This is a genomic window from uncultured Fibrobacter sp., from assembly GCF_947166265.1.
Taxonomy (GTDB): Bacteria; Fibrobacterota; Fibrobacteria; order Fibrobacterales; family Fibrobacteraceae; genus Fibrobacter.
Window position 1 is genome coordinate 1 of sequence record NZ_CAMVDO010000010.1, and the last position, 57,671, is coordinate 57,671.

The window sequence follows — 57,671 nt, forward strand, 5'->3', positions numbered from 1 at the left end:
AACAGAAATCATTTGAGTGGACACTCCGCGCTGGGCCTTGACCTGAACAACATAATAGGTGCCGGGTTTCAAGCAAGACTTATCAAGATTTTTTGTTTTCGCGACGAGAGTTCCATCTAGGGAATACACCCGAAACGACTCAGCCGAATTTTTCAAGCGGGTAGCCCCAACACGCGCACCGCCATAAATCGAGGAAGTCTTGCGAAAGCCGGAATTCGCCTTGGACACGCGGGCGGCATCAAAGAAACGAACCATTTTGTACAAATTTTCATCCGAGTACATCACGCTTTCGCCATGGACGCCATCGGGGACTAGAACAAGTTCTGCCACTACGTTGTGAATCCGAAGGGAATCATAAAGTTCCTCGCTTTGTTCCTTATTCACCACCGGGTCTGCCGTTCCATGGAATAAAATGACGGGTGGATCGTCTTCGCTGGCATAGTACGGAGAACTCGCCACAAGATATTTGTCCTTGTTGCCTTCGCGTTCGGCTCCGATGAAAGCTCCTTCGAAGGTACCGTTCACACCGCCAATGGGATTCATGGTATAGATGTCGGTCGGGGGAGACCAAAGCGACGCCGCATCGATGCAACTGCTGAACGAGGTAAACTTGCCGAGGTTCCCCACCAAATCGACCGTCACCGTACCGGCCCTTCCCTCGGTCAGGCCGCAAGTTGTCGCCACCAAACTTGAAAGGTGCCCACCCGACGAAAATCCAGACATGGCCACAAACGAAGTGTCTATCTTGAATCTCGCCGCGTTAGCGCGAATAAAGCGCACTGCGGCCTTGAGGTCGTGCAACTGCGCCGGATAAATGGCATCGCTTGAAGCTCGATGATTCAGCGTCACTACGGCATAGCCCGCATTAAGAAGCGTGGCACATATCGTATGCAAATCGGTAAATTCCTTCATGTTGTTGAGGCCCCAGGCGCTACCGTAAGTGTGCAACACGACAGGGTACGAGTCTTTAATTTGTTTTGGAAGATAGACGTCCAGCATGTGGTAGACCATCCCGTCTCCCACGTAGTCCACATCGGAAAACTTTGCGGAGTATTCCAATTTGCCGGTAACGGTCTGATTACCGCTAAAGTTTTGGGCAAATGCAGAAACGGCAAGCAACAGACATAACACCGCAAAGAACCATTTCATGAATTCACCTTCCTGCACCTGAATTACCTACAAAATATAAACAAAAAACCGCCCCGTTAAAGGAGCGGCAAGTAATTCTGTTGCACAAAATTACAAATTACTTAATCAGGTCGAGCGTCAGGCGGCGAGCCTCGGCGTCGGCTTCAAGCACCTGGTCGAGCGTCAGGTGACCGGTCACGTTCGGGGCACCGGCCATAATGGTTTCCACATGGCGCGGGATGTCGGTGAACTTGAGGTTACCCTTGAGGAACGCATCCACGAGCACTTCGTTCGCAGCATTCATCATCGAAGGAACGATACCGCCACGGCGGCCCGCCTCGAACGCAAGGGCGAGGCAGCGGAACTTGTTGAAGTCCGGTTCGAAGAAGGTCAGTTTCGCGAGCGTCGGCAGGTCGATACGCTTGGTATCGAGCTGCAGGCGATCGGGCCACGTGAGCGCCACCTGAATCGGGATGCGCATGTCAGGAGCACCAAGCTGCGCCATCAGGGAGCCGTCGCGGAACTGCACCAGCGAATGTACCATGGACTGCGGGTGAACCACCACCTTGATCTGGTCGTACGGAATGTGGAACAGGAAATGAGCTTCGAGAACTTCGAGGCCCTTGTTCATCATAGAGGCGGAGTCGATGGTAATCTTCTTGCCCATGCTCCACACCGGGTGATTTAGGGCGTCGGCCACGGTGATGTTTTCAAACTTTTCAATCGGCCATTCACGGAAGGGGCCGCCCGATGCCGTAATTTCGAGGAATTCGACTTCGTGTTCGCGCTTGCCGCCTTCGAGGCACTGGAAAATAGCGCTGTGTTCGGAATCAATCGGCGTAATGAAGGACTTCGGATTTTCAGCAAGCTTGTCCCAAATCACAGGGCCTGCCATGACCATGGTTTCTTTGTTGGCGAGAGCCACATGCTTGCCGTGTTCGATAGCGGTAATGGTCGGGAGGCAACCCACGGCGCCCATCAACGAGTTGATGATGATGTCAGCCTTCGGGTCGGCAGCAAGTTCGCACAGGCCTTCCATGCCGGCGAGCACCTTCATGCCGAGTTCCTTTTCGAGTTCCTTGGCGGCAGCCTCGTTGAACATGCACACGCGTTCCACCTTGTACTTGCGCACGATTTCGGCAACCTTCGCCACGCTGCTGTTTGCCGCAACGGCATAAAGATTGAAGATGTCGGAATGCTGGTGAATGACATCGACGCTAGAAGTACCGATAGAACCGGTCGCACCGAGAAGAACTACGTTTTTCATAAAAAGCCTCTTTTTTTATACAACACGAAAGATAAAAAAATGACATTCCGAAGATTCCCGCCTTCGCGGGAATGACAGTCTACAATAGATCCTTTGACTTCGCCCTTCGGCAGGCTCAGGGACCTTATTAAATTGCCGCCTCGGCTCATTTAGGAGCGCGCGAGCACACTCCACCACTCTGTGCTAATTCGTTCTTCTTTGACTTTGAAGCCGGCTTCTTCGAACCACTTGAGGATATAATCCTTTTCGGTGAGAAGCTGTCCCGAGATAATCAGTTCACCGCCGGCGGCAAGCAGGTCTTCGATGTCGTCGCGAAGCGGCCAGAGTTCGCTGCGGATCATGTTGCAGAGAATGACATCGAACTTCGCGCCATCCTTAAACGCATCCAGGAATCCGAGGATGCAGTCGCTTTCCTTAAAGCCGTTGCGTTCAAAGTTTTCGGCAATGCAGGGGATGGTGAGCGGGTCAATTTCAGTACCGACAGCGAGCTTTGCACCCAAGCGGCGGGCGTACATCGCGAGAATTCCCGTTCCCGTTCCAATGTCGAGCACCGTCTTGCCGTTGAAATCGACCGATTCCATAAGGGTGGCGCAGCTGCTAGTGGTATCGTGTTCGCCAGTACCGAAAGCAGTTTTCGCCTCGAGTTCAAGCACCACGGCCTTCGGGTCGTCGGGAGTAAATTCCACCCAGGGCGGGCGCACCCACAGATGCGGAGAAACAGACACGGGCTGGGCACGGTCACGCCACCACTTGTCCCAATCCTTAGCGGGTTCGTCACTCAGCGTAAAATGGTACTGCGGAAATTCATTTACGATACGGTCTCGTTCGGCCTTGTCACCGGTATAGAAACAGAAGTCCGTGCGGCCCTCTTCTTTCGGATCCAATTCTTCGAGCGTAGCCACACCTGCCTCGAAAAGCAGGTAGCTCGCGATTTCAAATTCTTCGGCGGGGCAGTAGCCCTCGGCCTTGTACCATGTATCGATTTTTTGCATAGGCGAAATTTAAAAAGAAAGAGACTCGGCGCTCCCCCGCCGAGCCTCTTACCAAGCGAAAACACCTCTAACGCTTGGTTTAAGCTCCTTCTTGTAAATAAAGATATACAAGAAATTTCAAAAAAGTGAGAAAAATCACAAAAAAATTGCTCTAAGTTGGAACATTCCTATTTGGGTGATTACATTTTCCGCTTTTCTACGTATATTTTGCGTTAAATGATACCCTCCAAGCCGCTTTTTATTCACCAATACCCCGACTGGACCCAATTTCGCTACAATGCACAAAGCGTAATGGAAGCCCTGGGCCAAACGCGCCTGCAAGAAGGGCGGCTAATCGGTATCGCAGACCTTGCAGATGACCGCCAGACGGAAACGCAGATGCTCGCCCAGGACATCGTCGCAAGCTACGCCCTGGACGGCTACATGCTCAACCTGGAAACGGTCATCGACGAAATCGAAAAAAGGAACAGCGCCGAAGGCGAAATCCGCAACTGGATAGGCGCGCTTCAAAACGCCCGACTCCCCCTTACCGAAGAAAGGCTGTTCGCATGGCATGCCGCCATCGGTCAGAACAAGGTAAAAAGTTTCAGGACAAAGGAAAATTCAGTGGAAACCTTTACCGGGGTCGGCGCCGAAAGAATTCCGCTTGAAATGGGACGGTTCCTGAAATGGTTCGAATGTTCCAGCCAGGATGGGGCAATCAAGGCCGCCATAGCGCACTTCTGGTTCTTGACTATCCGCCCCTTTGAAGACGGCAACGGCCGCATTGCAAGGGCCCTTTCGACAATGCTCCTTGCACGAAGCGAAAACACGAGCCGCTCGCTATTCACGCTTAACCTAGAAATTTTCGAACACCGCGAAGAATATCTTGCAATTCTCGCCCGGACCCAATCGGGAAACGGCGACCTTACCGAATGGATTCTGTGGTTCCTAAGAACCTTGCGGAACGCCATCGAAAAACGCGAAAGGGATCTTGAAGACACCTTCAAGAAAATGAGGTTCATACAAAAGAATCAGCAGAAGGACCTCAAAGGTCGCGAACGGAAAATCGTAGAGGCCGTCTGGAATAAAGACCTTCCCGACATATTCTCGGTAAAGGAAATCGCAAGCCTTACCGGTACTAGCCACGATTCCGCGCTCCGAGACATCCAGAACCTGATCAAAAAAGGCATCGTCCGCGCCGAAAGCAAGGGCGGTAGAAGCCAGAAATATTCGCTGGTCTAAATTTTATCTATACTTACGACATGCACCCGTTAGACGCCAAGGCCCTGATCAAAAAGCTATCCCCCTTTATGGAGGAGGACTCGGAAGTATTCCGCGAACTGGTCTCGTTTCTAGGGCAAGGGGCAAAAGTGGATGTGCACCACGGAGATCTTTCCAAGTTCCTCGGACACCGTCGCCTTTACCGAGTCATACGCCTCAAAGGCGAAAGCTACAAGGACTGCGTCTATCAGCTAGTGGACAACTACCCCGAATCGATGGATGCGCTCGGAATGTTGCGTTACTACAAGGCGCCCGCAGGCCCCGTCCGCTGGGAAGAAGTGGAGGCCGCCGAAATCGCGATGGGTAACGAGCTTACCATGGCATCGTACGGATGGATGCCCGACGCCTGGACTCTGTTCGAAAGAGGCGGCGACAATACGCAGGACAACGAAAGTGACGAGCACGAACTCGTCGCCATCCTTGCGTTCGATTTAGGGGAATAGATCCTTCGACTTCGCTCAGGATGACACACTAGATTCGCTAAAACGGAGCGAATTACGGTTTCAGGAATTCGAACAAGGTAATTCCCGGAAGTTTTGCCTTGCTACGACTTTTCAGGTAATCGACAAGAGGAAGTTCCAGCACCTGTTTCTTGTATGCGGCATGGCGAAGTAGCGGTTTTTCCCCGTTACGGAACACGACAAAGCCCGTGTGGGTCGCGTCGAGGTTGTCCATATTCGCGACAAAGGCGACACCCGTTACCATGAGGGGCCCCTCGTAAGGCCTAGACGCCATCTCCACGGCACGGTCATAGGGCAGGTAGCGCAACTCCATCGGAGCATCGGGAGATTCGTACTTAATCTTTTTCGCCTTGAAGAACGACTGTTTCGGCATCGTGCGGAAAACAACCGTATCCCCCTGGATTTTCATGGGGCGGGCAAACGTTCCTTCGCCCACCCAGTCGGCGAGCAGATAATGCTTGCGGTTCACGTAGCCAATGTTTCCACCCCTGTAGCGGATTTTCTGCAACGTGTTGAAAATTTCGTTTTCGTTCGGGGAAATCGCCATGGCAAGGGCGTGTTCCAGGTACGTCACGCAATCGACCGAGTCCATATAGACAAGCGGCTTATTTTCAATCGAGTCGAGGTAGCTTTCGCCCATGGGGCCAAGCTTGTAGGGCGTTCCCTTCATGATTCTCGAAAAATATTCAAGCCTTGCGGTAAGCCCCGCCACGTTCTGCGCCGAAAGCCACATCCGCTTCATTTTCATGAGCGATGCGTAATGGTCGTTCGTCTTATAAACTAGACGCGTCCACAAGGTGTCCAGGACATCCTTGAGTGTTGCATCCGGGTTTCTCCCCGTTTCGTTCAGATACATGGCAACGGCAAGCGTATCGCCATCGAGCGTATAGATGTAGCCCACCAGCCCGTGAACTTCACCGATAAAGCCCGTCTTGAAACGCGTAAGCCAGGGGTACGGCAAATCGAGCATGCGCTTGCCACCCGTACCGAGGCCAGGACCGGCAAAGCTGTTGATATAATACTTTCCCTTGGGGTGACGCGCCATCTTTGCAAGCAGCGCCGTTTCGGTCGAGGGTTTCACCTTGTTCTTGGGAGAAAGGCCGCAACCGTCCCAGATTTCGAAATCCGCCGTATCGATTCCGATTTCGCGCAGGAATTTCATCTCTGCTGCACGGCCCCCTTCGACACTTCCCTCGCCCATCTTTTGCGCGCCCAGGTTACGGAAAAGTGTTTCGGCATGCATATTCTGACTGCGCTGATTGATTTCGTCAAGGAAGCTCAGGAAAGGCGCCGCCGAATACGTGAACGACTTTATCTGTATTCCCTGCGGAACATTTTCCTGTTCGATAAAGGCAATGCCGCGTTCCTTGAGCGCATAGACGAAGGCCGCCTTGAAATAGGCAATCGGATTTCGCACGGGGAGCACCAACTGGCTAGAATCCACATTGATTCCAATCGCCCCGCCTATCGTAATTTCGGGTTTTGCCGAATCGAGAGCCCACGTCCACTTGCGTTTTTTTCCGGGGACCGTCAACATTTCATTTTTCAAGACGACATAGCCCACATCGGGAAGAATCTCTGCACGAGCGGTATCGCCCACTTTCTCGCCCGGCTTAAAACGGATCATGGTGCAATTGTCGTTGAATCCGAGAGGCGCAATTTCGGCACCGTACCATGCGTCATAAAAATTCTTGCGCCAATGTTCGGCACGCCACGGGCCCTTGTAGTAGCTCGAATCCAGGCGGATCATTCCCGATACGGAGTCGATTCCCAAAGCATGAATGGAATCCGCCATCGCATACAACATGTAAAACGGATCGGCGTAGTAACGGCCCGAAAAATTCGGATCACCGCCGCCACGAACATGGATAGTTCCGACAAACCTGGTATGACGCAAGCTTCCGCTTAAGGACACCTCCGTCTTGGGCGCATAATCAAGCGGCAGGTAATGAATTGCGGTCGCCGTCGTCAAGGTTTTCAAAGTACTTGCAGGCGTGAACTTTTCCTTGCCGCGGATATTCCCCCACTCGGCGCCCGTTTTCACCGAACGAATCGACAGGCCGTAGCGCGAACCCGGAACAACCGAATCAACGTAAACCTGAAAAGAATCCAGTTGAAAGCCGGCAAAGCAAAATGCCGAGAATAGACAAATTAAGCAAATCAGTTTACGCATATCAAAATCAGCAAAGATTGCTTCGCGCCCTGCAACAACATCGGAATCATCTAATGCTTGCGGAAACGTATCAGAAAAACGATCAACAGAACAATCGCAATGACACCGAGCGAAAGCACCACAATCAGGCGAAGGCTGAACCGGGGGGAATCCTCGACGACGCTGACGCCCTTGTCGTATTTTTGTTCTTCGACAGGTTGCATCAAGGACATGCGAATGCGTTCATTCACCACGGAGGTCTTTTCGCTACTTTCATACCCCAGGATGCGATTGATTTTCTGATGCGCATTAAGCACCAAGCGCGCCGTCACCTCGTTCACGTCAGATGCATTTTTCAACAAATTCGCCGCAATCGAGCTCACCATACCGTTCACCGTCATTTCGATTTCACTCCACTCGGGAATGTTCTGACAGCTACGGCCATGATGTTCAAGCCCCTCGACCAGGTGACCGTAGCGGGCGTCCTGCATCCAGATACGGATAAGCCCCTTATCCGGCGGCAAAAAGCCGGTCTTTCTGGAATAGAAGTCGATATTGTCGGCACGGAGCATAAACAGGAACAGGTCCTGTGCGCGTTGCAACTTCGCCGGATTAGCATTTTTCGGAAGCGTGAGGTGGCTACCGCCCACGAACGTAAAGCTCCCTGCAGGACCGCTAGGCGTACTTACCGTCGTGAGCCCGTCTTTTGCAATCGGGCTATCCATAAGACCACCGAGGTCATTATCGAACTCCACCTTACGGATCAGTTCCGTCGTTCCAAAAATCAGCAGCTGTTCTGAGCGCACGAACCGGTCCGCACTCTGGCTGGAATTTTCCTTGAGGTTGTAAGGAGAAACGTCCTGATCGCGCAAAAGTTTCAGGTAATGGCGAAGCCCGACCAGGGTCGAAGAATCGGCCAAGGCGCTCCGGTAGCCAGTTTCCGTTTCAGCCACAAAGTCGCCACCAAAATTCCAGAGGAACGGGGACATCTGCTGATAGCCGGTCCAGTCGTCCTTGACGCCAAATTCAAAGGGAACGACAGGAACTCCATGACGATTCACGACGTTCGCTTCGGCAACGGCCCGCAGAACCCCATAAAATTTAGGATAGGTATCAATTTCGCTGTCATGCAGTCCGAGTTCCAGCCATAGGCGCTCGTTTGCAAAGAACCCACGGACATCCAGGAACCAGGGAATCGCATAGAAAACAGAGTCGTGGCCTATATGGGCGGCCTTCATCGCTTCCGGATAGAAGCGGCTCGTATCCACGACGTCCAACAAGTCAGACACAGGGGCAATCAGCCCCGCTTTCGCAAAGTACGGAACCCAGCTCGAACCCAGCTGAAGGACATCGGGAAAATCAGTGCCCGAGCCGGCCTCGGTCGCAAGCACCTTGTTCAGTTCGCTGAACGCGCTTCCCCAGTCGAGGAAACGGATCTTGACCGGGATGCCACTCTGGTGCGAGTACTTGCGCATCAGTTTCTGCAGCGTGGCCCCCGTGTTCATGTCCTGGTCCATTACCCACAGCACAAGCGTATCGGCACCAGACGGCATGGCACGCAGTTCGGGAACGGCGTGTACCGGCACGGCCCCGCCCAAAGCGAGAACCGCCACAAAAACCGCAATGCCATAAATACGCTTGAACATAGTATTCTCTAAAATACAAATTAGCAACAGACTGCTAACGCGCTATTTTCAAAAAGTCCTCAAAATACTTCGGGTACGTCTTGTTGATGCAGGCCGGATCCATAATCTTGACCGGAACACCGCCCAGGGCAATCAAGCTAAAGCACATCGCCATGCGGTGATCGTTGTAGGTTTCGATAGTCGCCGGTTGCAGTTTTTCCGGAGGCGTCACCGTGATGGAATCCGTCGTCTCGCGGACATCGGCGCCCACCTTGCGGAGTTCTGCCGCCATGGCCGCAATGCGGTCCGTTTCCTTGACACGCCAGCTCGCAATGCCGCTGATTGTCATCGGGGCATCGGCAAACAATGCAAGGACCGCAACCGTCATCGCCGCATCGGGGATTTCGACGGCATTGAATTCGCCAAGGCTCTTGAGCTTGCCGCCCGTTCCCGAGCACTCCGTCCAGTCGGGCCCCATAGTGATGTTTGCCCCCATTCTCTTGAGGACATCGACAAAGGCAATATCGCCCTGACGGCATTCCGTACCGACACCCAACACACGCACCTTGCCGCCCGCAATGGCAGCGGCCGCCAGCGGATAGCTCGCGGAGCTTGCGTCGCCTTCGACCATGTAGTCGCCCGGGGACTTGTAGACTCCCTTGGGTACATAAAAGTCGACCAAATCCGCATGCTTCACCTCGATGCCAAAATGCTTCATGACATCAAGCGTCAAAAGGATATAGGGCGCAGAAATCAGTTCGCCCTCGACATGGATATGCAGCGGAGTTTCGGCGTAAGGAGCGCAAATCAGGAGCGCCGTAAGGTACTGGCTTGAAATGTTTCCGCGAACCGAAACGGAACCACCCTTGAGTCCGTGAGCGTTAATGCACACCGGCGGGAAGCCTTCCGTTTCCATGTAGTCGATATCGGCACCGAGCGCCCGGAGCGCATCGACCAGGTCGCGAATGGGGCGTTCCTTCATGCGTTCTTCGCCGCTCAGGTGGAATACTCCACGACCAAGAGCAAGGGCCGCACACAGGGAGCGCATGGCCGTACCCGCATTACCCAGGTAAAGGCCCGCCACATATTGGTCATCTTCAATCAACATCGACGGAGCGTCAATCGGCCCCGCATTACCTTCGATGACGGCCTCGGTAAAGTCCTCGGACATATCCGCCTTGATGCCAAGCGCCTTGAGCGCTTCGCCCATATAGCGGGTATCGTCGCTCTTCAACAAGTTATGCAGACGGGTGGTACCTTCGGCAAGTGCAGAAACCAGAAGCACACGATTCGTGATGCTCTTGGAACCAGGGACGCGAAGTTCACCGTTATAAGACGTCAAAGCAGGAATCTGAATATGACTGGGGCGAAAAAAAGGTGTATCCATATTTGTAAATTTATAAATTAAAAAAGGAAATAGATAAACGGAGCACTAAATGATGAGCGAAATCACAGACCTCAAATTCACCGTCCGCTTTTCGGACTGCGACGAACACGGCAGACTCAAGTTGTCGCGCCTTTTCCAGTTCATGGAAGAAGCGGCGATCGCCGATGCCGAAAGAAACGGATTTGGGCTCTGGCAAATGATGAAGGCCGGCTACACCTCCGCCATTACGCGAATGAAAGTCCGCATCAACCACACGCCGCTCATGGGAGAATCGCTAAGCGTCTCGACCTGGATCAAGGAAATCTACAAGGACAAGGTGGTCCTCAAGGACTACGCCGTCATCGATAGCCAGGGAAACGCCCTCGCCGAAGGGACATCTTCATGGATTCTGGTGAACCTGAAAACCGGCTACGCCGAGAACCCTTCCCGAAGCCCCTACCCCTTCCCGGTGCAGCTCGAAAAAAGCGCTCTTCCCGAAATGCTCCAGGTACTGCCCATGGGCGAAGATCCGCGATTAGTTTATACAGAACAAGCGCGCAACAGCGACCTCGACGTGAACCACCACGTGAATCACTGCCGCTACGTGGACTGGATCATGGACTGCCTGGACAAGCGGGAAATCAAGGAACGCGGCATCCGCTCGCTGCAGCTGAATTTCGTAAACCAGGTGCCGCTCGGCGCGAACGTGAACATCATCCGTTTCAAGGACACGAACCACCACGCGGTATTCTTCGGCATGAACGCCGATATGGAAAAGAGCCCCACCACGAACCGCTGCCATTTCCAGGCCCGCGTGGGATTCAGGGAATAATAAGGGCATTATCCCGCGGCCCTTAGGGAAGGACCACCCCGATTCCAGGCCGCATTTCAAACGAGAAACTCCCGTGCAGGTCGGTGCGGAATACCGCGGCGGAATCGCCTATCACATAGTAGAGCTTCTGCAAGACATCTGCTTTCGGGTGACCGTAGCGGTTGTTTTTTCCGACGCCGATTGCCGCATACTGCGGCGACACCTGCGAAAGGAAGCGGAGCGTATTGCTCCCCGCCGAACCGTGGTGCGCCACCTGCAGCAGATTCGCCGACAGACTCGGCGAAAGTTCCAGCAGCCGATTTTCTCCCACGGAATCCAAATCGCCAGTCAGCAGGAGCGAAGGCCGTTCCGAAATACCGTTCCCTTCAACCGCATCACCCACCGAAAAAGGGGTGCGCCCCTCACCAGTAACAGCAACCTTCAGCACCACGCTCGCCCGATTCTCGCCAAAGCGACCATAGCCGACAGGCCAGAGGCTTTCTAGCACTACCCCGTCCGCAAGCCACACCGTATCGCCTCGGACAAGCGTATCAACCGGAATTTTAAACTGCCGGGCTATACGCAGAATACTGTCGGGTACCACCCCCGCCGCCGTGTCCGGCCCCACAAACAGGCGCCCCACCCATAGGCGATGCGCCGCAAGCGCTGAACCCATTTCCATGAAACCACCCGCATGGTCCCTATGCCCATGACTCACCAGCACCCAGGAAAGCGAATCCACGCCACGGGCCGCAAGCGTGTCCACCAACCCCGCAGAATCCGGCCCGGTGTCGTACAGGGCGTAGCGACCATCGCATTCCAGCAACACGGCAAGCCCCTGCCCCACATCCAAAAAAGTCACCCGCAAAGGCGCCGGCTCCTCCCCACCGGAATCAGCAGAACAACAGGCCAGAGCGCACACCAGAGCAATCCAAAACGCGGCGCAAGCCAAGGTCCACACGAAAACCCATAAGTTTTTCTTTTTACAAGACTCCATAACGCTAAAACTCCATTTTTCAAGGGATTCTCTTTAATACACGTATTTTTCAGAAAAATTATCCCTTTTGACGCCTTCGGCATCCGTGGCTGCGGTTAGATTATTACTATATTTACACCTAACCCGAGGTTTTTTATGCAATTACCCAAGTACAAGAAGAAAAAGCGTATCAAGCTGAAAGTCTGCCAAGAACCCGGCTGCGGCCGCGAATTCTGGGGTCACCCGATCGCCAAGTACTGCGAATTGCACCGCGATATCAAGCAGCGCCAGAAGCAGAAGAAGGACGTGGACAACATCGAGTCCAAGAACATCATCTTCCGCCACAACTACACCGAATCCATGGACCTCACCTTCAAGTGCTGTCTCGAAGGCTGCAACGAAACCTTCAGCATCCGCGTGTTCCCGAAACAGTACATCTACCCCCGTTTCTGCGAAGAACACCGCAACGATTTCAAGCGCGCAAACTACCTTCGAATCATCTCGAAGATGAAAAACGACTAAAAAAGGCGCATTTTTCAAAAAAAATGTGGAGCCACCCTTGAAATTTAGGGTGGCTTTTTTATATTTGGGCTCACACTCATGGTGGGTGTAGCTCAATTGGTTAGAGTCCCAGATTGTGATTCTGGATGTTGTCGGTTCGAGTCCGGTCACCCACCCTTAAAAAGACCTCGCGAAAGCGGGGTCTTTTTTCTCCTCCTAACAAATTTTTGCTAGTGGGGGAAGAATCCCCCTGTCTTCGGCCTCGCCTCATTGCTAGTCCTTCACGCAACGCACCGATTCCATACCTTTCTTGGCTGTCGTACCGACTGCAGGTTCCGACGGGTAAAGGCTCATATTGCGGGCATTGTAGACATTGAATTCGGTAGAACTGAAAAAGCCTGTTCCGCGGCCCAATCCCCAAAAGCCCGATTCCGTCGTCTTGCCTCCAGAAGCAATTGCTGAAAAGCCGGTGGAGTTATCCGCATGGAACTGCGCCGTCATAAAGTGATCGTACCACCCCACAGGAGACATCAACTTTCTACTAGCAGAATCGAGTCCACCAACCGCATCAATCAACTTATTGAATTCCTCTGCCGAAGGCAGATGCCAACCCTCAGGACAGATTCCACGAACAGGGTATGTCGGCGTACAGGTTTTGTTGTAGCCACAACCCTTGCCATGGTCACTCCACGTTCCCGCGCTATCCATGGCGGTACTCCAATAGTACAAACGACCAAACAGTTCGCAATATGAAGCGGTATCGTTAAAGCAAGCGCTCCCCTCCGACGCGTAGTTTAAATTTTCGGCCATCCAAACCAGGTCACCGATTTGCACCGTCTTGTAAGTTTGCGCGTCACGGGAATCAACAAGAGTGCCATATTGAATGTCCGGATTCAAGTAAGCTTCCTTGGGAACGCTCAAGTCAAAGACAAAAGTGCTACCGGAGTCAGCTTCTGTCCAAGGAACCCAACTCGAAGATGACGAAGACACCGCAGAGCTACTGCTGGATTCCGGAACACTTCCGTCATCATCCATGACGCAGCGGACAGAATTCTCGTAGAACTTGTAGTAGCTGTAGAAATGAGCTTCGTCTCTGTAATCCAATAAGACGCTATACGAGCTGTTTTCACTGTATTCCGTAGATGTCAAGAAGTATGCACCTTTGCCAAAGCCTTCGTAATGTACATCATAGCGATGAGAGCCGGCAGGGAGTGCCGAGAATCCAAAATCATCCGTACCATCGGCATCATAATCCCAACTGGAAGAATCCTTGAGCACATTACCAGCAACCGATGAACCCCCGACTTCGGTGAACAGGGTTTCCCACTCCGCTTTAGTCGGCAAGTGCCAACCACTGGGACAGACTCCACGTACAGGGTATGTCGGTGAGCACGTAGAACCCATGCCGCAGCCCTTGCCGTTCGTACTCCATTTTCCCATGCTGTCCATCGCGACACCCCACGGATACAAGCGACCATACTTTGCACAATATTCAGCAGAGTCGTTATAGCAGCGGCTACCGTCTGCTTCATAGTTCAGGTTTTCCGCCATCCACACTTGATTACCGATTTTTAAGGTCTTGTAAACCTTGCCATCGCGGGAATCCGTCATTTCACCATAATCAATATTCGGATTCAGATAAGGGTCAACGCGACTACTACTGGATCCCCTCCCTTCGGTCGAGGATGACGAAGAGGGGAGGTTTCCGCTCGAGGCAGGAACGACATCGTTTCCGAAGACTTCCACATACTTTTCGAATGCAGGTACCACGTCGGCGTAGCCCCAGCTTTCGATATTCTTGCGAATCGAATCGAGCGTTCCGTCGGTCGTAGCGGCAACCTGCCATTTTTCAATCGTAGCCTTCGTTTTATCATCATTCCACTCGCCGGTTTCCGCGAACGAATCTGCGAACTTTTCGATGCGCTTTGCAAGGCCCGCATCATCCGTTTCTGCCAACATCAACACGCTCACGGCAAGGAGCGCCGCGTTACCGTCTCCATTTTCAAAGATAGTCAGGTCTTCGGAATTGTCGAAGTCGCCCGCAATACTGAACGCCGCAAGAACTTCCTTCTCGGCCAGCGCCTTCGCATCCGCAAACGTCTTGCCTTCTTCGTTTACGAGGTGCATTACGCGTTCGTATTCCAGCTCAGTAAGCACGTTAATGTTCACGCTTTCGCGATCCCTCAGGTCGGTCAATGCATGGAGCGTAATCTCGCTCGCCGACTCCTTGCCGGTAATTTCGCTGCGATATTTACCCGTCACAGCAAACACCGCACACGATGCAGAGAGCGTCACATCGTCAACAGCAAAGTCGCCCTTGTCGCTCTTGACGGCACCATCAAAAACTTCGCCCGTATAATTCAGAGTCTTGCAGTCGATTCCCTGCACCGTCACCGCAGAGCCCTTCACGAACGGTCCCTTCTGCGCGGTGCCCGCCACGTTCAAGTCCTTGATCGCGGTGATGCCCTCTGACTCCTCACTCGTACCGGCGGTATCCTTGCCATCGGAACAGGCCACCATAAAAAACGACCCGAGCGCAAACGCTGGCAGAATCCATTTCTTCATACTTAGAACCTTTTTATTAAACATGTTCATTCTCCTTTACCCGATGTGTACTTGCTACGATTTAAATTTTCTGACAGCGGAAACAGCTGCATGTTCAAACGGCAGACTTTTTCCACGTTCTTGTCGGCCGAGACAATCGACACGATGCGCTTGCGGCATTCTATAAGTTCTTCAATGACCTTCTCGTAGCTTTCGGCAGTCATACCCATGGTAACGCCGCTAAAGTGACGTTCCGAAATAGGCACGTCGTCTAAAGACTCTAGCGCAAATTCGCCCATCTGGCGTAGCAGGGAATGAACCGCCACCGAAACCACCTTCAGGCGACCAGTGGAAAGAGAATGGTTCGTCTGATGATACAAGCCCTTGATATCCTTTATCAAGAAACCCGCACTGGTCAGAAAGCGAAGACTGTTGCTCACATCGGCTGCAGAAATAGGGAAACGGCAGGCTTTCGCGATTTCGTGCGGTTTTGCCCCGGGCATTGCCACGGCCAATTCACGGACCACGGAATGTTTCCACGTTTCATAGAAGGTGTACATTTCGCTGCCCAAAATTTTCACATGATGTGCCGAACTCAATGCATCCATTTCTTCGAAGCATTTTTTCTTTTCGCGGTCTGTTTTTGCGTTTTCGTATCGAACCATCAAAACGAAGTAGTCGAACTCAAACCCCAGCAACCCCATTGCCAAGGCAGTCTTCTTGGCACCTTCCTCCACCAAGCGGGTCTTGCCATCGCAAACCAACTTCAAATAAGATCCCGAGGCAAAACCAGCTAGCCTCGCAAACTCGCGCCATGTAAATGCAGAACAACGTTTCCTTTCGGTGTAGTAGTCCTGAATATATTGGCGATAATCTTTATATTCAACAATCGATTTCATATCACTCATAAAATAGATAATCCTATCTATTCATGCAACAATTTTTAAAAAACAAAAATGTCGTTTTTAAGTAAATTTAAGCACTTTTTGTTTTACGCTAAAGAAATTTCAATTTTATAAAACAAAATACGGAATATATAAAACAAAAAGGGCTAGGTTTTTCCTAGCCCTTCCTGCCCTTAAAACAAGTTAAACGCCTTTCAGCACGACCTTCCTGTAGACAGAGGAAAGCCCGTCCTGAACACGGACAACATAGATCCCGCTCTTCAATCCGTTCAACGGGACATTTGAACTTGCGAGTCCCCTCTTGACGACTTCACCTTTTAAGTTCACTATCTGGAATTTTGCCTGAGCGCTTGTTCCATAAAAGTGGAGATTCTTCCCTGAAACAACCATTCTCACATCGAGAGGCTTGTCCAAGACCGGCGCCGCAGTCCGTTCCTCTTCTTCATACTGTTCACAAGACATCCAATTATTATTGTAGCATTGATCAAATTCAGGCTCCTTTACCGTTTTCGCGTCACCCTTGCAAGTCCCCCTGGGACCGAATTCAAACAGCCGAAGGGTTCCTTCAACCGCAACGGAATCGACAATATCAAGATAAATATCCTTATCATAATTACAGGGCTTGACTTCATCTGTATCACTTGGATTATAATATTTAAAATTTCCAAGCGACGTTTCAACCGTAGAAACTTTGCTTGTCTTAGGCAAAACGGCGCTACAGAACCCAACACGAATCACGATATCATGGTCAGACATATAGGTTGTGCAGAACCCTTTCGCCTTGGACACGACCGAATCCCGACCTATTGCTTCGTCTCCCTTATCCAGATGAATAGTGATTTTCATATCTTTTTTTGCCAAGTCTTTTTTAATTCGATACTTGTAACCTAAATAGCCTAGGCTATCCATCGTTTCCCTGAAAGAAGGGTAGGGCGTCCGCACAACAGCCGCACTGCCAAGAGAAACACGGGGTTCCTCCGACGTTTCGCAAAACGATCCCGTTATAGACTGGCATGCTTTATACTTATACGGAGTATAATTTATCCCATCAAACCATAAGTCCTTGTTCGCTATTCGGGTTTGAATGACGGTGCCACTATTAAAGCCCGCAATCTTATTCACTTCAGTCACTTCATCGCCATTATAGACGTTTTCAAAGAAACACTCACTAATAGTCCCATCGTTACTACCGGCCAAAGCCGCATCATGACGAAATTTAGCGTCCGAATTGAAATAAGAATCCTTTATAATGAGATTCTTGACGACCCCAGTCGATTCAATCGATTCAAACAACCCAACAGACTTATAGCTCGCAATATGAACCCGATCTTTTGTCGTATACAACCCGGAAATAGAATGGAACTGTCCATCCAGGGTTCCAGCGAAAGCTACGGGAGAATCCCAGGAAAAAAATTTGCACTCGGTCCCATTCTTTAGGCATTCATCAGAAGTAACATTCCTGTTGAACACCAGGTCCTTGAGAAGAACCGCTTTCAAGGTCTTATCTCCAGGAGAAACCCTTGCGAACCATACAAGCTGTTCCTCATTTTCGATCTGGTACACGCCATTCTTGATTTTAGGAGCATAATCCCTTAATACGGGATGCTTTTCCCCCTGCTCCCAGATATCTACAAAATAACCATCATTGTTGAGCAAATCGACAATGGTTCCATCCGTAAAGGCAGACTCATCAACAATGGTTCCATAATTCGGATATTCAACGTACCCGTCAGGTTTTTCATTGACCGCAATACTGTAGGAATTCCTTATTTGCAGATCAGCCGTATCTATGATATTAGTAAACCCGCTTTGATACCATCCTTGAACCTGCCCCACGTTGAAACTGTTTTCTATAACAATGTTGAAAAAAGACGTTCCGACTAGTCCGCCCACCGAACTGCCTTTCACAGATCCTGTATTGTAACATTGATATATAGCTCCATAAGTAGAGCGGATTCCACCCCCAGTTTTTTCGCTATAGACAGTTCCCGTATTGTAACATTGTTCCGCCATCACAAGACCAATTCCAGCAACTTCATCTTCTCCCCAAACATAGCCATCGTTATGGCAACGAAACGCGTCATCAGCGCTTCCCGCGATTCCACCAACCACTTCCGATCCAACAACCACACCAGAAAATGAACTGTTGTATATGTTGCCCCCTCTTCCAGATATACCACCGACGTGACTGCCTCCCTTGATGTATGAATCGGCAATATTCAGGTTTTTGATGATTCCACCCCCATATGAAACATATCCAAAAAAGCCCGCCGGATAGGAAAAAGCGTCTACGTAAAGTCCACTTACCGTATGCCCCTGCCCATCAAAGATGCCATGAAACCGCGTACTTTCGGAGCCAATAGGATTCCATTTTTGAAGAGAGCATGTTCCGCCATCTTTTGCACACTTGAGAGTTGGGGGGACGTCATCCTCTTCTCCAAATTCAACTTCGTCCATCACGTTCTTGTTGATTGTAATATCGTTTTCAAGTTTTGCACAGGTAATCTGGTCCAATTTTTTTTCCTCACCAGAATTCACCTGTTTTGCAAAGCCATAAAGTTCTTCAACCGTTGAAATCGAGTAGCATCCGTCCGCGTCCTTTTGGGGAACGGTTGGCGAAATTGCCGACACAGCGTAAGTAGCAAACAGCAGCCCCAATAAAACTGAACCCTTCATAAAACCTCCACAAATCCATTTAGATTTATTTATCCAAAATATTCTATGCAAATATAACAAAATGCTAATTCTATAGATTTCTGTACCGGAGAACAGAAAAGCTCCGACTTTGTCGGAGCGATTCCAAATGACTCACAAAAATTATTTTATGGAAACCCGCTGCACCTGGGAACCGATGCGCACCAGGTAATTGCCAGCGGAATTCACCGGGATTGCAAAGTTCTTGCTATAGATATTCCCCTTACGGAGCACATGTCCCTGCATATCGAACAACGTATAGGAGCGGGCCGATTCAGAGGCGCCCGACACCAGAATTTCACGACCAACAGTCGTCAGCATGAACTGCGGTGCCTGCGCAACGGGCGCCAAGCCGTCCTTTCCGCCCTTCTTGCTAGAGCTGCTAGACTTGCCAGAAGAACTCGACTTCGCGCTGCTCGAAGAACTGGGAGGCACCCAATCAAAGTGAGCGACAATCGTCGTATCACTCACCACCTTGAACTTAAGAACCGGATTCGTATTATTCTCGTCATCTGCCCAGTAAGCGAACTTGTAGCTATCAGCGGGCCGCGCTTCGACAGAAACCTTTTCTCCGTACTCATACACCTTGCCGTCTTTCAAGCCGACAATTTTTCCGCGACCAATCACGTCAACCTTCACAATCACTTCAAAGCGGAGCTTTTCCCACTTGGCATAGAAATCCAAAGAGTCCGTAGCCTCTTTCGTAATAGACTTCACCGGCTCGCCACTTAGAGCGGAATCCGCATACCAGCCCAAGAAATCAAAGCCAGCCCGTTTCACCGTATCGGGAAGCACGGTCTCGATTCCCTGCATGTAACTCGTAAAATAAGTTGACGTATCACCGTCGAAAGTATGGAAGTTCACGGCATGTTCAATACCGCTATAATTCTTGACGATGCCGGAGAAATTCGGATACTCGTCCACACCAACATCTTGCCCCCAAATGGCACCGCCTTTTCCACCGTGCAGCAACCGCGCCACGGTACCATTCCTGAACATTCCCATCGCCAAAGACGTTCCGCAGCATCCCTCTTCTTCCTCATTTTTAGGATAATAGGAATTTTCCACGGTCATATTGTCTTCTGCGTAACAAACCAAATCATATACCAGTTCATCTTCAGTTATATCAAAGACCGGACCGACATTGTAACTATTGACAATGGTCAAAGAATTCTTGTCCTCATAGTGTTTCCAGCCAACAAGACCTCCACCACAATAGCCCCCCATCATTCCACTTTTATACTCGACGTGCCCAGCATTATAGCAGTTTTCGATATAGAGGTTTGTCACCCCGAAGCTACCCCCGACAAGGCCGCCCGCAGCGCCTCGCCAAGAATTGCCGTCATAACCATGCACGGTAGACGTACTGTAGCAATAGGCGATTTCAACATCACCCTGTTCCCAATATTCATAAGGAAGAATCTTGCCCACAAGGGCTCCAACAGAGCCTCTCGCCGCAAAGAAGGATTTCTCGATTCCAAGATTCCTGATAGCCACATTTTCGTAATTCACATTTTTATCTACCGTTCCGAAAAATCCAGAGCCTTCCCGATCTTCATCCAGGGTGTCGTTAAAGTACAGTCCCGAAACGGAATGGAACTTACCATCGAACACGCCATTGAATTCCATCATGGGCGTCCATTCCAGAAACAGGTCCTTCTCAGCTTCGTGCAGCACACCGTTTTCGTCAATCACATTCTGATTTACCACAATGTCCTTTGCGAGGGACGCACAGGCAGAAGTATTCTGTTCAAATCCGTCCGTACCGTTCACAATAGCGGCAAAACCGTATAGCTCCATGGCCGTCTTGATGACATAGCAACCATCGGTATCTTTCGACGGAGTTTCTTTCTGAAGCCACTTGGCGTAAAACACCTTGTCACCGGTTTCTTCGGCAGTAATCTCGGTCACGCGATTACCGCTATAATTGCTTTTGGCATACCACCCGGCAAAAACATAACCGTCGCGCAAGACCTTATGCGTAAGCGTCAAGCCCGTCCCTTCTACATACGATTTCGCAGCACTGGTATCGACAGCACCGCCGACAGTGTTATACGTAATCTTACGAATCTTGGAAAGTTTCGCCCACAATTCCCTGTCCCCTTCGGAATCGGCCAAAATATTCGTCACGGCATCACCCGTCAAATCCTCATTTTCGAACCATCCTTCAAAAAGGTAGCCATCACGATAAGCGTCCGGAAGTCTGAAATCGTATCCGGGAACATACTTGTCCGGATACACCAAGGGATCGCCCCTGTAGGTATGCAGAATCAACCCTGCCATCGCATTAGACGACATTCCCGTAATACCATCCTTGAAAACGGGAGACGGATCTATTCCCACATCCTGTCCCCATACGGTCCCGTCAAAGTCACTCACCCTATAAGTATAATTGCGCAACATATAGGCAACGGTCCCATTTTCAAACAGCTCGGCAGGAGCCGCATTACCGACAGAATCCATTTTTGTCCATTCCGTTTCCACATAAAACACGTTTTCCATCGCAGATGTTAAAGCCTTGTAGGACATCCCTTTGAAACTGCCTATCAAAGAACTTTGATATGGACTAATCCGGGGAACTTCTATCTGGAAAGTACTGTAAGCCCCTGCTATATAGCGACAAGAGCTTACATAACCGAAAAGGCCACCAACGATTCCGATACCAGATACTGCTCCCTTGTTATAGCAATTCATTACAATAGCTCCCCCTAGACTTCCGACAATGCCACCAGCGACGTGATTTCCATTCACAACAGAAGCTTCATTAAAACTGTTTGCAACAGTGATACTTCCAGAAGTCGAGCCCACAATACCGCCTGCGGTATCGCCCACCACTTCACCATAATTTTTTCCATTCAAGATCTTCGCCCAGCCGTTCATCCGGCCGACAATTCCTCCTGCTCTATCAGGCTTTCCACTTATACGCATTTTACTAGAACAGTTTTCAACAATAACCGGTTGGTCCTTCAATGTCGCATACTCTACCGAAATAATTCCGACAATGCCGCCCATATCGTTAGTTTCCCCAACAACAAGGCCAGAGGCGCTACAATTCCTAATAGTCGCATGTCCGGCTACATAACCTACAATTCCACCCACATTCTCGTAGAAGCTTTCCGTTTCGATTCTCACATGACTTGAACAGTTTTCGATAAGGACATTCGCCCCGATGTCTGTATGCCACACATCATGCTTATTATCATTAATCGCTCCGACAATCGCACCGGCATGACTTTTCGCTCGGAAAAAAGAACCCACTATTCCCAGATTCCGAACCACAATCGTACGGTCTTCATCACCATTCCCCAACCCCGTGAAAAAACCTACGACGTTCCATTCATATTCAAGGTTATGGTAGTCACGATAAAGGCCCGAAATCGTATGCCCCTGGCCATCAAAGGTTCCCGCAAACAAGTCTATCGGATTCCACACAACAAAGTTCGCCGTATCCGCGACATTGAGCGAATCGTCTTCCGTCAAGACACCCTCGTTCACGACGATATCGGCAGTGAGCTTTGCGCACCCCGTAAAATACGAGTTCACATCATTCACGAGCGAGGCAAAGCCGTACAGTTCCTCGGCACTGGAAATCTCGTAGCAGCCGCCCACAAGGGCGGGCGTTTTAGGAGTAATCGTCTTTGCCGCATTTGCAAGCGAAGCCAAAAAAACGACAAGGGCAAGCAGGATTTCCTTTTTAATGGACACAGCATTTCTCCTTTTAGGGGCTATTAAGATAAATATAGGTATAAAAAAGGAGATCCCCGCCTTCGCGGGGATGACAAGATGGGCGCGGGGATGACTGAGTGAAAAAAGGAACCCCCGGCATTGCCGAGGGTATCCTTTGATTTGCTTTTGTCGCGACTCTTACCCGTGAGCAACAAAGCCCTCGGGTGTTAACCGAGGGCGGTTGCGAGAGCGAGCGCTCTGGGTACGTACTTAGTAGATTGGGCGCGAGCGGTCTCTTAGCTCAAGCGGCTAATCATGTAACCGGCGCAGACTGCGGTACCGATCACGCCAGCCACGTTCGGGCCCATAGCGTGCATCAGCAAGAAGTTCTGCGGGTCATACTTGGCACCTTCCACCTGAGAAACACGGGCGGCCATCGGCACGGCGGACACGCCAGCAGAACCGATAAGCGGATTCACAGGGTTATTGGGAGTGCACTTGTTCATGATCTTGGCAAGGAAGAGGCCTGCAGCGGTCGAGAAACCGAAGGCCACCACACCCATAGCGATAATCATGAGGGTCTGCGGACGCAAGAAGATGTCGGCAGACATCGTGAGGCCCACGGAAGTACCGAGGAAGATCGTCACGATGTTCATGAGTTCGTTGGAGGAGGTCTTCACCAAGCGTTCGACAACACCGGCTTCCTTGAAGATGTTACCAAGCATGAGCATGATGATAAGAGCAGAAGCATCGGGCACCACGAGGATGCACACGATCATCACCATCACGGCAAACACGATGCGTTCGGCCTTGGACACCTTGCGCAGAGCCTTCATACGGATCTTGCGTTCCTTGTCGTTAGTCATGAGGCGCATGATAGGCGGCTGGATCAGCGGAACGAGGGCCATGTAAGTGTAAGCTGCCACGGCGATAGGTCCGATGAGGTGCTTTGCTAATTTGTTTGCAGTAAAGATGGAGGTCGGACCATCAGCACCGCCGATGATACCGATAGAGGCTGCTTCACCGAGAGTAAAGCCACCGAAAGCCACGGCGCAGAACATGGTCGCAAACACGCCGAACTGAGCGCCACCGCCGAGGAGCAGTGTACGCGGGTTAGCGATAAGCGGTCCGAAGTCCGTCATGGCACCCACGCCCAAGAAGATGATGGGCGGGAAGAGTTCCAGGTGGATACCCTGGCTGATGTAGTAATAGAGGCCAGCCGTCGGGGTAAACATACCTTCGATGCTCCAGCCACCATCGTAGAATCCCGCACTCGGGATGTTCACCGCCAGTGCGCCGAGCGAAATCGGCAAGAGCAGCAGCGGCTCATACTTTTTGACAATCGCCAAGTACATCAGGACGAAACTCACGATCCACATAACCACCATAGACGGGGTGACGTATGCGAATCCGGTGTCGCCTGCGAACTCAACGACCGAATTTAAAAGAGAACTCATTTATCTGTACCTCTTAGGCGATGGTCATGAGAGTCTGGCCGTCGACGACAGTGTCGGTTTCCTTGACGGCAATGGAGTTCACGGTGCCGGCGCACGGAGCGACGACCGGGTTTTCCATCTTGAGAGCTTCGATGATAGCCACTTCCTGGTTGGCAGCAACGGTGTCGCCGACCTTGACCTTCAGTTTGAACACGGAGCCAGCGAGCGGGCTCTTGACTTCGGTACCACCAGCAACAGCAGGAGCGGCGGCAGGTGCCGGAGCGGCAGCGGGAGCTGCAACAGGAGCAGCGGCAACGGCTGCATTGGAATCAAGAACTTCTACTTCGACATCGTAGGTCTTGCCTTCGAAACTGATACGGACGGTTTTCTTCATTTTGATTTTTCCTGGCTTAAAAGCCTGTTGAGTTTTAAAAGTTTACCTTACTTGACGATCGTCCAAGCAGGAGAATTAATGTTTCTGTAAGCAGTCACGCGGCAGGGCTGACCGATAGCCTGGGTCGCCGCTGCGGTCACGAGGGCGAGGAACTGGTCGTTGCTCATGCCCGGGTGTTCTTCGAGGGCTGCCACGGCGGCAATGCCGAGGAAAGCCTGGAGCTGCTTGTTGGTGAAGCCCGGATGCACGCTCTTGGCGTTCGGATCCCAGTCGCAGTGGGCAGGTCCGATAGTTACCGGAGCTGCGGCGGCGGGAGCGGTGGCCGGGGCAGCCTTAACTGCAGGTGCCGGAGCCTTGTCCTTGTTGAGGCCGAGCTTTGCCATGATAAAGTTCATGAGGTAGCAGAGCACCGTGAGGCCCACGATCACCACCATCACCACGATAAGACCGGTAGCCTGGAATTCGATCAGGGAGCCGATACCGAAGGTGTCGGAGTCGCCCTTACAACCCTGTTCGGTCGAGAATTCGCCCTTGCAGTAGGTCGAGCCCAGCTTGGCCTTGGCGATGGGCAACACCTTGTGGCCGCCGGCGTTTTCGATAGAATCGCGAACGTCGCGTGCAAGAACTGCCTGATCGTAGGTCTTATAGAGAACCGAATGGTTACCAGCGTGGTTTTCCACGATCTTGTAAACCATGTCGTCATTCATACCCGGCATAGAAAGCTGCGCCTGAACCTGGGCGGCATCGGAGGGGAGCATGAGTCCGAGCTGTTCGTCGAACTTGCCCTTCACCTTTGCTTCAGGTTGCGGTGCAACAAGAGCCGGCTGCTGCACTTCTTCAGCCGGGGCTGCGGCGGGAGCCACTTCCTGAGCTTCGGGTGCATTGGTCTGTGTTTCGTTCATATTGGATTCAATCCATTCTTTTGGGTTTCTGTTTTGTAAAAATCAGCGGTGTAAATTTAGAAAAAAGCGGCACAAATCAAGTGCCGCACAGTCCTACATCACCCCGGATTCGAGGCCCTTTACGGGGACATAACGCACCGAGCCGTCGGGGGATACAATCATGGCGACTCCGGCCATGTAGTTCACCCATTTCCATTTTTCGTAATACTTCACGTTCGCATGCCCGTTTGTCGTGTAGGCGAGAAGCGGCACCACCAAGAAATCGTGCGTACACATGACATTGACGCGCTTCATGCTCGGAAGATTTAGCAGAATATTGTACTGGATCAGTTCCTCGCTGCGGGCTTCGAGATCGTAGAAGGCATCCGAGTAGGCTCCGGTAAACGCGTACTTGGAATAAACCATCCAGCCACCGCCATCGGATTCCATGTAACTGTCGACCTTCGAGACATCTTTCGCATACCAGTCACCGACCATATACGACAACACGTCGAGACTGTAATTCGATTGACCTTTTCCCTGCGCAATGTTTTCGCAGGTTTCCATGGTGCGGGTATAGCCCGAATAGCCGTAATAGAAATCTTCCTTGCCCACTGCCGCAAGACGCGCACCCAAATCGCGGGCATACTTTTTCCCGTTGTCGGTGAGGTGCCCGGTGGGCCCCGTATCATCGGTGCGTTCGCTATGGCGGATAACGAACACCACCTTTTCGTCGGCTTTCAGGTTCGCATAGACTTCAACCAGGTCGGTAAAGCCGTCGGCTTCTTGCGGGGTCGCCACACGCCATGCACCGGAATCGTAAATGTAGTAGTTGTCATGAATCACGCGGCCTTCGCGGATTTCCCTGTCGTATGCACCTGGGCCAAAACCCGCGGTATCCTTTTCCATGGGCTGCGCCACGCGCCACTCCTTGGAATTCACGTCGCAGATAAAGCGTACCTTCGAATGGTCCGCATGTTCGTAGTCATTGGCATAGTAGGCGCTCTGCCCCTGATTCACATAGGTGACCTTTCCCGCATTCGCATTGGAACAGGTTTCAAAACCATACGCAACAGGAATGAAGGCCCGCATATACCTTTCAAAGTTCGGGACGTTGCCGCCAAAAGCGCTCGTTACGTTATTTCGAATTTCACCATACCGCCAATTGCTATCCAGTCCAACGACCCAGTCGGCAATCTTGATTTTTAAGCTGGGGTCATTCCACGCACCGTCCCCTTTCAGGTCTTCGCCCAGGTTGCGAATAATGTTTAGCGTTTCGTCCTTGCTTGCACGGTTCTGCACCATCGACGACACGGCAAGCAGTACCGCAGCGGAATCCATCGTAAACTGCGCAGAGTCAATTCCAAAGGCCGCAAGCGTCTCTTTTTTCGCCTGTACCAGGGCCACATTTTCGTCCACATGGTTCATCAGGAGCTGTTCCACGCGCGGCTCAGACAAAAGATCCAGTATACCGACCTCGCTAGAATCGAGGGCGGTGCGTTCCGCAAGAATCTCATAGACATAAAGAGGCGCACGAACCGTATCTACAACCGCCGGAGTATCGGGGTCATCTGCAGAATTTCCGTTTACGGCACCGCCACTGCTATCGGAGCTGCACCCCGCCAAAAGGAGTATCAGCACGACAGCCCAAAAATCCATCACCTTTTTCATTTTTTTTCTTCTTGTCTTCAGGGCTACATCGTCATCGTTCCCGATTCGAGGCCCTTCACCGGGACATAGCGCATATTTCCCTTTGTATCCAGAATAATCGCGATTCCCGCGAGGTAATTCGCCCATTGCTTGGTATCGAAATAGCGCAGGTTCACTTTCTTGTTCGTGCAGTACGCCGTCAAGGGCACCACGAACGTATCGTGCGAAATCCACACCCCCACGCGACTTACTTTAGCAAATTCCGGCTTCACGATTTCCTGCAAGAATTCCTCGCTGCGGTCCTCGAAATCATAGAAGGCATCGGCGAATGCCCCCTTATAGGCGTATGCGGAGTTCACGACCCAGCCGCCACCGTTGTTGCTCTTGTACTGCTTGTACTTGTCCTCGTCCTTGACGTACCATTCACCGTCCAGATCTTCGAGGGTATATTCCGTATAGCTTGCGCCGGCCCCCTTGGCAATATTCTCGCACGTTTCCTTGCTGCGCGTATAGGTCGAGTTCGCAAAGAAAATCGATTCGCCCTTAAATACTTCGCCTACGGACTGGGACTGCTTTTTACCGTCATCCGTCAAGTGCCCATTCTTACTCGTATCATCGGTACGCTTGGCATGGCGCAATACAAAAATGACCTTTTCACCCGCAGAGAGTTTCTTAAGCACCTCTTCCAGATCGACAAATTCCTGAATGTCGTCATCCGTCGCAGCGCGCCACTTGCCCTGGTCGTAAACATAGTACTTGTCCGTATTGATTTTGCCCGTTTTGATCTGGCCCTCGTAATCTCCCTTGCCAAAACCGTACGTATCCTTTTCAAGATCAGTCGCGGCACGCCACTCATGCGTTTCGGCATCGCAGATAAAGCGCACCGTTGGTCCCGGCTGGTCATAGCCCGAAACAAAGTAGGCACTCAGGCTATTGTTCACAAAGCGAACGGAATCCGCATTATAGGCGTTACATTCTCCAAAATTATAGACCTTCGTCCAGAAATGCTTCAAGTGCTTTTCGAATTCAGGAACATCGCCCAAATGCCACGAGGCAATATTGTTCCTGATAATCGCATACGAACCGCTCGTATCGAGTTCCATGAGCCAGTCCGCCAAGTCCGCCTTCGCATTGTTGTCGTCCCAGTTGCCGTTTCCCTTGATGCGTTCGGCGATATCACCTGCATACTGGAGCATCTCGCTCCCCGAACCCTTACGCTGCATCATGATCGATACCGCAAGCAAGGCTCCGCTGTATTCGTCTCCATCGAAAAGGCCAATGTCCTCGGCAAAGCGACCGTCCGTCGTCAGCGTCTGTTGCTGCTGTCCAAAATTACCCCAGCCGAAACCGTTTCCACCCCCGTTACCGCCCTCATCTGAAGAGCCCAACTGGATTTCGAAAGACGCTAGGATATCACGCAGGGCCTGCGCCTTGACCGCACGGATCGGCTGATTGTTGCCGCTGTTTTCCACAAGCTTCAGTACGCGAGGAGCCTCCATGTGAGTGAGCATATTCACGTTCACCGAATCCTTCTCCGTCACGTCTACCACGGCCTCCAGCGTGACAACCGACGCCGACAATCCGCTGGTCAGTTCGTTCCTGAAAAATCCGCTCGTCTGAACACGCAGATAAGGCGAAACGAAATCGACACTATCGAAACTGAAATTTCCATTGGCATCCAAAATGCAGGTCTTGTGGGAACGCTTGGAATCGGCCAAATGCTGAGTACTATCCAGTTCAATCAGTTTCACCGAGGTGCCATAACGGAAGGGACCCTTTTCGGCAACACCGACAACGCGCGCCCCTACCATGCGGGGTTCCGCCGTATCGACTGCAGCCGTATTGACCGTACCGCCGCCAAAATTGCCCCACGGGAACTGGGAATTACTGTTCGATGAATTTTCCTCCTCTTCGTCCACCTCGCCTACAACAAGCACCCCGTTGCGACAAGACACCGTAGACGTTTCTACGGCGGATTCAAAATCCACCCATTTTTCGCCAAGGCAGAAATACATCGCATTTTCACTTTCGACCATGAAGGATTCCCCTTCGTTTGCCGAAGTACATTTGGGTAAGTCAGAAACGTCCGAAACGACGGTCGTATCTACAATCAGGGAATCTTCTATTACCGGAACCGAGCCCACCGAGGAGCTCGACTGCGATGTCGAGGAGTGCCCCTTACCGCTACTCGAAACGGGTCGGCCCAGAGAGTCCAGAATCACGACTCCGCTCGAACCATTTTCCGAAAAGGAGTCCGACGACCATTCGGCATTTCCTTCCTGTTCAGGATCATCCGACGACGTGGAACTACCTGAACACGCCGTAAGGGTGCATACGGCCATAAAAAAGACAATACTCAAAAAATGGCGATCCATTCGTCGTTCCAATATTTCTTATGCAATATAATAAAGGAGATTCCCGGTCAAACCGGGAACGGCTAACAAATGGGCCGAATTCGGACAATAATTAGAGCATCTTGCCGGTTTCGAGGAACCGGCGGTGCATTTCGAAGGCGCGTTCCAACGCAATCGGCATGTGAACGCCCTTGGCATGCTTCAGGCTATATTCCAAAAAGTCCGTCAGGGGTTCGCGGAAATCGGGATGGGCGCAGTTCCTGATAATCAGGCGCGCACGTTCCTCGGCAGCAAGCCCACGCAAGTCGGCAAGTCCCTGCTCCGTCACGAAAATCATCGTGTCATGGTCCGTCTGGTCCACATGGCTCACGTAAGGCACAATCGAGCTGATGGCGCCATTCTTTGCGACCGAGGGCGTCAGGAAAAATCCGAGGGCACAGTTCCTTGCAAAGTCCGCCGCACCGCCGATTCCGTTCATCATCGAAGAACCCGAAACCAGGCTGCTGTTCACGTTGCCGAAGATATCGGCTTCGAGCGCCGTGTTCATCGAAATAACGCCCACGCGACGAATCACATCGGGGCTATTGCTCACTTCCTGCTGGCGAAGCACCAGGTGCTTTTTCCATTCGGCGCTATTCTCGACAAATTCCTTCTGCGCATTTTCAGACAAAGTAAGAGCCGTTCCCGAAGCGACACCGAGCTTTCCCTTTTTCAGCAGCGGGAATACGGCTTCCTGAATGACTTCGGTGTAGAGGTCGATGGTTCCAAGGCGGGTATCGTCGGACATGGCGCTCAATACGGCATTCGCGACCTTGCCCACGCCACTCTGGAACGCAAGCCCCTTGGGGAGTCTGCCCTTGCGTTCTTCGAAACAGATAAAGTCTAGAATGCGTTCGCCAATATTCCTGGAAACTTCGTCGGGTTCCACAAACGGGTTCACTTCGTCAAGACGAGAAGTCTCGACGACGGCAACGACCTTATTCACATCAATCTTGACAAATTCTCCGCCGACACGGTCGCCTGCGCTATAGATGGGGAGCGGCTTTGCATGCGGCGGGAGTTCCGGAAGCGCCGTATCGTGGATTCCCATGAAGGAATCCCCCAGACGCGTATTCAGTTCCAGGATAATCTTCGGCGCCATCTCCAGGTAAGTCACCGAGTTTCCGCCCGAAGTCGAAAGGCATACGCGACCGTCGCCCAGTATCGCAGAAACTTCGATAATGGCGACCGTCGGCGCAGGCACCGCACCGGTACGCACCAAGTAACCCATCTTGCCGAGGTGTGCGTCAATGTACTTGATTTCGCCCGCGTTAATCGCCTTGCGAAGACTCGGATTGCTCTGGTAAGGCATCCTGAGGCTCACCGCACCCGCACGCGCAAGAGCGCCGTCGCAGCTGTCGCCCGTAGAGGCTCCCGAAAAAAGCGTAATCTTGAAAGGTTTCCCTTCGGCGTGAAGTTTCTCGGCACGCGCGGCCAAAGCCGTTGGCACTTCCTTAGGGTAGCCCGCCAAGGTAAAGCCGGAAACTCCCAGCACATCGCCATCGTTAATCATCGCCGCGGCATCGGCCGCCGAGCACTTCTTCGAGTCAATCCAATTCATAGCGGCTTAAAAATAAATAAAAGTGGCTAGTGGTTGGTGACTAGTGGTTAGGAATGTAACAAGGACATTCAACATCCCTGTTTACTAACCACTGTTTACTGTCTACTATTTTCTATTTTCCTCTTCGTGAAGCATTTCATCAAATACAACTTGATCGGCGTCATGAACACGCTCATCACCTTGGCCTCGGTCTGGGTGATGCACCAGCTACTCGACTGGAACCTAGAACTTTCCAACTTCCTCGGTTTCATCTTCGGCGCCATCAACAGTTACCTGATGAACCGCCTCTGGAATTTCAAGAGCAAGAACCGCAAGCGCACCGAAGTCATCCGATTCATCATCGTCTTTATTGCCGCCTACCTGCTCAACCTCGCCACCCTCGAAGCATGCGTTTACGCTCTCGACACCACCTGGTGCAAAAGTTTCACCGACTTTATTTCGCAGTACATGAAGCCCAGCTTCTTCGCAAACATCATCGCGAACGGCGTCTACGTCATCGCAAGCTTCACCCTCTACAAGAAATGGGTGTTCAAGTAGAAGAGAGTAGATAGACGAAAGACGAGAGATTACTCACAACAAATGTTTATGCGTAAAAGATTGGTTTGCTAAGCGAGCATTCGTCAGCCGAAGGCTGATGCCGTGCGAGTGTGCAAACCAATCTTTGGAGCCGTCAATAACAGTTAATGATTGAAAGTTCTCATACTTTGTTCCTCGTTCTTCGTTGTTCGCATATACAAAAAGACGCTCGCTTTTTTGCGAGCGTCTTTTTAACTTAAGTCAACCGAAGATTAGAGCTGGAACGGAACCAGTTCCACGCGACGGTTCTGAGCACGACCCTTCTTGGTCTTGTTGTCAGCAATCGGCTTGTCCGGTCCGTAACCAACGGCACGGACGCGGTCTTCTTCGATACCCTTCTGCAGGAAGTAATCCACCACGGCCTGAGCGCGAGACTGAGACAGCTTCTTGTTGGTTTCAGCAGAACCAGTGTTATCGGTATGGCCCTGGACTTCAAGGTGAGCGACCTTGATCTTCTTCATCAAGGCGATGATGTCGTCCAGAGTCTTGTAGCTCGACTTGGTGAGCTTTGCGGAACCGGTCTGGAACTGGATACCCTTCTTCAACTGTTCAAGGTCTTCCTTCTTGTTGACCGGGCAACCCTTCTTGTCGATTTCGATACCCGGCAAGGTGTTCGGGCACTTGTCCTGGAAATCAGGAACGCCGTCACCGTCGGTATCCATCGGGCAACCCACGGTATCCACCGGAGCGCCTGCCGGAGTCTTCGGGCACTTGTCAAGAGCATCAGGTACGCCGTCCTTGTCTTCGTCGGCACTGCAACCCGTAGAGTCTACAGGCACGCCAGCCGGAGTGTTCGGGCACTGGTCAATACCATCAGCAACGCCATCCTTGTCGAAGTCGAGCGGGCAGCCGTTGTTATCTACATTCAAGCCTTCCGGAGTATTCGGGCACTGGTCGGTACCATCAGGTACGCCATCCTTGTCGGCATCGGCCGGGCAACCAGTAGAATCCACCGCTACACCCTGCTTGGTGTTCGGGCACTGGTCGAGAGCGTCGGGAATTCCGTCGCCGTCAAAGTCGCCTTCGCAACCGTCGGCATTCACCTGGGCGCCTTCACGGGTATCCGGGCACTTATCAACACCGTCATACACGCCGTCCTTGTCGCTATCCATCGGGCAACCGACAGAGTCAACCTTCACACCAGCCGGAGTGTTCGGGCACTTGTCAAGAGCATCGGGGATACTATCCTTGTCAAAGTCAGGTTCGCAACCGGTAGAATCGACAGCGGCACCTTCGCGAGTGGCGGGGCACTTGTCAAGTCCATCGTAAATACCATCCTTGTCTTCGTCCATCGGGCAGCCGACCGTATCAATCGTTGCACCTTCCGGAGTATTCGGGCACTGGTCAAGACCATCGATCATGCCATCCTTGTCGGAGTCGATCGGGCAACCCAGGGAGTCAACCGTTGCGACTTCCGGAGTATGGGCGCACTGGTCCTTATCGTTAGGAACGCCATCCTTGTCTTCGTCCTTGTCCTTGTTGGCACCGAGACGCCAGATAAGGGCTGCGGTACCGGCAATCGTCGGAGTCGGAGCATAGCCGTAGCTGAACTTAGCGTCATGATCATTCTCGTAGTAGACGATATGGCATTCGTTGCAATCCATTTCTTCCTTACCATCGTAACCGAGGTTACCCAGGGTACGGATAGCAAGATCCACGCCCATAGCAAAGTCGATATGCCACGGCAGGTGGAAACGGAGACCCGGAGTGAGTCGCATCGGGTCATCCATCGGATCGCGGCGGTACTTGCCGGTTTCAACACGCATTTCGCCGGAGAATTCCACAAAGGCTTCCAACCAGTCGGTAGCGATGTAGTTCACGCCGGTACCATAGACCAGGGTGCTCTGTCCGTCGCCGGCATATACAAATCCAGCATGGGTGTTCCACACGACCGGCACCCCAAGTGCGCCGAAGTTCAATGTGAAGATCAAAGTTCCACCGACGTTCACTTCACCAGAAGTATACGGATCGGTCACTTCACCGTCTTCGCTCAAATACCAGGCATGGCGGGGACGAACACCGCGAGCCTTGGCGCCAGTCGGAACATAGAGGTCAACCATGGCGGCCATTGCAAACAGGCTGCTTTCTTCACCGACCACATTGGCCTTTAACCAGACATCCAGGTCACCCTGTCTAAATGCCCAAAGTCCGCTTTCGCCCTTGCCACGCAGGTTTGCATGGTCATAGTTCAGCGGAAGCGAAATACCGAGGTCCAAGAAATCCAGGAGACCCACGGCCGCATGGACGTTACCGGCCCAGGTACCAGCCCATTCATGGAAATTCTTAGTTTGTCCATTCTCCTGAACTTGACCGCCACGAGACAGAGACCAGGAATCGTAGGAAACATCGCCACCGGTACCGATTTCGACGCCCCACTGGCCAAGCGTGTAGGCATTGTGTTGATGAATACCGGAGGTTCCGCCCATAAGCCCGGACTGGGCAAAGGCGAGGCCTCCCGCGACTAGCGATAAAGCAATGATTTTTTTCATTGTATCCCTCTTTGATAAAACACTTCCGCAACAAAAACATCCAAACCTTGTTACGGAATGCCTTTATTACATTTGTCTTGCAATGTAGCATTTTTGAAAGTTTTGACAAACATGTGATAAATTTCACACCCTAAAACCGCCCCAAAACAGTGCAAAAACTGTAAAATTGCAACCAAAAGTCATTGATAGTCATCAAATTAGTGATTATGAACCCGATTTTATCTATCCAGAACATCCGCCGAGACTTTAAGATGGGCGACGAGACCGTCCACGCCCTGCGTGGGGTGTCCTTCGACATATACCCCGGTGAGTTCGTGACCATCATGGGAACCTCCGGTTCGGGCAAGTCAACCATGCTGAACATTTTGGGCTGCATGGACAAGCCGACTTCCGGGCAGTACATACTGGACGGGCAGCATACCGAAAAACTGAAGCGCGACGCCCTCGCCAAAATCCGCAGCAAAAAACTCGGATTCGTTTTCCAAAGCTACAACTTGCTCAGCCGAACCACGGCCATCGAAAACGTGGAACTTCCCTTATTATATAATTCCAGCGTATCTGCCGCAGAACGGCACCGCCGCGCTATCGAAGCGTTAAAAATGGTCGGACTCGAAAGTCGCATGAACCACTTGCCGAACCAGCTTTCGGGTGGCCAGCAGCAACGAGTGGCCATCGCGCGCGCCCTGGTGAACGATCCGGTGATTATCCTTGCCGACGAAGCGACCGGAAACCTGGACACCCGCACCAGCTACGAAATCATGATGATTTTCCAGGAGCTGAACCGCCAGGGAAAAACCATCGCCTTCGTGACGCATGAACCCGACATCGCGACCTTCAGCGGGCGCACCATTACACTCCGCGACGGGCTCTTGAAAAAGGACGTGAAGAACGAGAACGTACAAGACGCCAAAGCCGCATTTGAAGCGTTACCACCACCGGAGGTATTTGAGGAATGAGGTCGCACCTACGGTGCTTTGAGCAACGAGGTCGCGCTTTGCGCTCTGAGCATTTCAAAAAAGAGCCCCATACCTCAAAGGGAGCGTAGCGACCGACCTCACACCTCATATCTAACCACTTCCTACTGTCTACTTCTAACTTCCTACTGTCTACTACCATGTCCCCACTAACTCTCATAAAAATCTCCCTCCGAGCATTGCTCCGTAACCGCATGCGAACCTTCCTTTCGGTGCTCGGCATCGTGATCGGTGTCGCGGCGGTAATCGCCATGGTCGCCATGGGCGAAGGCTCCCGCATTTCCATCAAGGAGCAAATGACCGCGATGGGTTCGAACGCCATCATCATCATGCCGAACCGCGACCGCCGCGGCGGTGTGCAGATGGAATCTTCCGAATCGCTTGAAGAAGCCGACGTGATTGCCATCCGCGAAAACGCCACCTACATTGACGGCGTTTCTCCGATGATGACGGTCGGCGGGCAGGCGATTGTCGGCAACAACAACTCTCCCACGACCCTGAGCGGAATTTCCGCCGACTATCTCAAAATCCGCAACTACGAAATCGAAGACGGAGTGATGTTCGACGATGTGACAGACCGCATGTCCAAAGTCTGCGTCATCGGACAGACCGTCGTGAAAAACTTGTTCCCCGAAGGCGACCCCATCGGCAAGACGATTCGTTACAAGAACATTCCCCTGAAGGTGATTGGAACCTTGAAGGCGAAAGGCTCCGGCGATTTTGGGCAGGATAACGATGATGTCATTTTCACGCCCTACCAGACGGTGATGAAACGTTTCTCGGCAACCACAAACATCCGCCAGATTTTTGCAAACTCCATTGGCGAAGGGTACGCCGAAAAGGCGACCGAAGAAATCATGGGCATCCTCAAGGAACGTCGCAGCTGGACCAAGCCCGTCGACCCCTTCCGCGTGTTTACACAAGAAGAAATGATCCAGACCATCACGAGTACCTCCGACATGATTTCCCTGGTGCTCACGATCATTGCAGGAATTAGCTTGTTTGTAGGCGGCATTGGAATCATGAACATCATGTACGTATCCGTCACGGAGCGCACCAAGGAAATCGGCCTCCGCATGGCGATTGGCGCCCGCGGGCGTGACATCATGTTCCAGTTTCTGTTCGAATCGGTCATCATCAGCCTGCTCGGCGGCATTATCGGAATTGCACTCGGCATCGCCGCTTCCGAAATCGTAAAAATCGCCTTCAACATGCCCATGAGCGTTTCGTTCACAAGCGTCGTCGTAAGCTTTGCCGTGTGCTTTGCGACAGGCGTATTCTTTGGCTGGTACCCCGCCCGCAAGGCTAGCCGACTCGACCCGATAGAAGCACTCCGGTTCGAATAGCAACTTCATTTGCTACCTTAGCCTGTCATGCCCGTCCCGGATTAAATCCGGGATAAACTCCAGCGGGCGCCTCCTTTTCATACGGCACTTGAAACACTCATAGACTTTTCGTATAATTACCTTACGATCCTCTCGGAGGTAATTATGAAGAAAAAAATTCAGCCGCTCGCAATCGCCTCTGCCCTTGCATTTTCAGCGACGGCCGCAATGGCGGCCACCACGCCTTATGACCTGATTCGCCCGACGTGGCCCCTGAGTTGGGATTCGACGGCGTTCGATAAGTTCGACGCAACCGTCACCAAGAGGATTGGCGTTTTAGATATTCCCGCCACTCCCGAAAGTTTCAAGGCGGGCGAACTGATGCCCGACACCTTGGACCAGGCCTACTTCGATGCCATTAACACCCACATTTCGCCCATCCGCGTAAACCAGGCCGGATACCTAGAAAGCGACCAGGAGCGTCAATTCTACTACGTAGGAACAGCGACAAACTTCGAAGTGGTCGATGCCAATGGAAAATCGTTCAAGACCAAAATCACGGGAACCTTTACCTCTAGTAGAATAAAAACCTGGAGCGACTGGACCATTATCGCAGGCACCAATGCCGCAACAAACGACCAAAAGCGTTACCAAGTTGATTTCACGGGACCAACAGGAATTATCCAAATCGGAAACATTCCGCAGTCCGTACCGACTGACAAGCGCCTGCGCATCAAGGTCGGCCAAGATGTCTCGAGCACCTTCATTGTTAGCGACGACGTTTACACGATGGCGAAAGATGCCACGCTCAAGTTCTTCGGCATTCAACGTAGCGGCAACTCCGAATCCTGGTTTCACGGCCCGAGCCACGTCAAGGACGGTGCAGGCAAAGTCGTTTTAGGCGATAGTTACTCACCCAAGGAATCAGATGCTAAACTTTCATCTAAAGCGGGCGACCTACAAGGCGGCTGGTACGACTGCGGTGACCACCTGAAGGAATCGCAGACACTGGCATTTTCATTCATGACTCTCGCCGTGATGTCGGCCACCAACCCCTCCAAGGACGTAGACCACTACGCCTATAACCACGCCGAATTTGTAAAAACCGACAATATTCCCGACGTTTTACGCGAGGCAAAACACGGTGCAGACTTTTTCCTGAGGGCATACCGCGTAGCAGACGGCGTCATTGATGACATGCCTGTTTCCGTAGGTAGCTTCGGCAGCGACCATGGTTTTTGGGGACGCCCCGAAGTTCAGGACTATGTGACGACAAGCTATCGCGGAGGCCCCGAAGATCGCAGCATTCGCCTCGGTGAACTCGGTTCCAACATCGCAGGTGAAATCGTTGCAGGTCTTGCCATCTTGAGCAAGGACTACGCCAAGTACGACAAGGACTTCGCGGACAGTTGCTTGATGGTCGCCGAAAAGATGTACGACTTTGCCAAGAGCCTCGCCCAGGGTAAGTCAACATACGATGGCAAGAAGCCTTTCAAGAACAACACAAAAGCTGCAGGTTGGAGTACCCCCGCCTATAACGGCAACAACGAATTTTACGACGACCTGGCCCTCGCTTCGGTAGCACTCCTGTACGCCACCGGCAAGGAAGAATACGCCGACGATATGATTCGCACCAAGAACCTGGTGACTGGGCAAGAATATATGGACGGTGCAGGAGCCTTTGAAGGAGGCTGGTTTGTCACGAATGACAAGGGCTTTCTGAAGAACGGAAAGAACACGAGCTGGGCAAACTCCTACGCATACGCGACCTACGCCCTGTACAAGCTGATTCTTGCAGACAAGAAGAAGGCAACCAAGACTTACGGCCTTACCGAAACGGAATGGCTGAACGCAGTGGAAGACTGCATTACGAGCATGATCCTGAACCTTGAGGATATGTCCGGAGATGGTTCCGCTTCCATAGCGTTGCCGAGCATTCCCGGTGGCCAGGGCCCGGCTTGGAAAGTGAGAGGTTCCTTAACATTTGACCACATTTGGTATGCCATGATGACGGACCAGACCTGGATTTTCAACCGTTATCAAGCGGGCAACATCTTTGAAGTTCTTGCGTACGCCGATGTCGCAGCCGATATCGAAAAGCAGGGAATCGAGCTTCCAATTATGGGCACCCCAAACTGGAAGGCCGAAGAAATGAAACAACTCGGTATTAACCAGCTGAACTATATGTTCGGTGTGAACCCATGGGACATCTCCTTCGTGTATGGCGTGGGTGACAAGAACGACGCTCACCCGCATCACCGTGCCGCAAACCCTGAAGGCAGAAATACGGCGGCCCATAACTACAAGTATGTCAGCCCCACCGGAGCACTATTTGGAGGCATCACCCCCAGCGAAGAGAATTCCCTAGTTCCCGACAACATGAGTTGGGAAGACTATCATTTGTCTGAAACCTGCCTCGACGCTTCGGCCACGCTCCTTTCAGCCCTCACCATTGTAAGTAACGGCGGTAGCAACTACTACGAAAAGAAGTGCGACAACTGCAAGACAGAGGATGCAACCCCCTTCCCCGAAATCGGAGCCTACGCCACTGCGTATCATTACGACTGGGGCGACCTGGAAGCATTCAGCATTCACATTCCAAATTCATCTATGAGTAAGCTAGACAGCGTTGTTGTCTACATCTATTTTGAAGCTACTGAAGACGAAGTCAATGATGGCGACATCGCCTTCGATATGGACCTTTGTACGGAATACGACATCGCTACATACAGCCACCCGTGCGAAAATAACGAACAGGTAAGAAAAGATCTCCGCAAACGTGAATATGAAAAAATCGAGGGGACGTACAACAAAAAGAAAAAGACTTACACCTGGGCTGTTCCGCTGGACATAGGAACCGTTGAAGTCGGATCTAGGCTCCGTATTGATCTAGTCGCCATCACGGCCGTTTCCGAAAACGACACGAGCAAGGTGCGCTACCCTGCAAAAATCAAGGCTACGGATAGCTGGAGCTTTACCACACACAAGGCAAGCGACGACGCTCCGGCCTACGAAGGCGCTCCTGACTGGGACAAGGAACGCGGTGATATTCAGGAAGCCCCCAAGGCCCCGTACATCGTCATCCGCAGCAAGGGCAAGCTCTTGTGGGGTTACGGCCCCGGCAACACCACTGACGATCGCGTAGGCATCGTAAAGGTAGCCCAAAAGCCCAGCGCCCAGATGCAGCTCAGCCGCAACACGCTCTTTGTGCAGGCAAGCGCCCAGGGAACCAAGACACTCAAGATTTTCGACGTCCTCGGGAACTTGCTCCTAGCGCAAACCTTTAATGGATCGTCTACCGAAGTGAACCTCGCAAATCTCCCGCACCGCGGCGCCATGATAGCAAGACTCACGTCAGAAGGCAAGCTCCTTGCCACCAAGGCGATTAAAATCAAGTAAGCGCATTACATGTCATGAAAAAGTCGGCCCGCAAAGCCGACTTTTTTTGTTTTTTCGTTGTACACATTTGAGTTTTTTTCATATATATTTAGGGTATGAATCTGCTTGAATTTTTACAACCGATGCCGGTCGTGGGCATTCTCCGCGACATTCCCCAGGGCGCAGAAGAAGCCTGCATAAAGACCGCTGCCGAATGTGGACTCAAGGCGATCGAAGTCACCATGAACACCGCAAACGCCGAAGCAATCATCGCAGACCTGAAGGCCGCCGCTAAGCCTTACGGCATTGCCGTAGGTGCAGGGACAGTCCGCCACGGAAGCGACCTCGACAAGGCCATTGCCGCAGGCGCCGAATTTATCGTGACGCCCAACACCCGTAACGAAATCATCCGCCTCTCGGCCACGGCACGCATCCCGATTATTCCGGGCGCATTAACCCCGACCGAAGTGCAGAAAGCATACGACCTGGGCGCCACCGCCGTGAAGATTTTCCCGGTGAACTGTGTAGGCGGTCCCGAATACATCAAGGCGCTGCGAGGCCCGTTCCGCGACATTCCGCTGATGGCATGTGGCGGAGTGAACGCCGAAAACGTAAAGTCCTACCTCAAGGCAGGAGCAAATCTTGTTTCGTTCGGTGCAAGCATCTACGACCCGAAACTTATGGCCGCAGGCGACTGGAAGACGATCGCAGATAAGTTAAAGGCCCTACTCGCTGCAATTAAGTAGCAAGCCCCCCCCTGGATCCCGTCGGTCCTTCGGACCTCCAGGATGACGTCTACTAAAGATCCTTCGATTCCGAGCCTTACGGCTCTCCACTCAGGATGACACGTTCGTGTCACTTCTTCCGCATTTCCTGCTTCATCTTGTACATGGAAACGTCGGCGCTGTGCAGCATGTCATCCATCTCCTTGTAGTCTTCGCTGGAGTGCGCAATACCGTAAGCAAAGGAAGCCTGCTTATCGACAATCGTGATTTCGGAAACGGCCTTCTGCATACGTTCCGCACAAACGATAGCGCCCTTCTTATCCGTTTCAGGACAAATGACCATAAACTCGTCGCCACCCATACGGAAAAGTAGGTCCGTTTCGCGCAACATGTTCTTTACGGTACTTGACACCGAACGCAGGAGCAGGTCGCCCGCCTGATGGCCGTACTTGTCGTTTGTCGCTTTCAGGCTGTTCAAGTCGAAATAGATAACGGCAAACTGCGTCCCGTAACGCTTGGAACGCGAGAACCATTCGCGGAGCGAGAACACGCCATGGCGACGGTTAAAGCAGCCGGTCATATCGTCTGTCAAGGAGATATCCCTCAAGTTACGGAGGGAACGGGCAAGGCGAATATGCACGTTCACACGCGCCAAAAGAATTTCGGGAACAGCGCTCTTGCTTACAAAATCAGAAGCGCCCGACTGGAAACCCTTGGTGACGCTGTCAGAATCTTCGCGACTCGTCAAGAACACCACCGGAAGGTCATCGAGCGCATAGCGCTGGCGGATTCTCAGGCAAACTTCGTAACCGTTCATGTCCGGCATGTTGATATCCAGGAGAACCAGGTCTACAGCGTTTTCGTTCAGATAGTCCAAGGCCTCTTCACCAGACGCCTTGCAAATAACCTTGTAGCCAACCTGCGTCAACAGTTCGGTTGTTTTTTCCAAAACTTCGGCATTGTCGTCAACAATCAGGATTTTTTCTTCGACCATTCCGCGGATCTCCTTTAATTCAGGCTGCATACAAGCGCATGCCACGCCTTCGTAATCTTAAAATAATATAATATTACGTACGCGTCTATAAACGCAGGGGTCGACAGCACCGCAACCGGCTCAAATTTGGAGGAATTCCAGCGCCGGGGCCTCTTTAATCAGACCGAGTCCGGCCGCATGTTCAAAAAAGAGCGAAAGGGAGTGCTTGCGTTCATCGGTAAAACGGTAGTCCAGCGCCGGATAATAATTCTCGATAACATCACGCGGCAAATCCACAGGGTAACGCGCAAGCCAGTGGTCCAGCGCCCTCGACGGATTCTCCCTAAACTTTTCGATGCTTTCGCGGGTCGCCTGCATATAGCGGATTAGACTTTGTCTTAGGTCATCTTCCAAAGCGCGCTTCGAAATGATCCATGCACCAAAAACGAACGGCACGTGCTGCCAGTCCTGCCACAAGGCTCCCAAATCGTACCCAAAAGCAAAACGATGGCGTTCGTTTTCTTCCAAGGCCTGGTCCCCGATCAACAGGCAGGCGTCATCGGAGGGTTCATACGCCCCCGTCACATAGACCGGCGTAACCCCGAAACGTTCCTTCAAGAGGACCTTCAAGAGGTTCACCGACGTCATGCTCTGCCCCGTCAGGCGCACCGTACACCCGTTCAAATCCTCGATAGCGCACTTTGCAAACAACTTAACGGAACGGACTTCAAACGAGCACGAGGTACAAATGTCCGAAGCAAGCACAAAGGCGCCCGGTTTCTGCGCAAACGTGATGGAAGAGGCCGGCGACAAATGAATGGAACCATCCTTAAGCCCCCTACAATGCGCACTCGGAGGACCGTCCACAAATTCCACGTCGGTAAGACGGGACTCGCGTCCGAGGACGTCATGAAAAAACGGCGCACAGACTAAAAAAGGGATACGTCCAACTCGTAAAGCCATGTAAAAAAGTTAATTTTTCCCCACGACCTGCAACAGGGTCTAGAACCAAATAACAGATGAATAACCGAAAATGGCTAAGGTATAATGGCTGTATTTCATGTAAAGAAGACTTCGCTCGGCGACGACCAGACTTCCCTGGTGTTCAAGGGCAAGATTGTTGAAGGCCCCATTAGCAAGGGCATGACTGTAGAAATCCCCGTCACGCAAGAGGCGGTGGTGAAGATGAGGATTTACGATGTCGTCCTGTTCGAAAAGCAGAAGGACGAATCGAAAAAGGTCGGACTGGTGGTCGATTTCAAGGACTTGCCCGATGACATGGAAGTCATCATGAGCCTGAACATCGCCGAAGAAGACCTCACGATTGTAAACGAGTAAGGCAATTCAGCCTTTTCGCACACACAGGTGACACAATGATTAAAGAAAGACTGCGGGGAGTAAATTTGGGTGGCTGGTTCAGTCAGGTAGACTGCATCCAGGAAAAAGATCCCGTCGGTTTTCCAGGGATCATTGAACACATCAAGACATTCCTCGGCGTAAGCGATTTCAAGCGCATCCGCGGTGCGGGGTTCAACCACGTACGCCTGCCGGTGGACTACTTCAACCTCTTTGACGAAGGTTCACTCAAGCCGAAAGACGAGGTGTTCACGCTCCTCGACAAGGCCATCAAGGACATCCAGGCATGCGACCTCGACGTGATCCTCGACTTGCACAAGTGCCCGGGACACGACTTTCATCTGGGTTCGTACCAGGAACAGCCCTTCTTCGTGAGCGCCGACGCCCGCAAGGATACTGCCAAGGTATGGTCCTTCATGGCGGAACGCTACAGCGGCGAGCAGCGCGTGATGATGGAACTCCTGAACGAACCCGCCGCGGCAGATTCCCTTGTTTGGGACAAAGTAAAGGACGAAATTTTCTGGGCGATCCGCAAGCATGCCCCGAAGAACACCATCGTGGTAGGGAGCAACAAGTGGAACAGCGCCCGCGAGTTCAAGTACCTGACTCCGCTCGACGACGACAACGCCATCTATAGTTTCCACACCTACACGCCGGTGACGTTTACGCACCAGGGTGCCGAATGGATCCGCGACCCGTTCTTCAAGATTGAACGCCCGTGGCCGGGCGACTATGCCGCCCCCGAGCAGGGCGGCGCCACGCGCCTCGACGTGGAGTACGGCAAGTGGGACAAGGCGCGCCTCCAGGAGAGCATCCAGAACGCGCTCGATTTCCGTGCAAAGTACGACCTGCCGGTCGCCTGCAACGAGTTCGGCGTGTACGTGCAAGTCGCCCGACAGTACCAGCTCGCGTGGATGAAGGACTTCATGGAAATCCTCCGCGACGCGGACGTGGGCTACAGCTACTGGAACTACAAGAACCTCGACTTCGGCCTTGTCTCCAAGGGCGAGTCGCTGCACCAGAGCCTCAAGCAGTACGACAATCCGGAAAGACTCGACAACGAGCTGATGGAACTGCTCGCCAAGGGGTAGTGAGCTCGCCTAGCTCTGAGGTGTGAGCACGGCACTAACGTGCCTCTGAGAAAAAATTGCCTGGCAATCGCCAGGCTTTTCTTATAAAAAAGCCCCTGTTCAGGGCTTTGAAATTTTCATGTACACCTCGTTACTCAAAGCTCATTGCCCAGAGCACCGCAGGTGCGATCTCTATTACTTTCCGGCGGCTTTCTTCTGCATTTCGCGGCGCTGGGCTTCGGCAAGCATACGGGCCATTTCAAGGCGGCTGTCTTCCTTTTCCTTGCGCTTGGTTTCTTCCTTGCAGTTCACGCACTTGGTCGCAGTCGGGACCGCAATCAGGCGGGCCTTCGGAATGAGTTCGCCACAGACCTTGCAGATACCGAAGGTACCCTTCTTGATACGCTTGAGCGCCTCTTCCAGGTACACCAGGTACTTACCCTCGCGGGCCGCCAGGGAAAAGTTCGTTTCGAGGGCGTTGTAGTCGGTCGCGAGGTCTGCGCTGTTGGATTCGCCACCTTCGCCCGCCTGGGCCTGGTTCTTGAAGGATTCCGTCTTGTCAAAGTCGCTCTGCGCCGTGACAATCTGGCGGCGTTTTTCGATCAACATATCTTCGAAGAACTTGAGGTCTTCGTCACTCATCTTCACAGGTTTCTTTTCAGCCATGGGTTACTCCTTGGTTGGAATTAAATTCTTTTGTATCAATAAACTGATAAATAACTTTTTTTTTCGAAAAAGGGTAAACTTTTTTTAAAAAATATCAATATTTATGACCAGGCCACCCTTTATGACGTCTTTTAGCAGGGAATCGACGTCCTTTAGCAGCTTATCGAGTTCCTTATTGAACTGAGCATTCTTGTCGAGTAGGAGTCCGGCGGAATTGTCCCCTTGCGCAAGCTTATTCATGATGTCGGTACTCTGGTCCTTCAGTTCCATGACCTTGGAGAGCAATTTCTGTGCGCGGTCCAGAAGAACGTCCACGTCGTTAAGCTTGGCCCCCGCCCTAGACGACACACCTTCCAGCGCGGACTTGGCCTGCAAGAGCGAATTGTCGCACTTTTCGAGCAGGGCGTCGACTTCGCCCTTCCATTCGGACATATTGCCCTTGGTAAGCTTTACCAAGCGGTCGGCCTTTGTCGATACACGGTTAAGGCGCATGGCCGCAGACCCGTCGGAAAGGGTATCCAAAAAGGCGCGGACCGTATCGCGGATTTCACCCAGGTCGTCAAGGACGGACGAAATTTTACGGCTAACGCCCGACATGCCCTCGTCAAAGTGCCCGAACAGCGTGTCGCCGTCTGCGACCCGTTCGGGGCTGTCACCCGTAAGAATGCACATTTCACGTTCACCCATCAGGCCCGAGTTGATGAGCCTGAAGGCGGAATTCTTGGGAATCACCGTATTGGCAAGCACCTCGACCGTCACATAGACAGCCTCTTCCGTGAGTTCGACCTTGATGATCTTTCCGCACGAAATGCCGCGTACCTCGACGCGGTTTCCGGGAGAAAGCGTACCGACGGCATCGTAGGAAACGACAAAGCGGTACCGTGCATGGTATGGGCTTGCCGGATGATAGAAATACCAGGCGCAGCAGCATGCGCCCGCAAGAATGACAAAAACAACAAAAGGCAGCAGGTTCTCTTTGATGAGCCTCGTGAATCTATTCATAGTAAGACCAATTCTGATTGTCGAAATCTAACAAATCATCGACATACTCACCCTTGGCCTTCGCCTTAATCTTTTGCATTAAGGCCTCGTTGAAGTCCTGTGCCACGTTCTGACCGCTGTATTTCATCAGGGTATTCATGGCAATGACCTCGGAAATGACGGTAAGGTTCTTGCCCGGCGCCACAGGAATCACGACCTTCGGGATTTTCACCCCCATGATTTCTTCTTCCTGCTCGTTGAGCCCCGTACGGTCATAACCGCCATCGCGCTGCCACTGCTGCAGCTCCACGATGGTTTCAATCTTTTTCACCTTGCGAATTGCGTGGATACCGAACATGGAGCGGATATCGAGAATACCCACGCCTCGGATTTCCATGTGGTGCTTGATCAGGGGATCGGGGCGTCCGATAATCGCTCGTCCCACATTGCTGATGTGAACCACGTCGTCGGCCACCATACGGTGCCCGCTTTCCACGAGGTCCAGCACACATTCCGACTTGCCCACGTTGCTGTCGCCGATATAGAGCATACCCACGCCATAAACGTCCACGAGGCTGCCGTGAATCACGGCATGGGGCGCAAAGAACTCTTCCAAGATGCGTTGCGCAATCTTGTTGAACTCGTAGGTGTGGAGCGTCGTCGAGAACAGCGGAATATTCAGCCGTTCGCACATGTCCCGAAGTTCCGGGTGCGGCATCTGCGAATGCGTCACCACCCACATCGGGGCCTTGTATACAGACAAGTTTTCAAAAACTTTTGCGCGGCCCTCGTGACCAATCGATTCGAGATAGTTCCATTCGGTATGCCCTACCACCTGGATCTGCTGCGAACTGTAAACCTTGGTGAAGCCCGCCATGGCAAGACCCGGCCTGTGGATGCCGCTTTCGGCAATGGGGGCGTCCAGCGCAGATTCCGGGGAATGGCAGGCCATCTGGAGGTCCTTGCCATAATGCAAAAAAAAGTCCCGCACCAGGAGACGTTCCCGGTGCAGGATCTTGATGTCTTTCAATCTAGACTCAGCCACGATTCTTTACCGGTTATACGACTTCGGATACGGGCTGGGCACGATGATCGTTCTGCTTGTCGTTTGCCTTCTTGAGCTGCACCTTGATGCGTTCAAGCGTCACATCGACGGCCTTGCCCATATTTTCTTCATCGGCGGAAGCAACCACCTGCGCACCGGTAATATTCACAGTAATTTCACAATGGCGCTGATGTTCAACTTCGTGGTCAAGAATAACGGAGGCACTGGTGATATTCGGGTAGAAACGGGCCAATTTGTCCATTTCTTCTTGAATGCGATCCTGAAGTCCGGCAGAAGCGTTAAAATGACGAGCAGAGAACTGAATATCCATGATATAACCTCCTTAGAAAGGGTTCTTATTTTATCGAGGGGCTTCCTGCCCCCACGTTTAGTGTATATACATCTTTTTTTGTTCAAAAACAAAGACTTTTTAAAAAAAAAGTCATTTTTTTTTATTCCAAGTTGGAATATTCGCTAAAAAAATGGCCTAAATGACCTGTTTTCGCTTGCTTGCGGGCAAAATATGCAGCTCGTTTTCGCGGTACTTGGCAACGGTACGCCTTGCAACCTGGATTCCCTGCTCCATCAGCTTGTCCGTAATCGCCTGGTCCGAAAGCGGCTTTTTCTTGTCTTCGGCGTCGATCAGCTTCTTGATGGCGTCCAGAATGGTCGCCGAACTGAGCGACTCGGCCTCCGAGGACTCGCTCTGAACCGCCTGCTTGACTCCAGACGTGAAAAACTGCTTGAGTTCGAAGATTCCGTAAGGGGTGTCGACGTACTTCCCGTTGACGGAACGGTTCACGGTGCTCACGTCGCGCTTGATATCGTCGGCAATGTCCTGCTGCACCATGGGCTTGAGGAACGCGGGACCCTTGGTAAAGAAATCCTTCTGGCGCGCGAAGATAGCACGCATCACCTTCTCGATGGTCGAGGAACGGTCATCGATCGTCTTGATAAACTCCGTCGCCTTTTTCAGGTGATCCTTGACATAGTCGCGATCCGCCTTGGAAGCGTTCTTGTCGGTCAAGATGGCCTGGTAGGTCTGATTAATGCGGAGCCTTTTCTGGATAGGAGAACGGATCGACTCCACCTCGCGCCTGCCATGACGTTCCACGATCTTGAGATCGGGACTCACCATGTGCTCACGGGAATTCGACAGCTGGAATCCGGGATGCGGATTGAGACGCGCAAAGCTTGCCACGGCACGCTGGACATCGTCGGTCGCAACCCCCAGAGCCTTTCCGATCTTTGCATAACGGAGCGCAAGCAGGTCCTCGTAGCATTTTTCAAGAATCTGTATCCCGAGGGGCGGAAAATCGGGAATCGCGTACGCCTGAATCAAGAAACATTCGCGCTGGTTACGGGCGCCGATTCCGCGCGGGTTGAACCCCTGCAGCACATGGACAGCCTCGCGCACCGGAAGCGAGCAATCCTCCAGGGAAATTTCGTCATGGAGCATCGACTCGATTTCGTTAATCAGCGGGTCGTTCGACGGACGCACCGGAAGCTCATCGGAGGAAACCACCTGCAGAAAGCCGTTCTCGTCGAGAGAATCGATCAGATATTCCACCAGGGAACGGAATTTCTTTTCGGAGCAGTTGCTCTGGAGAAGCTGCTCCAGCTGTTCGCGTGTGCCCGACCAGAGCAGGAGCTGGTCTCGCAGCTTGTCCTGAAGGCTCTTGCCGTTATCCTTGATGGGACGGTCCCACTCGTCGTCGGCATCGCCACCCGATGCATTCAAGTCCTTGAAAGGGGCGTCCTCGTTCATGGAGCCGTCCTTCAGGTACTGTTCGTAGTTGATGTCTTCGCCATCGGAGCCGTCGAGAAGGCGGCTGTCGCCTACGGCGCTGTCTTCGAGCGAAGAGTAGTCGGCGGAATCGTAATCGTCGTAATTGTCCGGACGCTCGTCCTTGAGTTCCGCGCCGGAATCGGGAAGTTCGTCGTCGTGTACTTCGCGTTCCTCGATAGGGGCGGAGTCATCCAGCTCCAACAGCGGATTGCTCTCCAGTTCTTCCTTGATGGCGGTATCGAGTTCCAGGGAATTCTTCTGCAGAATGGCGACAAACTGCCGAAGCTGGGGCGACAAAGTCTGCTCCAGACGCTGAGAAGTACCAAGTTGCAAACCGAAATCCATAGGCATTTTTAGACGAGAGAGGAGAGAGGAGAGACGAAAGAAAGATGAGGAATAAGGGAAGCACCTATCACAGCTTTAGCCAAATACATATCATTAATAAACTTATTTTTCATATTTAAAAACCTTTCGTCTCTAGTCTGTAGCGAAGCCGTAGGCGAAGCGTTCTCTCGTCTATCCCAGGCTGAAGCTGTCTCCTAGGTAAATGCGGCGGGCTTCGGGGTCGTTCGCCAAGTATTCCGAAGAACCTTCCGTAAGCACCTGGCTCTTGTACATGATATAGGCACGGTCGGTAATCGAGAGCGTCTCGCGCACGTTGTGGTCTGTGATGAGAACGCCCATGCCCCGTTCCTTGAGGCCCGAAATAATGGACTGGATGTCGGCCACGGCAATCGGGTCGATACCGGCAAAGGGTTCGTCGAGCAACAGGAAGGACGGGTCGCTTGCGAGGGCGCGCGCAATTTCCAAGCGGCGGCGTTCACCGCCCGAGCAACTCATGGACTTGGTCTTGCGGATATGCGTAATCTTGAATTCCTCGAGCAGTTCCTCGAGGCGCCTCTTGCGTTCGGAACGCTTCATGTTCTGCGTCTCAAGAATCGCCATGATGTTGTCTTCAACAGAAAGCTTGCGAAAAATGGAAGCTTCCTGCGGCAGGTAGCCGATGCCGAGGCGCGCACGCTTGTACATGGGCTTGTCGGTCATCTCGATGTCATCGAGGAAAATGTGCCCCGATTCCGGGCGTACCATTCCCACAATCATATAGAACGAGGTCGTCTTGCCGGCACCGTTCGGGCCGAGCAGTCCTACGATTTCGCCCTGCGATACGCGGATGGACACGTCGCTTACGACCTGGCGACCGCCATAGACCTTTCTCAGGTGTTCCGTACGTATGGTACTCACTAAGTTCTTCAAAATCTATTCTCTTCTTTCTTGCGACCTTCGGCCAATACAGTTACCAATTTACAAATCTTTCGGCGCAGATTTAGACTGTTCTCGCGCTTTTTTCATCATTTCCAATCTGCGGCTCATCTTTTCGTTCTCTTTCTTTTCACCCTTGTTATTTTCACGGGTTTCCGACTTTTTATCGGAGTCCTTCTTTAGAGTCGAATCGGGCTTCTTGTCTACTTGTTTCTTGTCCGCTTCTTTCTTATCGTTCTTTTTCTGCTTTTTGTCAACATCCTTCTTGTCACCAGTTTCGGTTGCCTTGGTCGCAGCCGCCGCATTGAGCGAATCCAGCAGGGCCTTCTTGTTGCGTTCCGTCTTTTCCATGTCGATGTAGCGGCCACTCGCCATGGTGCCGCCGCCAAGGAGCCTAAGCGACTTCACCGCGTTCTTCTGGGCGTCGAAGAGAATGTGAATCGTATCGCCCGCCGCCTCGTTCTTGCCCGCGACGGAACGATCCTTCTTCACGTAAAAATAGGTGCTCTGCGCCTTGCCCGAAACAACCGCCTTGTCCATCTTGCCCTGGTTGAAGTACAGGTCGAGGCGGTCGCCATCCATCAGGTTACGGTAGTCCTTGAGGTCATCTTCGTAAAAGAATCCACGTGCATTCAGGTTCACGTAGAGCCGTTCGATCTTATCGTTGTTGAATTCCGCATATAACGTATCGCCGAAGGCCTCGGTCACATGACCGGGGGCGTTTTTCTTGGCCTCTTCCTGTTGTACGCCGTGCGCGTTCCGAATCACTAGAGCAGACTTTAGCGACTTTCCTGCAGAATCCAGTTTCAGGAAAATGGAGTCACCCGTCAGGTGGTAGTTCTTCATGTCGCAGGTCGGATGCCCCTTCATGGAAAGCCAGTTGTTCTTATGGTCAAAAAAGCCTGAATCACAAGTGACGACCATGTCGTTTTGAGTCAAGCGTACGCCCGTCATCGAAAGCCAGTCGTTCTTGCGGTCGAAATACCCCGTATCGCCCGTAATGATCATATCCTTCTTGGCAATGCGCACGTCGCCGTAGGCTTCGGCAAAGGCGTCCTTCTTGTTGTAGATAATGCGCTTCGCCGAAATCGCGAGCGTATCGACCGTTCCGTCTTTCTGAGTTTCGTACTGGTAAAGATTCGGCTTTTGCGGCATGGTGAGGATTTCCTTTTCGCGGTCGTATTCCAGGTATTCGCCCGTAAAAAGATACGAGTTCGCCGAATCCCCCGCATGCACGTCGTTTGTCGCCGTCGCAAGGCCTATCTTTTTCTGGTACAGTCCGTTCTGCGCAATGATGTAGCCCGAAGGGTGCGTAAACTGGAAACCGCCGCTGCACTGCACGCTTTCCATGGACTTATTCCAGAAAGCCCGCTGCGTACGGAACTGGATACTGTCATGAACAAAATGGACACGCCCCTGCAACAGAAGCGTTCCGCGCTTTCTCGCCACGGCAAGGCTGTCGGCATGCCGCATAATCAAGGGTGACGTCTGCGCCACCGCACCTGTCGCAAGGAAAACGACCATCAGTACAGGCAGGAATCTTTTCAGCACCGGAAAGAGGGAGAACGTCATTTAGCGTCCCTCGATTTTGCCTTCACGCGTTCGCCCCTTTTTTTGATTTTTTCGACAAGAGTCTTTTCGTTCTTTTCGACTGCGGAATCCGGTTTCGGCGTTACCGCAGGGGGCGTAACGGAGCTTGTCGCGTTCGGGGTAGCAGCACTCGGAGAGGGTGTGACACCCTTGGTCTGCATAGGAGCAGCCGGCGCCGGGGACGCAGCCTGGACACTATCACGCGTCTCGATTTCCTTCGCCTCTTTCTTGTCTTCGTCCTTCAGGCGCCTTGCGGCATCCTGGAAAATGCCAGTCACGTTCGAAAGAATCCGCCAGTTGTCCATGTGGGCATCGCTCACGAAACCCTGTCCCTGCAACACGTCGCCTTCTTCGCTCACCACACGGACATAGCTTTCGGTCGTCACCAGGTTGTCCCGCTTGTTCCAGATAAGCGAATCGGAACGCACCGAGGCACCCTTGGGGGTCAGCGCATACACGTGCCCGTAGGCATACACGTAAGTGAACTTCAAGTCCATACGTCCCGAATCCGCACGCAGGAACGCAGTACGTTCCCCGAGGGAATCGTAGATATCCACCAGCACCGGACGCACGAAAACGACTTCCTTGTCGCCCCAGCGTTCCAGATAGGCGGTCTTCAGTTTCCAGGAAAGGACACCCTTGTCGTAGCTGTCCATGAGGGTCGTGTCGGTAAAGAGCATTTCTGGGCGCTCCACCTGAAGCCACGGCTTTTCCTCTTCGATATCTTCGCAGGCCGAAAGCAGAACGCACAGCACAAAAAGGACCGATGCAAGTACCAGTCCTTCAATCATTTGTCTATGCAAAAATCGTGCCACGAAGGTCAATTTAGAAAATACACGACAAGGCGTAGTTTCCTTTTTAGCCCTGGCCGGCCTCGAGCTTGCTGATTTCGCCAGCCTGCTTGTCGCAGATATTCTTCAAGTTCTCGATTTCGGCGTCCTTCTTTGCCACCTGGTCCTTGAGGTCTTCACACTGGGCGGCGTACGTCTGCTTGGCCTCGGTCTGGGTCTTAAGGTCGTTCAGAAGGCTGTCGGCAGAGCTGCGGAGGCTCTGTACCGTATTTTCGGCATCCTTGAGGGCGGCGTCGCATTCGCAAGAATCGTCCTCGTCGGCACAAAGGGTTTTAATCTTCTTGGAAGCGGCAATAGCGGCGATGGCACCCACGGCAAGACCAGCAAAGAAACTAGATGCTTTCATTTTAAACTCCTTGAGGTAAAACTTTCTCTCATAATATATAATTTGAAATGAGTAAAAATGCAAAAAAAATCGTTTTTTAGAGAAGCAAAAGACCCCCAGGATTGCTCCTAGGGGTCTTTGCAGCGGGAAGAGCGAGATTCGAACTCGCGATAGGATTAAGTCCTATACGTCCTTAGCAGGGACGCGCCTTCGGCCAGCTCGGCCATCTTCCCATCTTGGGGACACAAATTTTAGATAAAAATCGGCAAAATTTCAAGGGTAAAGCGTCAAAAACCCCAAATTTAGCTCCAAAATGCCACATTTTTTTACATTCGGCGGAGCAAAAATCCAAAATTTCTACATTTCGGGCATGCGATTTTTCTCTAAACTGTTCAAAATCGTGGCCGCCTTCGCGTTGGTCGGCCTCATCTGTTGCATCCCCGCCTACATCGTCGTCTTCAAGATCCTCCCGACCCAGGATCCGGACAACCAGTTCAACCGATCCACCATATTGCAGGTTCTTTCGGGCGAGACCCGCGTCTACTACAACGACGGCGATAAACTCCTGGGCGCCTTTTTCGATGCCAACCACCGCGTTTACGTGCCCTACGGCGACATCCCCACGAATATCGTGAACGCCCTGATCGCCGCCGAAGACGCCGGCTACTGGAACCACGACGGCTTCAGCATCTACGGATTCACCCGCGCCATGGTTTCCAACCTGAAAAGCGGCCACATGCGCCAAGGCGGTTCTACCCTTACGCAACAGACCGTCAAGAACATTTTTGGCCGCGAAGAAAGGAGCATCAAGGAAAAAGGCAAGGAGCTTATCAACGCGCTCCGCATGGAAAAGCACTTCAGCAAGGAAGAAATCCTCGAATTCTACCTGAACCAGTTCCACGTTTCGGGCACCGGAAAGGGTGTCGCCATCGCAGCGCAGTACTTTTTTAACAAGGAACTCAAGGACCTGACGCTTGCCGAATGCGCCTTTATCGCTGGCTCGGTGAAAGGCCCCTTCAACTACGACCCGTTTATCCAGCGCAGCACCGAGCGCCGTGAAATGGCACTTGCCCGTGGCAAGGAACGCCTGGAATACGTGCTCGGACGCATGGTCGAAGAAAAGTACATTTCGCAAGAGGACATGAACGCAGCCCTTGCAAAGCCGCTCGAATTCAATCACGGCAACTTCCGCTTTAGCGTAAGCACCATGCTCGACCGCATCGAAGAAAAGCTCGACGGCGAATATTTCCAGAAAAAGTTCGAAGCCGAAGGAATCGAGGACTGGAGAAAGGCTCAGCTCTCGATCACCACGACCCTGGACGAAAGAAGCCAGGACGCCGCGAAGACCGCTCTCCAGGCAAACATCAGCGGACTCCAGATGCAGCTAGGCGGTTTCGTCCTTCCGAAGGCGCAGTTTGCTAACCGTGCCCAGAACGCACGCAAGGGCGACTACCTGTATGGCACCGTAGACAGCATCATGGTCGACGAGAAGGGTTCCCTGAAATCGATCCTGCTCGGATTCGGGCAGCTCAAGGGAATGGTTTCCGAAGCGGCCGTCAAGGACTTCGCGAAAAAGGCCGGCGGCGACGTGAACAAGATTCTCGCCCCGCAGCTCAAGAAAGGCGCCATTCTCCTCGTGAGCGTGATGGACGACAAGACCGTCGATGGTTTCGCCCCCTGCCAGATTGAAACGGAACCCGTGCTTCAGGGAGGGCTTTTCGCCATCCAGAACGGAAACGTGATTGCAAGCCAGGGCGGATTCCACAACACCGGATTCGACCGCAGCTTCAAGGCGGTGCGCCAGCTGGGTTCCAGTTGGAAACCGATTCTTTACGCTCTTGCGCTCAAGCACCACTGGAACTACTTGGACATGCTCGAAAACGACTTCAACGTTTTCCAGTTCACAAACCAGTTCTACTTCCCGCGTCCCGACCACAAGAACAAGGGCGATATCGTAAGCATCGCCTGGGCAACGACCCGTTCCGAAAACATCGCAAGCATCTGGCTTCTGGAACACCTGCTCGACAAGCTTTCGCCCGAGGAATTCAACGAGGTTGCCGCCGCAAATGGCTACGCCCGTACCGAAGAGGAAGACACCAAGAAATACTTCGAGCGTCTACGCGACAAGTTCGGTCTGATTCTCAAGGAAGACATCAAGCGCGAAATCGAATTCACCAAGGCCCGCGACGCCCTCGCCGAACGCTACAAGAACGAAGGCAAGGAAGAAAAGGCGATGGACGTGCTGAACCTGCGCTACGGAACCTACAGCGACCTCGCGATCAAGCAGGCTAAAAAGGATTCGAAGATTATTGGGTTCATCAATCACAACTACAAACGCTACGCCGAAATCCTGCGCGACCGCCAGGCCAAGGAACTCGACCCGACCATCGAACTCCCGCCGCTTGACTCGGTGGTGCTGCACCACCACTTTACGCTCGCCGACATGAAGCGACTTTCGACGATGATTGAACCGGTGGACAGCGAAGTGGATTACCTCGATGCCGAACATCTGCGTTACTGGCCAGACTTTAGGCGTTCACTTTCGTTCGCGGAATACGCACGGTTCGCAAAAGAAATCGGCATCCGTCAGAAGCTGCAGAAGGTGTTCAGCATGCCGCTTGGCGTGAACGACATTACGCTCGCCGAAATTTCAACCGCCTACCAGACGATGCTTACCGGCAAGGTGTTCAAGTGCCTGGACGGCGACTGGACCGAGCCCTGCTTTATCAAGGAAATCAAGAACCGCGACGGCAAGGTGATCTTTAGGAACAAGGTCGAAAGCAAGGTGGTGCTCGGTGATACGATTACCTCGCAGATGGCGGTGATGCTCCATTCCGTGTTCGTGAACGGAACGGCCCGCAGCCAGTACACCCACATGACCGTGACCTCGCCCGACCAGTCCGTGACGCTGCGCTACCCCGCTCTCGGAAAGACCGGTACCACCAACGATTACAGGAACGTGGCGTTCATGGGCGCACTCCCCACCTACGTGGAAACGAAGAACGGTATTTCGACGGACTCCGTGGTCGCCATCGGAAGCTACGTCGGTTTCGATGACAACAAGCCGCTGAAATCCGGACGTACGCGTATTGCAGGCGCAAGCGGCGGCCTTCCGCAATGGGCTGACTTCGCGAAGAAGGAAATAGAAATCCTCGGCATTCCCGAAAAGATTGACTTCCTCGACATTTCGATGCTTGCCGCAGGCGAAGTGCCGTTGGTGCTCCCCAACGAACGTGGCCAGCTGACCGTTGACCCGATGAGCGGAAACGTGATGGCAGGCGCAGGTGCCGAACAGGGCAGACCGCTCCCGTGGATTGACGTGCCGGGATTTACACCGCCGCAGGTGCAGAGCGCCGCCGCAGAAACAGCCGCCGAAAACGGAATCATGGTAAGCCTCCCGATGCCTGCAACGGAAGCGGCTCCGGCAGAACAGGCTGCACCGGCGGAAGGTTCCGGCGCCCCGCAGACAACCGCCGCAGAAACCGCGAATGCAGTGGTCCCTGCAACAGAAGCGACCGCACCGAATGCTGCTCCGGCTAGTGCCACGGCCGAAAACGCGACCAATGCCGCTGTTGAAGCCGCACCTGCAACCATCCCACCAGCCACAGCCGCGACGACAGCGGCTCCCACGAGCGCTCCGGCTACAACGCAGCCCGCCGCTCAACCCACACAGCCCGCTCAACCGAAGGCAGCCGCAATGCCCAAGGATGACGACTGGGACTTGCCGGATGGCTTTGACAGCAAGAACGCCTTCGTTCCCATTGAAGCGGAATAGTGACAAACGAAATTATGAATAATAAATTTTTTGGTATTCACTCTTTATTGGTAGCAGGTGCTTTTGCACTGACGGCGTGCGTGGGAAACGCTCCCGCACCCGAAACAAATCCGCAGACAGAAACGGAGAAGAACCCTGGCAACGTCATTGAGCTTGAACAGGCCAACGCACCGAAAGACTCCGACCAGGCCGCAACAGCATCAAAGTCTCTCGGCGACAACGGACAAAGCGAAGTCTACTTCAATTCGCAGGCGCTCGACAGCCACCGTCTGAATACACCGGAAAACATTCCGACGGCAAGCACCGAGACGAGACCCGTCGCAAGCACCGACAAGACGCCAACAGACCCGTACACGGAAATTCCCGCGCTCATCCAGAGCATCTTCGACTACGCCGACACCCTGTACAAGGCCGGTTTCACGGATTCCGCGACGGCCTACCTGGAACGTTTCCGCGTCATCAAGCCCCTGTGGGCGCAGTGGGAAACGAAGGCGGATTCCATGCTGAACGAATTCGGCAAGACCCGCGCCGAAAAGGCAAAGGCGTTCGAGCCGATGGTTTTCCAAATTCAGAACATGAACCGCGCAAACGCAAACTATGACCTTGTCGCAGAAACTGCAGACAGCCTGATTGCGCTTGCTCCGGGAGATTCCCTGACGCAGTGGGCCAAAATGCAGAAGGAAACCGCCTACAAGAATACGCTTGCCAAGGCGAAAAAGGAATATGACGCCATCAAGGCGCTCGCCGACAACCAGGCGCAATTTGCCGAAGCCGAAAAGCAGGCAGTGACGCTGCAGATGCGTTACCGCGATTTCGAAGAGGCTCTCCAGATTCAGGCACTAATTGACCACATCAAGGAACTTGCCCAGGCAAACGACGCCGCAGCGGCAAAATACTGGGAATCGAACGACCCCGCAAAGGCTCTCGCCAAGGCAGACACCCTAATGCAAAAGGAAAAGTTCGCCGAAGCCAAGGAACTTTTGAACAAACTAAAATCCAGCAAGTTGCGTAAGGAAGCGAACGAACGCTACGTGAAACTCGCAGACGCCTTCTGCACCAAGCAGCGCAAGGCGACTAGCCAGACATTCGCCAAGGCGCAAAAGCAGAAAGACAGCGCAAAGAAGAAAAAGCTACTGCAAGAATCAATCGCCCCGCTGGACAAATGCCTTGCCGAATACCCCGACAATCCGCAAAAGCAGAAGGTCATCGAAAACAAGCAGTTCCTGGAAAAGGAAATGGCGAAGTAACCTTAAAAAATTGGATAACGAAAAACCCGCATCAGAGATGCGGGTTTTTCTAGTAGGACTAGAGTCTCTTTTCTTTAGATCTATGGCGCAATACTAAAGAGAAGCAACTTTTGCCTTTGCATCGGCCATGGCGCGGACCACAAGGGACGCGCCATTTGCACAGTCACCGACAGCGTAAATGTGACGAGCGGGGTCCGGAATGATCGCGGTACGCGGTGTCAGCTGGAGACCCAGATCGTTCACGATGCCTTCGGCCGGAACCCCAGTGAAGCCCATGGCGAGCACAACCAAATCGGTTTCGATGACTTCGGTAGAATTCGGAACTTCGTTCGGCTTGAGCGGGCGGCCCTGCGGGGACATTTCCCATTCCACGCGGACAGCTTCGACGCCTGCGACGCGGCCATCTTTCACGATGAACTGCTTGGAAGATACATTCCAGCGGCGTTCACCGCCTTCGTGCTGAGCATAGCTAGTACGCAGCATGTACGGCCAATCCGGCCACGGAGTGGACGGAGAACGTTCCTCGGGCGGCTTAGGCATAAATTCCACCTGGAGCACGCTTTCGCACCCTTCGCGGATCGCCTTGCCCACACAGTCGTTACCCGTATCG

General features: G+C 52.5%; 43 protein-coding genes and 2 tRNA genes (1 of these 45 running past the window's edge). 14 read left to right on the forward strand and 31 right to left on the reverse strand.

Annotated features, from left to right (window positions below):
* The 3 genes from Q0W37_RS06880 to Q0W37_RS06890 all read right to left on the reverse strand — a co-directional run.
* Nucleotides 1-1,149, reverse strand: a 1,149-nt coding sequence (locus Q0W37_RS06880) for an alpha/beta hydrolase (protein WP_297700050.1), incomplete at its 3' end; no start/stop codon positions are given.
* Between the two features lie 97 nt (nucleotides 1,150-1,246).
* A complete protein-coding gene (dxr, locus tag Q0W37_RS06885; RefSeq protein ID WP_297700052.1) occupies nucleotides 1,247-2,395 on the reverse strand; it encodes a 1-deoxy-D-xylulose-5-phosphate reductoisomerase in 1,149 nt (382 codons plus the stop codon).
* A 149-nt stretch (nucleotides 2,396-2,544) separates the two neighbouring features.
* Nucleotides 2,545-3,387: a 50S ribosomal protein L11 methyltransferase gene (locus Q0W37_RS06890; RefSeq protein ID WP_297700053.1), complete on the reverse strand. Its 843-nt coding sequence runs from the start codon at nucleotides 3,385-3,387 to the stop codon at nucleotides 2,545-2,547.
* Between the two features lie 216 nt (nucleotides 3,388-3,603).
* Between Q0W37_RS06890 and Q0W37_RS06895 the strand changes: the two genes are divergently transcribed.
* Nucleotides 3,604-4,611: a Fic family protein gene (locus tag Q0W37_RS06895; RefSeq protein ID WP_297700055.1), complete on the forward strand. Its 1,008-nt coding sequence runs from the start codon at nucleotides 3,604-3,606 to the stop codon at nucleotides 4,609-4,611.
* 20 nt (nucleotides 4,612-4,631) lie between these two features.
* Complete coding sequence (locus Q0W37_RS06900) at nucleotides 4,632-5,093, forward strand: hypothetical protein (RefSeq protein ID WP_297700057.1); 462 nt, start codon at nucleotides 4,632-4,634, stop codon at nucleotides 5,091-5,093.
* Nucleotides 5,094-5,145: 52 nt separating this feature from the next.
* On the opposite strand, the gene dacB is transcribed toward Q0W37_RS06900, so the two are convergent.
* Genes dacB through aroA form a run of 3 tightly spaced genes read right to left on the reverse strand, consistent with a single transcriptional unit; the run spans nucleotide 5,146 to nucleotide 10,275 of the window.
* The gene (gene dacB, locus Q0W37_RS06905) at nucleotides 5,146-7,284 is read right to left on the reverse strand and encodes a D-alanyl-D-alanine carboxypeptidase/D-alanyl-D-alanine-endopeptidase (protein ID WP_297700059.1); all 2,139 of its coding nucleotides are present in this window, start codon (nucleotides 7,282-7,284) and stop codon (nucleotides 5,146-5,148) included.
* A gap of 50 nt (nucleotides 7,285-7,334) precedes the next feature.
* Nucleotides 7,335-8,909 carry an extracellular solute-binding protein gene (locus Q0W37_RS06910; protein ID WP_297700061.1) on the reverse strand — a complete coding sequence of 525 codons (1,575 nt, stop codon included), beginning with the start codon at nucleotides 8,907-8,909 and terminating at the stop codon, nucleotides 7,335-7,337.
* Nucleotides 8,910-8,943: 34 nt separating this feature from the next.
* Nucleotides 8,944-10,275, reverse strand: a complete 1,332-nt coding sequence (gene aroA / locus Q0W37_RS06915) for a 3-phosphoshikimate 1-carboxyvinyltransferase (protein WP_367186252.1) — start codon at nucleotides 10,273-10,275, stop codon at nucleotides 8,944-8,946.
* Between the two features lie 49 nt (nucleotides 10,276-10,324).
* Here aroA and Q0W37_RS06920 point away from each other — a divergent pair, with 49 nt between their 5' ends.
* A complete protein-coding gene (locus Q0W37_RS06920) occupies nucleotides 10,325-11,086 on the forward strand; it encodes an acyl-ACP thioesterase domain-containing protein (protein WP_297700065.1) in 762 nt (253 codons plus the stop codon).
* A 22-nt stretch (nucleotides 11,087-11,108) separates the two neighbouring features.
* Here Q0W37_RS06920 and Q0W37_RS06925 read toward each other — a convergent pair whose 3' ends face one another.
* Nucleotides 11,109-11,927, reverse strand: a complete 819-nt coding sequence (locus tag Q0W37_RS06925; RefSeq protein ID WP_297700067.1) for an MBL fold metallo-hydrolase — start codon at nucleotides 11,925-11,927, stop codon at nucleotides 11,109-11,111.
* A 270-nt stretch (nucleotides 11,928-12,197) separates the two neighbouring features.
* Between Q0W37_RS06925 and Q0W37_RS06930 the strand changes: the two genes are divergently transcribed.
* Nucleotides 12,198-12,563 (forward strand): hypothetical protein, encoded by a 366-nt coding sequence (locus tag Q0W37_RS06930; protein ID WP_297700069.1) that lies wholly within the window; start codon nucleotides 12,198-12,200, stop codon nucleotides 12,561-12,563.
* Between the two features lie 81 nt (nucleotides 12,564-12,644).
* A tRNA-His gene (locus tag Q0W37_RS06935) sits at nucleotides 12,645-12,718 on the forward strand.
* Nucleotides 12,719-12,815: 97 nt separating this feature from the next.
* Here the strand turns inward: Q0W37_RS06935 and Q0W37_RS06940 are convergent.
* The 10 genes from Q0W37_RS06940 to Q0W37_RS06985 form a co-directional block, all read right to left on the reverse strand.
* Nucleotides 12,816-15,107 (reverse strand): fibrobacter succinogenes major paralogous domain-containing protein, encoded by a 2,292-nt coding sequence (locus tag Q0W37_RS06940; RefSeq protein WP_297700071.1) that lies wholly within the window; start codon nucleotides 15,105-15,107, stop codon nucleotides 12,816-12,818.
* A 26-nt stretch (nucleotides 15,108-15,133) separates the two neighbouring features.
* A complete protein-coding gene (locus Q0W37_RS06945; protein ID WP_367186253.1) occupies nucleotides 15,134-15,994 on the reverse strand; it encodes a TIGR02147 family protein in 861 nt (286 codons plus the stop codon).
* Between the two features lie 180 nt (nucleotides 15,995-16,174).
* Nucleotides 16,175-18,667, reverse strand: a complete 2,493-nt coding sequence (locus Q0W37_RS06950) for a T9SS type A sorting domain-containing protein (RefSeq protein WP_297700072.1) — start codon at nucleotides 18,665-18,667, stop codon at nucleotides 16,175-16,177.
* Nucleotides 18,668-18,808: 141 nt separating this feature from the next.
* Nucleotides 18,809-22,390 carry an InlB B-repeat-containing protein gene (locus tag Q0W37_RS06955; RefSeq protein ID WP_297700074.1) on the reverse strand — a complete coding sequence of 1,194 codons (3,582 nt, stop codon included), beginning with the start codon at nucleotides 22,388-22,390 and terminating at the stop codon, nucleotides 18,809-18,811.
* Between the two features lie 257 nt (nucleotides 22,391-22,647).
* On the reverse strand, nucleotides 22,648-23,808 hold the full coding sequence (locus Q0W37_RS06960) for a sodium ion-translocating decarboxylase subunit beta (protein WP_297700076.1): 1,161 nt from the start codon (nucleotides 23,806-23,808) through the stop codon (nucleotides 22,648-22,650).
* 13 nt (nucleotides 23,809-23,821) lie between these two features.
* Nucleotides 23,822-24,181, reverse strand: a complete 360-nt coding sequence (locus Q0W37_RS06965; protein WP_297700078.1) for a biotin/lipoyl-containing protein — start codon at nucleotides 24,179-24,181, stop codon at nucleotides 23,822-23,824.
* A gap of 47 nt (nucleotides 24,182-24,228) precedes the next feature.
* Nucleotides 24,229-25,083, reverse strand: a complete 855-nt coding sequence (locus Q0W37_RS06970; RefSeq protein ID WP_297700080.1) for a hypothetical protein — start codon at nucleotides 25,081-25,083, stop codon at nucleotides 24,229-24,231.
* 93 nt (nucleotides 25,084-25,176) lie between these two features.
* The gene (locus Q0W37_RS06975) at nucleotides 25,177-26,733 is read right to left on the reverse strand and encodes a histidine phosphatase family protein (RefSeq protein ID WP_297700082.1); all 1,557 of its coding nucleotides are present in this window, start codon (nucleotides 26,731-26,733) and stop codon (nucleotides 25,177-25,179) included.
* 23 nt (nucleotides 26,734-26,756) lie between these two features.
* Nucleotides 26,757-29,087 (reverse strand): histidine phosphatase family protein, encoded by a 2,331-nt coding sequence (locus Q0W37_RS06980; RefSeq protein WP_297700084.1) that lies wholly within the window; start codon nucleotides 29,085-29,087, stop codon nucleotides 26,757-26,759.
* 91 nt (nucleotides 29,088-29,178) lie between these two features.
* Nucleotides 29,179-30,666 (reverse strand): acetyl-CoA hydrolase/transferase C-terminal domain-containing protein, encoded by a 1,488-nt coding sequence (locus Q0W37_RS06985; RefSeq protein WP_297700086.1) that lies wholly within the window; start codon nucleotides 30,664-30,666, stop codon nucleotides 29,179-29,181.
* 126 nt (nucleotides 30,667-30,792) lie between these two features.
* Here Q0W37_RS06985 and Q0W37_RS06990 point away from each other — a divergent pair, with 126 nt between their 5' ends.
* Nucleotides 30,793-31,203, forward strand: coding sequence for a GtrA family protein (locus Q0W37_RS06990; protein ID WP_297700087.1), 411 nt, complete (start codon nucleotides 30,793-30,795; stop codon nucleotides 31,201-31,203).
* Nucleotides 31,204-31,454: 251 nt separating this feature from the next.
* Here the strand turns inward: Q0W37_RS06990 and Q0W37_RS06995 are convergent, their stop codons facing one another.
* Nucleotides 31,455-33,731, reverse strand: a complete 2,277-nt coding sequence (locus tag Q0W37_RS06995; RefSeq protein ID WP_297700089.1) for a thrombospondin type 3 repeat-containing protein — start codon at nucleotides 33,729-33,731, stop codon at nucleotides 31,455-31,457.
* Between the two features lie 206 nt (nucleotides 33,732-33,937).
* Between Q0W37_RS06995 and Q0W37_RS07000 the strand changes: the two genes are divergently transcribed.
* The 4 genes from Q0W37_RS07000 to Q0W37_RS07015 all read left to right on the forward strand — a co-directional run bounded on the left by Q0W37_RS07000 (nucleotide 33,938) and on the right by Q0W37_RS07015 (nucleotide 40,154).
* On the forward strand, nucleotides 33,938-34,687 hold the full coding sequence (locus Q0W37_RS07000) for an ABC transporter ATP-binding protein (protein ID WP_297700091.1): 750 nt from the start codon (nucleotides 33,938-33,940) through the stop codon (nucleotides 34,685-34,687).
* Nucleotides 34,688-34,845: 158 nt separating this feature from the next.
* Complete coding sequence (locus Q0W37_RS07005; protein WP_367186254.1) at nucleotides 34,846-36,051, forward strand: ABC transporter permease; 1,206 nt, start codon at nucleotides 34,846-34,848, stop codon at nucleotides 36,049-36,051.
* Between the two features lie 144 nt (nucleotides 36,052-36,195).
* Nucleotides 36,196-39,429 (forward strand): glycoside hydrolase family 9 protein, encoded by a 3,234-nt coding sequence (locus tag Q0W37_RS07010; protein WP_297700094.1) that lies wholly within the window; start codon nucleotides 36,196-36,198, stop codon nucleotides 39,427-39,429.
* Nucleotides 39,430-39,524: 95 nt separating this feature from the next.
* A complete protein-coding gene (locus Q0W37_RS07015) occupies nucleotides 39,525-40,154 on the forward strand; it encodes a bifunctional 4-hydroxy-2-oxoglutarate aldolase/2-dehydro-3-deoxy-phosphogluconate aldolase (RefSeq protein ID WP_297700096.1) in 630 nt (209 codons plus the stop codon).
* Between the two features lie 109 nt (nucleotides 40,155-40,263).
* On the opposite strand, the gene Q0W37_RS07020 is transcribed toward Q0W37_RS07015, so the two are convergent.
* Both Q0W37_RS07020 and Q0W37_RS07025 read right to left on the reverse strand, forming a co-directional pair.
* On the reverse strand, nucleotides 40,264-41,157 hold the full coding sequence (locus Q0W37_RS07020) for a diguanylate cyclase (RefSeq protein ID WP_297700098.1): 894 nt from the start codon (nucleotides 41,155-41,157) through the stop codon (nucleotides 40,264-40,266).
* 90 nt (nucleotides 41,158-41,247) lie between these two features.
* On the reverse strand, nucleotides 41,248-42,069 hold the full coding sequence (locus Q0W37_RS07025) for a menaquinone biosynthetic enzyme MqnA/MqnD family protein (RefSeq protein WP_297700100.1): 822 nt from the start codon (nucleotides 42,067-42,069) through the stop codon (nucleotides 41,248-41,250).
* A gap of 84 nt (nucleotides 42,070-42,153) precedes the next feature.
* Between Q0W37_RS07025 and Q0W37_RS07030 the strand changes: the two genes are divergently transcribed.
* On the forward strand, nucleotides 42,154-42,444 hold the full coding sequence (locus Q0W37_RS07030; RefSeq protein ID WP_297700102.1) for a hypothetical protein: 291 nt from the start codon (nucleotides 42,154-42,156) through the stop codon (nucleotides 42,442-42,444).
* Nucleotides 42,445-42,479: 35 nt separating this feature from the next.
* Nucleotides 42,480-43,553 carry a glycoside hydrolase family 5 protein gene (locus Q0W37_RS07035; RefSeq protein ID WP_297700104.1) on the forward strand — a complete coding sequence of 358 codons (1,074 nt, stop codon included), beginning with the start codon at nucleotides 42,480-42,482 and terminating at the stop codon, nucleotides 43,551-43,553.
* A gap of 174 nt (nucleotides 43,554-43,727) precedes the next feature.
* Here Q0W37_RS07035 and Q0W37_RS07040 read toward each other — a convergent pair whose 3' ends face one another.
* The 10 genes from Q0W37_RS07040 to Q0W37_RS07085 form a co-directional block, all read right to left on the reverse strand.
* Nucleotides 43,728-44,198, reverse strand: coding sequence for a TraR/DksA C4-type zinc finger protein (locus tag Q0W37_RS07040; RefSeq protein ID WP_297700106.1), 471 nt, complete (start codon nucleotides 44,196-44,198; stop codon nucleotides 43,728-43,730).
* 84 nt (nucleotides 44,199-44,282) lie between these two features.
* The gene (locus tag Q0W37_RS07045; RefSeq protein ID WP_297700108.1) at nucleotides 44,283-45,200 is read right to left on the reverse strand and encodes an MlaD family protein; all 918 of its coding nucleotides are present in this window, start codon (nucleotides 45,198-45,200) and stop codon (nucleotides 44,283-44,285) included.
* Nucleotides 45,193-46,224, reverse strand: a complete 1,032-nt coding sequence (gene hprK / locus Q0W37_RS07050; RefSeq protein WP_297700109.1) for an HPr(Ser) kinase/phosphatase — start codon at nucleotides 46,222-46,224, stop codon at nucleotides 45,193-45,195. Before hprK ends, Q0W37_RS07045 begins: the two co-directional genes overlap by 8 nt.
* A 13-nt stretch (nucleotides 46,225-46,237) precedes the next feature.
* Nucleotides 46,238-46,555, reverse strand: a complete 318-nt coding sequence (raiA, locus tag Q0W37_RS07055) for a ribosome-associated translation inhibitor RaiA (RefSeq protein ID WP_297700111.1) — start codon at nucleotides 46,553-46,555, stop codon at nucleotides 46,238-46,240.
* A gap of 156 nt (nucleotides 46,556-46,711) precedes the next feature.
* Nucleotides 46,712-48,346 carry an RNA polymerase factor sigma-54 gene (gene rpoN / locus Q0W37_RS07060; RefSeq protein ID WP_297700113.1) on the reverse strand — a complete coding sequence of 545 codons (1,635 nt, stop codon included), beginning with the start codon at nucleotides 48,344-48,346 and terminating at the stop codon, nucleotides 46,712-46,714.
* A 183-nt stretch (nucleotides 48,347-48,529) separates the two neighbouring features.
* Nucleotides 48,530-49,267 (reverse strand): LPS export ABC transporter ATP-binding protein, encoded by a 738-nt coding sequence (gene lptB / locus Q0W37_RS07065; RefSeq protein WP_088626871.1) that lies wholly within the window; start codon nucleotides 49,265-49,267, stop codon nucleotides 48,530-48,532.
* A 48-nt stretch (nucleotides 49,268-49,315) separates the two neighbouring features.
* Entirely contained in the window at nucleotides 49,316-50,845 is a 1,530-nt protein-coding gene (locus Q0W37_RS07070) for a hypothetical protein (RefSeq protein WP_297700115.1), read from the reverse strand.
* Nucleotides 50,842-51,654, reverse strand: a complete 813-nt coding sequence (gene lptC, locus Q0W37_RS07075; protein WP_297700117.1) for an LPS export ABC transporter periplasmic protein LptC — start codon at nucleotides 51,652-51,654, stop codon at nucleotides 50,842-50,844. Before lptC ends, Q0W37_RS07070 begins: the two co-directional genes overlap by 4 nt.
* A gap of 67 nt (nucleotides 51,655-51,721) precedes the next feature.
* Nucleotides 51,722-52,060, reverse strand: a complete 339-nt coding sequence (locus tag Q0W37_RS07080; protein WP_297700118.1) for a hypothetical protein — start codon at nucleotides 52,058-52,060, stop codon at nucleotides 51,722-51,724.
* Nucleotides 52,061-52,183: 123 nt separating this feature from the next.
* Nucleotides 52,184-52,272: transfer RNA gene (locus Q0W37_RS07085), tRNA-Ser, on the reverse strand.
* Between the two features lie 137 nt (nucleotides 52,273-52,409).
* Here Q0W37_RS07085 and Q0W37_RS07090 point away from each other — a divergent pair.
* Both Q0W37_RS07090 and Q0W37_RS07095 read left to right on the forward strand, forming a co-directional pair.
* Nucleotides 52,410-55,814 (forward strand): transglycosylase domain-containing protein, encoded by a 3,405-nt coding sequence (locus Q0W37_RS07090; protein WP_297700119.1) that lies wholly within the window; start codon nucleotides 52,410-52,412, stop codon nucleotides 55,812-55,814.
* Between the two features lie 14 nt (nucleotides 55,815-55,828).
* Nucleotides 55,829-57,061, forward strand: a complete 1,233-nt coding sequence (locus tag Q0W37_RS07095) for a hypothetical protein (protein WP_297700125.1) — start codon at nucleotides 55,829-55,831, stop codon at nucleotides 57,059-57,061.
* Between the two features lie 93 nt (nucleotides 57,062-57,154).
* Here Q0W37_RS07095 and Q0W37_RS07100 read toward each other — a convergent pair whose 3' ends face one another.
* A protein-coding gene (locus Q0W37_RS07100) for a glutamate synthase subunit beta (protein ID WP_297700128.1) crosses the window boundary here: on the reverse strand, nucleotides 57,155-57,671 show its final stretch. It continues 845 nt past the right edge of the window; only the last 517 of its 1,362 coding nucleotides appear in the window; its start codon lies off the right edge, out of view; its stop codon occupies nucleotides 57,155-57,157.

Excerpts from the sequence above, each read along its gene's own strand:
- dxr (WP_297700052.1), bottom strand. The coding sequence starts at position 2,395 with ATGAAAAACGTAGTTCTTCTCGGTGCGACCGGTTCTATCGGTACTTCT.
- Q0W37_RS06890 (WP_297700053.1), bottom strand. The coding sequence starts at position 3,387 with ATGCAAAAAATCGATACATGGTACAAGGCCGAGGGCTACTGCCCCGCC.
- Q0W37_RS06895 (WP_297700055.1), top strand. The coding sequence starts at position 3,604 with ATGATACCCTCCAAGCCGCTTTTTATTCACCAATACCCCGACTGGACC.
- Q0W37_RS06900 (WP_297700057.1), top strand. The coding sequence starts at position 4,632 with ATGCACCCGTTAGACGCCAAGGCCCTGATCAAAAAGCTATCCCCCTTT.
- dacB (WP_297700059.1), bottom strand. The coding sequence starts at position 7,284 with ATGCGTAAACTGATTTGCTTAATTTGTCTATTCTCGGCATTTTGCTTT.
- Q0W37_RS06910 (WP_297700061.1), bottom strand. The coding sequence starts at position 8,909 with ATGTTCAAGCGTATTTATGGCATTGCGGTTTTTGTGGCGGTTCTCGCT.
- aroA (WP_367186252.1), bottom strand. The coding sequence starts at position 10,275 with ATGGATACACCTTTTTTTCGCCCCAGTCATATTCAGATTCCTGCTTTG.
- Q0W37_RS06920 (WP_297700065.1), top strand. The coding sequence starts at position 10,325 with ATGATGAGCGAAATCACAGACCTCAAATTCACCGTCCGCTTTTCGGAC.
- Q0W37_RS06930 (WP_297700069.1), top strand. The coding sequence starts at position 12,198 with ATGCAATTACCCAAGTACAAGAAGAAAAAGCGTATCAAGCTGAAAGTC.
- Q0W37_RS06940 (WP_297700071.1), bottom strand. The coding sequence starts at position 15,107 with ATGAAGAAATGGATTCTGCCAGCGTTTGCGCTCGGGTCGTTTTTTATG.
- Q0W37_RS06945 (WP_367186253.1), bottom strand. The coding sequence starts at position 15,994 with ATGAGTGATATGAAATCGATTGTTGAATATAAAGATTATCGCCAATAT.
- Q0W37_RS06950 (WP_297700072.1), bottom strand. The coding sequence starts at position 18,667 with ATGAAGGGTTCAGTTTTATTGGGGCTGCTGTTTGCTACTTACGCTGTG.
- Q0W37_RS06960 (WP_297700076.1), bottom strand. The coding sequence starts at position 23,808 with ATGAGTTCTCTTTTAAATTCGGTCGTTGAGTTCGCAGGCGACACCGGA.
- Q0W37_RS06965 (WP_297700078.1), bottom strand. The coding sequence starts at position 24,181 with ATGAAGAAAACCGTCCGTATCAGTTTCGAAGGCAAGACCTACGATGTC.
- Q0W37_RS06970 (WP_297700080.1), bottom strand. The coding sequence starts at position 25,083 with ATGAACGAAACACAGACCAATGCACCCGAAGCTCAGGAAGTGGCTCCC.
- Q0W37_RS06975 (WP_297700082.1), bottom strand. The coding sequence starts at position 26,733 with ATGAAAAAGGTGATGGATTTTTGGGCTGTCGTGCTGATACTCCTTTTG.
- Q0W37_RS06980 (WP_297700084.1), bottom strand. The coding sequence starts at position 29,087 with ATGGATCGCCATTTTTTGAGTATTGTCTTTTTTATGGCCGTATGCACC.
- Q0W37_RS06985 (WP_297700086.1), bottom strand. The coding sequence starts at position 30,666 with ATGAATTGGATTGACTCGAAGAAGTGCTCGGCGGCCGATGCCGCGGCG.
- Q0W37_RS06995 (WP_297700089.1), bottom strand. The coding sequence starts at position 33,731 with ATGAAAAAAATCATTGCTTTATCGCTAGTCGCGGGAGGCCTCGCCTTT.
- Q0W37_RS07000 (WP_297700091.1), top strand. The coding sequence starts at position 33,938 with ATGAACCCGATTTTATCTATCCAGAACATCCGCCGAGACTTTAAGATG.
- Q0W37_RS07005 (WP_367186254.1), top strand. The coding sequence starts at position 34,846 with ATGTCCCCACTAACTCTCATAAAAATCTCCCTCCGAGCATTGCTCCGT.
- Q0W37_RS07010 (WP_297700094.1), top strand. The coding sequence starts at position 36,196 with ATGAAGAAAAAAATTCAGCCGCTCGCAATCGCCTCTGCCCTTGCATTT.
- Q0W37_RS07015 (WP_297700096.1), top strand. The coding sequence starts at position 39,525 with ATGAATCTGCTTGAATTTTTACAACCGATGCCGGTCGTGGGCATTCTC.
- Q0W37_RS07020 (WP_297700098.1), bottom strand. The coding sequence starts at position 41,157 with ATGCAGCCTGAATTAAAGGAGATCCGCGGAATGGTCGAAGAAAAAATC.
- Q0W37_RS07025 (WP_297700100.1), bottom strand. The coding sequence starts at position 42,069 with ATGGCTTTACGAGTTGGACGTATCCCTTTTTTAGTCTGTGCGCCGTTT.
- Q0W37_RS07030 (WP_297700102.1), top strand. The coding sequence starts at position 42,154 with ATGGCTGTATTTCATGTAAAGAAGACTTCGCTCGGCGACGACCAGACT.
- Q0W37_RS07035 (WP_297700104.1), top strand. The coding sequence starts at position 42,480 with ATGATTAAAGAAAGACTGCGGGGAGTAAATTTGGGTGGCTGGTTCAGT.
- Q0W37_RS07040 (WP_297700106.1), bottom strand. The coding sequence starts at position 44,198 with ATGGCTGAAAAGAAACCTGTGAAGATGAGTGACGAAGACCTCAAGTTC.
- Q0W37_RS07045 (WP_297700108.1), bottom strand. The coding sequence starts at position 45,200 with ATGAATAGATTCACGAGGCTCATCAAAGAGAACCTGCTGCCTTTTGTT.
- raiA (WP_297700111.1), bottom strand. The coding sequence starts at position 46,555 with ATGGATATTCAGTTCTCTGCTCGTCATTTTAACGCTTCTGCCGGACTT.
- Q0W37_RS07070 (WP_297700115.1), bottom strand. The coding sequence starts at position 50,845 with ATGACGTTCTCCCTCTTTCCGGTGCTGAAAAGATTCCTGCCTGTACTG.
- lptC (WP_297700117.1), bottom strand. The coding sequence starts at position 51,654 with ATGATTGAAGGACTGGTACTTGCATCGGTCCTTTTTGTGCTGTGCGTT.
- Q0W37_RS07080 (WP_297700118.1), bottom strand. The coding sequence starts at position 52,060 with ATGAAAGCATCTAGTTTCTTTGCTGGTCTTGCCGTGGGTGCCATCGCC.
- Q0W37_RS07090 (WP_297700119.1), top strand. The coding sequence starts at position 52,410 with ATGCGATTTTTCTCTAAACTGTTCAAAATCGTGGCCGCCTTCGCGTTG.
- Q0W37_RS07095 (WP_297700125.1), top strand. The coding sequence starts at position 55,829 with ATGAATAATAAATTTTTTGGTATTCACTCTTTATTGGTAGCAGGTGCT.